Raw genomic sequence first — 54684 nt, 5'->3', positions numbered from 1 at the left:
TCCCGACCGCGCCGTACCGCTCGTACCCGAGCAGGCGCATGAGCTCGACCCATGCCGCGGCCGTGCGCCGCACGTCCCAGCCGCGCTCCGTCGTCGGGCCGGAGAAGCCGAAGCCCGGGATCGAGGGGAGGACGACGTCGTAGCCTGCGGCCGTGAGCGGCTCGACCACGTCGAGGTACTCCAGGACCGAGCCCGGCCAGCCGTGCGTGAGGACGAGGCCGACGGCGTCCGGCCGGCCCGAGCGCGCGTGCAGGAAGTGCACGCGCTGGCCGTCGATCTCGGTCTCGTAGTGCGGGTAGGCGTCCAGCCGGGCCTCGACGTCGCGGTGCCAGTCGAAGTCGTCGAGCCAGTACCGGACGAGCTCGCGGACGCCGGCGACGGGGGTGCCGTAGACGTCGTCGGCGCCCTCGATCGCGTCCGTGAAGCGCGTGCGCGCGAGGCGCTCGCGGACGTCGTCGAGGTCGGCCTGGGTGACGCGGACGGGTGCCGGTCGGATCGCGGTGGGGTCGGTCGTCATCGTGCTGCTCCTCGGGTTGGTCTCGGGTTCGGCGGATGGTCGGGGCGCCGGGCTCAGGCCGACGGCGTCCAGCGGGGATCGCGGCCGAGGTAGCGCAGGAGCTCGTCGACCACGGGCTGGGCGGGCTCGTCGGAGCCCGCGGGGACGACGGCGGCGTACGCCCCCACTGACGCAGCGGCTCCACGATCTGCCGGGCGAGCGCCAGGAGCGGGGCGGCCAGGTCGTCGTCGAGCGGGGAGGGCTGACCGGTCGCGACCGCGAGGTCCCAGGCGTGCACGCCGGCGTCGAGCGCGGCAGCGGCCGCGGCGTCGGAGCCGGGGAGCTGGCCGGGCGGGACGGGGACGGGGGTGATGGCCGTGGCGTCGACGGTCGCGAAGGCGGCGGAGGAGACCGCGACGGCGGGCCCGACGAGAGACTCGACGGTGCCGTCGATGGTGCCGCTCGGCGCGAACGGGTCGCCGTCGGGGCCGTTCGTGCCGGTGATCGCCCGGGCGTAGGCGCGCTGGTCGCCCGCCGCGTGCTGGAGGACCTGCGCGACGGTCCAGTCGGAGCAGGGTGTGGGGGCCGTGAGCTGGTCGGCTGCGACGCCGGCGGCCACGGTCGCGAGGGCGGCGTGCGCGCGGTCGAGGACGGGGAAGGTGGTCGGGCTCATGGCGGGCTCCTCGGTTCGATCGGACGGGAACGGAATAGATCGTTCCGTTAACTTCGAGCGTAGCGGAATGCTCCGTTCCGCACAAGGGGTAGGATCGGCGATGTTCGAGAACGAGGAGGACGTCATGGCGAGCCAGCCGCAGGACTCGCAGGTCGTACCCGTACCGCTGAGCGGACGGCGCGCCCAGGCCGCGCGCAACGACGAGGCGATCCTCGACGCCGCGCGGCGGGTGTTCGTCGACGACCCCGAGGCGCCCGTGTCCGCCGTCGCGCAGGCGGCCGGCGTCGGGATCTCGGCGCTCTACCGGCGGTACCCCGGCAAGGAGGACCTCCTGGCGCGGCTCTGCCTCGACGGGCTGCGCCGGTTCGTCGAGGTCGCCACCGCCGCGCTCGACGTCGTCGACCCCTGGGAGTCGTTCGCCGGCTTCGTGCGGGGGATCGTCGACGCCGACGTGCACTCGCTCACCGTCCGCCTCGCCGGGCGGTTCCGGCCGACCGCCGAGCACGGCGACCTCGCCGCGCAGTCCGGGGTCCTCGCGGGACGGATCCTCACGCGGGCCCAGGACGCCGGGGTCGTCCGTGCGGACGTCACCGACGAGGACCTCCCGATGGTCTACGAGCAGCTCACCGCGGTGCGGCTCGGCGACGGCGCGCGGACCGCCGCGCTGCGCGCCCGGTACGTCGAGCTCCAGCTCGAGGGCTGCGCGCGCGGCCGGACGCGTCGCCGCTGCCGGGCACGGCGCCGACGCAGGGCGAGCTCGGGGCGCGGTGGGCCTACCGCGGCTAGAACCGGCCGTACTCGGCGGAGGGGGCCAGGACGACGTCCGTGCGTCTGGTCACGTGGGATCATCGAGCCGTGCCCGAGCCTTCCCCCGACCCCGCCGTGCCCGGCGTCGTCACCGTCACCGACCCGCGCGACCCGCGACTCGCCGACTACACCGACCTCACCGACGTCGCGCTGCGCCGCGTGCGCGAGCCCGCCGAGGGCCTGTACATGGCGGAGTCGTCGACCGTCATCCGGCGGGCGCTCGCGGCCGGGCACCGGCCCCGGTCGTTCCTCATGGCGGACAAGTGGCTCGAGTCCATGGCGGACGTCGTTGCCGAGGCGCGCGAGCACGACCCCGCCGTCCCCGTGTTCGTCGCCGACGAACCGCTCCTCGAGCAGATCACCGGCTTCCACCTGCACCGCGGGGCGCTCGCCGCGATGCACCGACCCGAGCTGCCCGACGTCGCCGACCTCCTCCGCGGCGCACGCGGCGGGTCGGGGGCGCGCCGTGTCGTCGTGCTCGAGGACGTCGTCGACCACACCAACATCGGCGCCGCGATGCGCGCGTGCGCGGCCATGGGGGTCGACGCGGTCCTGCTGACCCCGCGGTCCGCCGACCCGCTGTACCGCCGAGCCGTCCGCGTCTCGATGGGCACGGTGTTCCAGGTGCCGTGGACGCGGATCCACGACTGGCCCCGCGCCGCGCCCGGGGCACAGCGCACGGGCGGGATCGACCTGCTCCACGATCTGGGCTTCGAGGTCGCGGCGCTCGCGCTCGAGGACGACTCCGTCAGCCTCGACGACGTCGCCGCCGACCCGCCCGAGCGGCTCGCGCTCGTCTTCGGGACCGAGGGTGACGGGCTCAAGCCGAAGACCATCGCCACCTGCGACACGACCGTGAAGATCCCCATGGCCGGCGGCGTGGACTCGCTCAACGTCGCGTCGGCCGTCGCCGTGGCGGCATGGGCCGTGCGGGTTCCCGAGGCCTGACCGCGTCAGGTGCCCGGATCGTTACGGGTCGTGGCCGAGTCGTGACCGCGGAACGCCCCCGAGCGAGCCGCCGCACTGCCAGTCTGCTGCCATGCCGTCGGAGCAGTTCTGGTCGTCGATCCCGCCGATGCCCGTGGTCTCCGAGCGGGTCTCGCGACGAGAACGGACCGCAGGGGTGGCCCTCCTCGTGGTGGGGATCGCGTCGCTCGTCGGCGGGCTCGTGTGGTGGCTGTGGCCCTCGATCAGCGCGTTCGGCGATCCCCTGCTCGTGGGTGTCGGGTTCCGGGGCGCGCCCGACGGCGGCACGGTCGTCGTCGTGGGCCCGCGCACGGCTGCCGAGATGACCACGATCGCGGTGCACGCACGAGGCCGTGCCACGGACCCGAAGGACACGGCGCCTCCGGTCCTGTGGCGGATCGACCGCGTCGGCCTGACGCCGCCGGGGCGGGACGGCGACGTCGAGCTCGGGAAGGTGCCGCCAGGCTTCGTGGAGACCGTCGCGCCCGCGACAGGCTGGCGGGAGCGCGCCGCGGACGTCTGGGTCGAGAACGCGTGCTCCTTCGGCTCGGGGCCTGTTCCGAACGGTGCGCTTCGCACCGACGAGGTCGTCGTCGACGGCGACACGGTCATGACCGAGAAGGAGTTCCGGTCCGACGACCTGGGCTTCAGCCCCTGCCTCGACGACGACTCCCCACGGACCGACGCTCGGGGCCTTGCCCTCAGCGCGGCCGGGGTCGGTCTCCTGGTGCTGGGACCGGTGCTGCGCCGTCGGCGGTGACGTCCCCGAGCCCCGCGCCGAGCCCCAGCGCGCGCAGCGCGGTGTCCGCGACCTGGGCGGGAGGCCCGTCGACGGGCACGACGAGACCGTCCTCGCCGGGGCCGAGCGGCTCGAGCGTCGCGAGCTGCGAAGGGAGCAGCGAGGGCGGCATGAAGTGGTCGGTCCGCAGGCTCATGCGTGAGCCGACGAGCGCGGCGTCCCCGACGAGGTGCACGAAGCGGGTGCGCCCGGGGGCCTCGCGCAGCACGTCCCGGTAGGCGACGCGGAGGGCCGAGCACGTGACGACGGTGCTGCGGCCGGCGGCGTCCTGCTCGGCCGTCCAGTCACGGATGGCGTGGAGCCAGGGGAGGCGGGCCTCGTCGTCGAGCGGGACGCCCGCCTGCATGCGGGCCACGTTGGCGGGCGGGTGAAAGTCGTCGCCCTCCGCGAACACCCAGCCGACGGCGTCGGCGAGAAGCCGGCCGACCGTCGTCTTCCCGGTTCCCGACACCCCCATGACGACGAGGTGAGTCGGTGCGGCGGGCAGGGGCGCGGGTGTCGTCACGGCCACGACCGTACCCGGTCGCGACGCGCCGCGACCGGGGTGTTTCCGGTGCCGGACCGGTCTCGTCGGGGTAGCGTGACGGGTGGAGTCAAGAAACGGCCCTGTCACAGCACGTCCGACGGAGCTGAACGATGACCACCACCTCCTCCACCCCGATCACGACCCCGACCGATCGCGCCGAGGCCACCGCACCCGGCGGCCCCGTCACCCCTGCCGAGGCCGCCGCCGCGCTCGGCGCCGGGACCTCGCTCCTGGTGGGCCGCTACCGCGTCGATCTGGAGACGGGCGCGTGCCTGTGGTCCCCTGAGATCGACGTGATCCACGGTCGCTCGTCGCTCGACACGTTCGGTGGTCTCGCCGAGCTGCGCTCACGCACCCACCCCGACGACGCCAAGGTGGCACCGTCCACGCTCGACGCCGTTCGCCGCGGCCGGGTGTTCGCAGCCGCGCACCGGGTGGTCGACGCGCGGGGGCGGGCGCGGACCGTGCTCGTCGTCGGGGACCCGCGGCGGGGCCGCGGGGGCGCCGTCGGCGAGATCGGCGGGTACGCGGTCGACGTGTCGACCGTCGTGCAGGAGGCCGTCGAGCGCGAGGCGGATCGCGCGATCACGCGCGCCATGGCGACGGGGGCCGTGGTCGAACGGGCCGTCGGCGCCCTCATGGTCCTCGCCGGGCTCGAGGCCGGTGAGGCGACCCGGGCGCTCGGGAGCGCCGCGGGTGCGGTCGACGTGCCGGTCGCCGACGCCGCCCGGCAGGTCCTCGCGCACCTGGCCGCACACGGCCCCGCCGAGGGTGCCGACGTCGTGCGCGAGGCACTCGGGTCCATCCGGGGCGGAAGCCGACGCGAGAACGGTGCCCGGCTGGCCCGGCGGATCACCCGAAGGGCCGACTGACGGCCCTGGGCGTGGTACCCCTCCGCCACGCCCGAGGCTTCGCGTCGGCTCAGTCGCCGTCGCCGTCGAGCAGCCAGTCGAGCTCGTCGCGGGTGAGCGACCCCGACTCCGGCGCACGCGCCGCGACGGCGTCCACGAGCTGCTCCGCGACGACGCGCAGCCGGGTCTCGCGACGCGAGCCTGCCTCGCGCAGCACGGCGAAAGCGTCGTCCGCGTCGCCTCCGCGCGTGGCCATCACGACGCCCTTCGCCTGCTCGATGGTGCCGCGGCTCGCCGCTGCGGCCTTGATGGCCTCGGTCGCCTGGGCCTGTCCGACGCTGCGCTGGGCGGCGGTCAGGTCGATGAAGTAGCCCGTCACCGTGACGGGCTCGCCGTCGTCGTCGGTGTCGCCTCGTCCGACGACGGCGACCGTGCGGACCGTGCCCGCGGAGTCGACGATGCGGTGGACCGAGCTGAACGGCTCCCGCGAGGCGACGGCATCACGCACCACGTGGTCGACCTGGCGGCGGTCTTCGGGGTGTTTGTGCGCGGCCATGAGCTCGGCGGACGGGACGACGTCGCCCCGCTCGAAGCCGTGCATAGCGTACACCTCGTCGGACCACCACCACCGACCGGTGGCGAGGTCGACCCGGAACCGGCCGACGTGCGGGCTCTCGCCGACCGCGAGTGCCTCCTCGTGCTCGAGCTCGGGTCCGTTGGTGCTCATGGATCGGATCGTAGCTCTCCGGCCGGGTAGGGTAAGGTAGGGGGACCGGGAGCGCCCGGGAGCCCTGCGGGTTGAGCAGCCAACTCGCCAGGGGCCGCGTAGCCCCGCACGTGTCACGTGCGAGAAGGAACCTGATGACGATCCAGGCTGCATTCGACGTGCCCGCAGAGCGCGGGACGGCCCTGAACGCCCCGGCGCCCCGCACGGGCGCCCCGGCGGGCGACCGGGAGCTCGAGGTCGGGTGGTTCCGTGCTCCCGCAGACGGGGGCGTTGCTGGTGGTCCGCCGGGACGTACGCCATCCATGCCTTGACCCCGGGCGGGGTGGTGCCGACGGTCGAGCTCCTCCTGGCGCACCAGCACCCGGACGACCGGGCGCGCGTGGCCGCGCTGCTGGCCGCCGTCGTGACGCAGGGTCGTGGTTTCGCCTGTGCGAGCCGGCTCTTGGACTTCGAGGGCAGGACGCACGACGTGGTCGTGAGCGGGCAGCCCGGGCCCGGCGTCGACGGTGGCCCGTACCCGGTCCACGGCTCGGTCGTGCTGCTGGACGCCGTCGTCGACGAGCTGGCCCGTCGACGGGCCGACGTGCAGCTCGAGCGGGCGCTCGAGACGCGCAGCGTGATCGACCAGGCGAAGGGTGCCCTTGCCCTCGCGCGGGGGCTCGACGCCGACGAGGCGTTCGACGCGCTCCGGCTCGTGTCCCAGCAGCGCAACGTGCGTGTGCGTGCGCTCGCCGACGAGGTCCTGCGTCGAGCCCGGAGCGCTGCGGACGACGTACCCCCAGGTGGCTGCGCGAGGTGCTCGGGGGCAGCGGCACGCCGTCGGGGGCCGACCGCTCCTGAACGACGGCCGCCGTCCGCCCCCGGTGCGCCGGGTCGGCCCGCCGGGAATGCCCGCGCGCGGTGCACGGGTTGCCCTGGCATGCGTGCCATCACCTACGACCGCCATGGCGGCGCCGACGTCCTGCAGCTCACCGACCGGCCGCTTCCCGCGGTCGGCCCGGACTCGGTGCTCGTGCGCGTCCACGCAGCGGCCGTCAACCCGGTCGACCTCTACGTCCGCGCAGGCGGACTCGCGGGTCTGTTGGACGTCCAGTTCCCGGTGGTGCCGGGCTGGGACGTGGCGGGCATCGTCGAGCGCGTGGGCCTGGACGTCCCCGAGCTCGCCGCGGGGGACGAGGTGTTCGGCTACCTGCGCAAGGACTGGGTGCACGGCGGCGCGTTCGCCGAGTACGTCGCGGCGCCGGTGCGCACGCTGGCGCGCAAGCCCGCGTTCCTGACGTTCGAGGAGGCTGCCGGGGTGCCGCTCGCGGGCCTCACGGCGTACCAGACGATCAGGCGTGCGGGGGTGCGGGCGGGGCAGGTGGTCCTCGTGCACGGGGCGTCCGGTGGGGTCGGCTCGTTCGGGGTGCAGATCGCCCGCACTCTCGGTGCCCGCGTGATCGGCACGGCGTCCGAGCGGAACCAGCAGTACCTTCGCGGGCTCGGTGCCGAGCCGGTGGCCCACGGCGAGGGCCTGGTGGGGCGGGTGCGCGCGCTCGCGCCGGACGGCGTGGACGTCGTCCTCGACTACGCCGGGCACGGCCTGGTCGCCGACGTGCCGCGCCTCCTCGCGACCGGTGGGGTGCCGGTCTCGATCGTCGACGCGTCCGTGAGCGAGCTCCCGGGCGGCATCTATGCGTGGGTGCGGCCGTCGTCGTCGGACCTGGCGGACCTGGCGCGCCTGGCGGACGCGGGCGAGCTCTCCGTGCACGTGGACCGCGTGCTCGGGCTGGAGGCCGCGGCCGAGGCGCACCGTCTCCTGGAGGCGGGGCGCGTGCGGGGCAAGGTGGTCGTGCGGGTGAGATGAGCCACACGACTTTTCGACACACCGGGCTTGCGTAAAGCCCGCTTGACTCGGTTAGGCTCCCCTTCGTGAGCCAACCCTTACCCGCGCTCGCGGGCTCCGAGCTCGAGCTCGCCTACGACGGGCACACCGTCGTGCACGGCGCCGGCCTCGCGCTCCGCGCGGGCGAGGTCACGGTGCTCGTCGGCCCGAACGGGTCCGGCAAGTCGACGCTCCTGCGCTCGCTCGCGCGCCTGCACGCCCCTGTCGCGGGCACGGTCACGCTCGCCGACGACGCGGCGGGGCCGACCGGGCTCGACGCGCTCACCCTGCACGCCAAGGACTTCGCGCGGAGGGTCACGCTGCTGTCGCAGTCCCGCCCGACGCCCGCGGGGGTGAGCGTGCGCGACGTCGTCGCCTACGGCCGCCACCCCTACCGGGGCCGGTTCGGCACGGGCGACGCCGAGGGCCGGGAGGTCGTCGAGCGGGCCATGGCCCTCACGGGCGTCGCCGCGATGGCGGAGCGCTCCGTCGACGAGCTGTCCGGCGGCGAGCTCCAGCGCGTGTGGCTCGCGACGTGCCTCGCGCAGGACACGGGCGTCGTGCTGCTCGACGAGCCCACCACCTACCTCGACCTGCGCTACCAGGTCGAGACCCTCGACCTCGTCCGCGACCTCGCGGACCTCGGCGTCGCCGTCGGTGTCGTCCTGCACGACCTGGACCAGGCCGCCGCGGTGGCCGACCGGGTCGTGCTGCTCCACTCCGGCGTTGTCCGCGCGGACGGCGCGCCCGCCGAGGTGCTGCAGGCCGACCTGCTCACGGAGGTCTACGGGCTGCGCATCGACGTCCACGTCGACGACGGCGGGCGCGTCCGCACGCAGCCCGTCGGGCGGCACACGGCCCGGCACGCCCGGCCCGAGCCCGTGCCCGCGCCGGTCTGACGCCGACGCCGTCTCGCCACCATCCCACCGCACCACGACCGAAGGACCACCGTGTCTCCGATCTCCCGCCGTCCCGCCCGCCGCCGCGTCCTCGCGGCCGCGACCGTCGCGTCCGCGACGCTCGTCGCGCTCGCCCTGGCCGCGTGCGGCACGACCGAGGACCCCGCCGACGCGGCCGGGTCCCCGACCGACACCGCGACGGTCGCGAGCGGCCCCGTCGACGTGACCGACGAGCGCGGCACGGTCCACCTCGACGCGCCCGCGACCAAGGTCGTCTCGCTCGAGTGGGGCCTGACCGAGAACCTCGTCGCGCTGGGCGTGAAGCCGATCGGGGAGGCCGACGTCAAGGGCTACAACACGTGGGACACGTCCGCCCCGATCGACGCCTCGACGCCCGACGTCGGCACGCGTGGCGAGCCGAGCCTCGACGCGATCGTCGCGCTCCACCCGGACCTCGTGGTCACCACGACGGACCTGCCGGAGAACGTCATCAAGCAGATCGCGAAGAAGGTCCCGGTGCTCGCGCTGCGCGGCTCCGACGGGTCCGACCCGATCGGCTACATGCGCCGCACCGTCACGACGCTCGCGCAGGTCACGGGCACGCAGGCCCAGGGCGAGAAGGTCCTCGCGGACTTCGACGCCAAGGTCGACACGGCCAAGGCCGACCTGGACGAGGCCGGCAAGACCGGCGCCCCGTTCGTCATGGCCGACGGCTGGATCGACAACGGCACCGTCTCGGTCCGCCTGTACACGCCCGGCTCGTTCCTCGGCGGGATCGCGGAGGAGCTCGGCCTGAAGAACCAGTGGACCACCGGCGGCGACAAGGACTACGGCCTCGCGACCACCGACGTCGAGGGCCTGACCAAGATCACCGACGCCGACACGGAGTTCCTGTACGCGGCGAGCGACGACGACGGCGGCGACCCGTTCGCCACCGGACTGAAGGACAACAAGGTCTGGAAGCAGCTCCCGTTCGTCGAGGCCGGGAACGTGACGCGCATCCCCGACGGGATCTGGATGTTCGGTGGCCCGCTGTCGGCCGAGCGCTACGTCGACGCCGTCGTCGACGCGCTGAGCTGATGCGCGCACGCCGCGGGGCGCGGTCGGCCCTCGTCGCGGTCGCCGGCCTGGCGACGGCCGTCGCCCTCGCGGCGTGCGGCACCACCGAGGCGCCGTCCGACGCGGCGACGACGCCCGGTGCCACGACCGCGGCGCCGTCGTCGGGCCCGGTCACCGTGCAGGGCGAGCGGGGGAAGGTGGCGCTCGACGCGCCCGCGCAGCGGGTCGTGACGCTCGAGTGGGGCTTCACGGAGGACGTCCTCGCGCTGGGGGTCACGCCTGTGGGCATGGCCGACCCGAAGGGCTACGGGGACTGGGACACGGTCGCGCCCGTGCCGTCGTCGACGGCGGACGTGGGCGAGACCGTCGAGCCGAACGTCGAGGCGGTCGCGGCGCTGCACCCGGACCTCGTCGTCGCGAGCACGGACCTGCCCGCCGGGGTCACTGCGCAGCTCGCCAAGCGGGTTCCCGTGCTCGTGCTGCGTGGCTCGGACGCGAGCGACCCCGTCGCGTACATGCGCCGCACGATCACCACGCTCGGGCAGGCGACCGGCACCGCGGACCGGGCGGAGCAGGTGCTCGCCGCGTACGACGCGAAGATCGCCTCCGGCAAGGAGGCGCTCGACGCCGCCGGCAAGGCCGCCGCATCGTTCACCATGGCCGACGGCTGGCTCGAGAACGGCACCGTGTCCGTCCGGATGTACACCCCGGGCTCGTTCTTCGGTGCGGTCGCCGCGGACCTCGGCCTGACGAACCGGTGGACGACCGGCGGCGACAAGGACTACGGCCTCGCCACGACCGACGTCGAGGGCCTCACGAAGGTCACCGACCCGGGCACGACCTTCCTCTACGTCGCGAACGACGCCGACGGCGGCGACCCGTTCGCGACCGGGCTGAAGGACAACAAGGTCTGGAAGCAGCTCCCGTTCGTGGCCGCCGGGAACGTCCAGCGCATCCCCGACGGGATCTGGATGTTCGGCGGCCCGACCTCCGCGGTCGCGTACGTCGACGCGGTCGTGGCCGCCGTGACGGGGTCCGGCGCGTGAGCGCGACCACCGCCGAGCCGCGCCCCCTGGTCGCCCCGGCCCCCGAGGGGCCCGTGCGGGGGCGTCGCGTCCTGGGGGTCGCGGGCGTGTTCGTCGCCGGGCTCGTCCTGCTCGCCGTCCTGTCGGCGTGGCACCTGACCCAGGGCACCGCCCACCTGAGCGTGGGCGAGCTCTTGCGGGCGGTGTGGCCCTGGGCATCGGACGACGGCGCCCGGCAGCAGGCGGTCGCGGTCCTCGTCTCCAGCCGCGTCCCACGGCTGCTGGCCGGTCTGCTCGTCGGGCTGGCGCTCGGCGTCGCCGGCACCGTGCTGCAGTCGGTCGCGCGCAACCCGCTCGCGTCGCCGGACACGCTCGCCGTCAACGCGGGCGCGTACGTGTCGGTCGTCGCGGTCGCCGCGTTCGGGCTGGCGCTGCCGTTCTTCGCGAACGGGCTCGTCGCGTTCGTCGGCGGGATGGCCGCCGCGGGGCTCGTCCTCGCGGTCGCGCGCGGCGGCGCCGGCGGGCCGACCCGGCTGATCCTGGCCGGCTCGGCCGTCGCGCTCGCGCTCGACGCGCTGACCACGGTCCTGCTCATGCTCTTCCAGGAGAAGACCACGGGTCTGTTCGCGTGGGGCTCCGGCACGACCGTGCAGTCCGGCACGCACCAGGTCGCGCTCGCGGCACCGATCGTCGGCATCGGCGTCGCCGCCACGCTCGTGCTCGCGCACCGCCTCGACGTGCTCGGCCTCGGCGACGACACCGCGACCGTCCTCGGCGTCGACGTGCGCCGCACGCGCGTCGTCTCGATCGTCCTCGCGGTGCTCCTGTCCGCCGCGGCCGTGACCGTGACCGGCCCGATGGGGTTCGTGGGCCTCGGCGCGCCCGTCGTGGCGCGCCTCGTCGCACGCCGCGTGCCCGGTCTCGGCCGCCACCTGCTCCTCCTGCCCTTCGCCGGCCTCGTCGGGGCGCTCGTCGTAGTCGCCGCGGACGTCGTCCTGCGGATCGTCGTCCCGGCGGACGTCTCCATCTCCGTCCCCACGGGCGTCGTCACGACCCTGTTCGGCGCGAGCCTGCTCGTGTGGCTCGCCCGGCGGCTGCGCGACGGCGGACCTGCCGCCGCGAGCACGACGCGCGGCGCCGGGGAGCGGTGCGCTCCCGGGCCTGGGTGATCGGCGTCGCCGTCGTGCTCGTGGTGGCCCTCGTCGCCGCGTTCGTCGTCGCCCTCCTGCTGGGCGACCGCGTCGTGCTCCTGGGGGACGTGACGAACTGGTGGCGCGGCGTCGCCGGGGACGAGGTCACGTTCGTCCTGCAGCAGCGCTGGCCGCGGGTTCTCGCGGCCCTGCTGGGCGGCGGCGCGCTGGCGCTCGCGGGCGCGATCGTCCAGGCCGTGTGCCGCAACCCGCTCGCGGAGCCCAGCCTCCTCGGCGTCACGCCCGGCGCGAGCGTGGGGGCGGTCGCCGTCGTGCTGCTCGTGCCCGGCGTCGGGATCTGGCCCGTCATGGGGGCCGCGACCCTCGCCGCGCTCGCGACGTTCGCCCTCGTGTACCGGCTCGCGGCCGGGAGACGCTCGGGGAAGGGCGGGGGCGCGGGCTGTCGTCCGACCGGCTCGTCCTCATCGGCGTCGGGGTCAGCGCCGCCGCGGGCGCGATCACCACGCTCATCGTGCTCGGGGCGTCGCCGTGGAACACGAGCCTCGCCCTGACCTGGCTGTCCGGCTCGACGTACGGGCGCACGCTCGACCAGCTCGTGCCGGTCGCGATCTGCCTCGTCGTCGGCCTGCCCCTCGCCCTCGCGGGCGCGCGCAGCCTCGACCTCGTGGCGCTCGACGAGGACGTGCCGCGCGTCCTGGGCGTGTCCCTGGACCGGCTGCGGCTCGGCTACCTCGTGCTCGCTGCCGTCCTGACCGCGGCCGCCGCGTGCGCCGTCGGGGCGCTCGGGTTCGTCGGTCTCGTCGCGCCGCACGCCGCGCGGGCGCTCGTCGGCGCCCGGAACCGGCTCGTCCTGCCCGTGGCCGTCGGCCTCGGTGCCCTGCTCGTGAGCGTCGCCGACACCATCGGCCGGACCGTCATTGCGCCCTCGCAGCTCGCGGCCGGGCTCGTGACCGCGCTGGTCGGGGCGCCGTACTTCGTCTGGCTGCTGTGGCGCACGCGCGCGGCGCACTGAGGGACGGGCCCGGGTGTGACCCGGTCCACACCGCATTTTCGCGCCGACTGTCTTGCGTAATACCGGCAACCACAGGTTAGGCTCACCTACATGACCCAGGAGCACACGGTGGCGCAGCACGCCGAGGGCACCGCCCGATGAGCGTCGACACCGCCACCCGGCCCGACGTCGTCGCCGACACCCGTCCCGAGCCGTGGCGGCTCTACGACGTCACCGTCGCCCGCGTCGAGCGCCTGAGCCCCACGTTCCTGCGCGTCACGTTCGTCGGAGACGACCTCGACGACTTCGCCTCCGGCGGCCTCGACCAGCGCATCAAGCTCGTCCTGCCCGCCGCCGAGGGCGGGTACGGTCACCTGGTGCGCGGCGGCGACTGGTACACCGCCTGGCGGGCCCTGCCCGAGGAGCACCGCTGCGTCCTGCGCACCTACACCGTGCGGTCCGTCCGTGGCGGCATCCCCGGCCTCCCGGCCGAGGTCGACGTCGACTTCGCCCTCCACGGCGAGACCGGCCCCGCCGCCCGGTGGGCGCTCGCGGCCCGGCCCGGTGACCAGGTCGTGGTGATGGGTCCGAACGGCCGCCACGGCGGCCCGTACGGCGGTATCGAGTTCACGCCGGGCGCCGGCGCCGACACCTTCCTCGTGGTCGGCGACGAGACGGCCACGCCCGCCGTCTCGGCGATCCTCGAGCATCTCGCGACCCGCGCCGCGGACGGCCACGCCGTGAAGGGCGAGGTCCTCCTCGAGGTGCCCTGCGCCGACGACGTGCTCGATCTCGTCGTGCCCACCGGCGTCACGCTCACCTGGGTCGTGCGCGACGGCGCCCCCACGGCGAGCGCCTCGTCCCGCTCGTGCAGGCCGCGTCCGCCCGCATCCTCGACGGCTGCCGCGGCGGCGAGGAGCCCCGGAGGTCGACATCGACGGCGAGCTCCTGTGGGAGGTTCCCGTCGACGACGCCGGCTCGCCGCTCGCGCCGACCGCCCCGCTGTACGCCTGGCTCGCCGGTGAGGCGTCGGTGATCCGGACGCTGCGTCGCCACCTCGTCCGCGACTGCGGGATCGACCGCAAGGCCGTCGCGTTCATGGGCTACTGGAGGCTCGGCCGCGCCGAGATGTGACGGCACGTCCCGGCATGAAAGCTCGAGGCCGATTCGACCCGAGCGTCGACGACAGCGCCGCCCCGCCCCCCACGGCGACGCTCCTATGTTCTGTCAAGCGACGGGTTGGGTCGTGTTCGAGCTGGCGGAACAGGTCGCGGGTGATGTAGCGCTTGAGGCAGCGGCGGACCTCGCGGGTCGGTCGTCCTCTGGGCGCGGCGCCGGGTGATGTCGCTGCGGGTGCATGGGTCGTGGCGGGAGCGGGTCAGCCATGACGTGCATGGCGCGGTTGAGCTGTCGGTCCCCGGACCGGTTGAGGCGGTGGCGGCATGTCGTTTGGAGGGTGCGAAGCCAGTCACACTCTGGGTCGCGCCCCAGGCCACCGACCGACACCAGCGCCACCAGGTTGCAACCGCGAGTCTCACAGTCATCGTCACCGCGGTGGGCATCACCCCAATCGTCTCAACGAGGAGGCGCCGCACGACGCTGTCCCCTCGACCGAGCGTCCGCTTGCTTTCTGAACCACGGAGGGTCCTCTACCGTCTTGACATGGATCTGAGAGCGCTGGAGTACTTCGTCGCAGTGGCAGAGGAGCGGTCCTTCACCCGTGCGGCGTTCCGGATGTACGTCTCGCAGCCGTCGATCAGTCAGCAGATGCGGGCGTTGGAGGGCGAGCTCGGCGAGCCGCTCTTCGAGCGCGGCTCGGCCGGGGTGCGCTTGACGCGCGGAGGTGAGGCGCTCCTGCCCTACGCTCGGGAGTGCCTCGCGGTGGTCGCGGCCGCGCGTACGGAGTTCTTCAGGCGATCGGCCTTGCTGCAGGGCGAACTTCGACTCGGGACCGTGTCGGGCGTGGAGGAGACGGCCGTGCCCGACCTGCTCGCGCTCTTCCACGAACGCTTCCCGGAGGTGCGGGTCGAGCTTGTCGGGGGGACAACTCTTCCCCTCCTCGCCAGCGTCGAGCGCGGGGGACTCGACGCCGCCGTCGTCGCGAGGCCCGCTGATCCGCTTCCGGCGGCTCTCGGTTCGCATCCGCTCCTTGACGACGAGATCGTCGCCATCGTCTCCGAGCTCAGTCACCTCTCGGCGCTCCTGGAGCTGCCTCTCTCGGAGCTCGCCCGGCATCCGCTGATCACCTACGGGTCCGACAGCCGGCTGCGCCCCCTCATCGCCGAGGCGTTCGAGGCCGCCGGCTGCGCCCCCAACGTCTCGTACGCGACCCGAGACGTCCCGCTGAACCTCGCCCTCGCACGCCGGGACGTGGGGATCGCGCTCGTCGCCGGATCCGATCCAGCAATCCGGCACGCGAGCGGCGTGACGGTGCTGCGGACCGTGCCGCCCATCCGCTACTCCAAGATTCTGGTCTGGCGCACGGTCCCGCGCCCGAGCGCCGCGCTCGGCGCGTTCCTCGATGCCTGGGTCGCCACCGTCGACGCGGTCCCCGGTACCGTCCCCTCCGAGCATCTGCCCAGGCGTCGGAACGCATAGGAAGGGGCTATCGGTACCCCAGGGAATCGGTATTGGACGCTGTGCGGTCCCGGAGGTGACGATGCCGTGCAGTCGCCTCCGATCGGCGGAGGCCACCCCGGCTGGAGGCTCGGCATGGCACGTTCCGCTGTCCGCGAGGACCTCATCCTCTCGTCTCTCACTGTCACGCACGAGGTCGACGCCCCCTGGGATCGGATCGACATCGCTGCCTGGCTGAAGAGCCTCCCCACCCATGAGCACCAGCGCTGCGCGCCCGGAGACCACAAGGCAGCTGGCTACACCGTGGACGACGATGGCACCCCGATGTCGATCAACGTCGAGATGATCGGCACGAGCCTTGTCGTGCAGCAGTACCGCTACGAGCTCGCTGAGGCCCACCATTGCCACATGGTCTCCGTCTCCGACGTGCTGACGCCGCACGGCTGGACCACCCAGCAGGTCGTCTGGGACCTCCGCATGGAGAGGATCAGCGACACCAGGGCCCGCTATCACAACTCGGTGGTGTCGCATCCGACCGTGGACTTCCTCGACTTCATCCAGGAGCAGGGGCAGACGTTCGACGAGGCCGCGTCCGCTCGTCAGGACGCATCGGGCGCCCACAACCACCTCGAGACGCCGCTCTACGCCGAGAGCATCGCCCGCGCGGCACGCGACGCAGGCTGACAGGAAGAGGAGGCATGGGATGCCCTACATCACCACGTCGGACGGGACCGAGATCTACTACACCGAGCATGGCGCCGGTCGGCCCGTGCTCCTCAGCCACGGTTGGCCCCTGTCGTCGGATGCTTGGCAGGTCGAGCTGAAGGTCTTCGCCGACGCGGGCTTCCGCGTCATCGCCCACGACCGCCGCGGGCACGGCCGGTCCTCGAAGACGTATGCCGGAAATGACATGGATACCTACGCGAGCGACCTCGCCACGCTGGTCGAGACTCTCGATCTGCACGACCTTGTCGTCGTCGGCCACTCCACGGGTGGTGGCGAGGTCGTGCGATACGCCGCGCAGCACGGTGCTGGCCGCGTCACCAAGGTCGTGACCGCGGGAGCCGTTACACCGATCATGGTCAAGTCCGAGAGCAACCCGGACGGCCTGCCCATCGAGGTGTTCGACGATATCCGCGCCAACGTGCTGAGGGACCGCTCGCAGTTCTGGAAGGAGCTCGCGCTCCCGTTTTTCGGCTTCAACCGCGAGGGCGCCGCCGTCTCCCATGGGCTCATCGACGACTTCTGGCGCCAAGGGATGCTCGTGAACCTCGCCGCCGCCTACGACTGCGTCAAAGCCTTCTCCGAGACCGACCAGAGCGAAGACCTCAAAGCCCTGGACGTGCCGATCCTCATCGCCCAAGGCGACGACGACCAGATCGTGCCGATCGACGACGCCGCCAAGAAGTCCATCGAGCTCGTCTCCGACGGCACCCTCAAGGTCTACCCCGGTGCATCCCACGGCATCCACGGCGACTACCAACAGCAACTCGACCAGGACATCCTCGACTTCATCCAAGGTTGACCGCAGTACCGTCGAGAGCGCGGAGCAAGACATGCCCGTGGCTGAGGTGGAGGAGCCGCACGCTATCGATCACCGCCTTCGGCTCGCCAGCGTGGCCACAGGGAGGTCGAACAGGCAGAACAGGAATGCGCTGGCCGGCGGGCTCCGGCGATGACGGATCGCCGAAGAGCCGCGAGTCTCATCGAGGCAGGCTAGCGGAGCGCCCCGGTCGCCGGGCTCAGCCGCGCTGCTCCAGCGCGACGAGCCCGGCGATCACGGGACCCACGACGACGAGGTACATGAGCGCGAAGAACGCCCCGTACAGCACCGTGAACACGACCGGCTGCCACACGCCGACCTCCCGCGCGTGCCCGGTGACCTTGCGCACCAGCGAGGTGGGGTGACGCACGTCCCAGCTGTTGAGCCGCACGTACCGGCCCAGGTACATGCCGAGCGCGACGAGCAGCAGGATCACGACGGCGAGCGCGTGCGAATCGCCGTGCTCGAGCGGCAGGGCGGTGTCCCCGTACCGGGCGAGGACGTACCCGAGCTGCACGACGAAGACCGCGAGCACCGTGTTGAGGACGCCGGACATCGCGAGCGAGACGACGAGCACGATGTCATACCACAGCGGCACGTCCTCGCCGTCCTTGCGGTGCGACAGGTTGAGCTCGGTCACGAGGTAGCCGGAGTTGGGCAGGAGAAGGAGCCAGACGAGGCCGAGGACCGCGCCGACTGCGACCGCCACGCCCTTGTGGTTGAGCGAGACGGCGACCGCCATGGCGAGGACCGTGACCACGAGCACGCCGAGCGGGGCCGCAGACAGGGCGAGGTTGAGCAGCATCGGGCGGTACAGGCGTGTCCGGAAGGCGGGGGCCCGTGCGAGCACGAGGGCCAGGGCGAGGACGTTCATCCCGACCGCTCCGAGGACGAGCGAGGTCAGCACAGGCGCCCCTCGCGCCCGCGTGGCCCGCTCGTTGCCGCGGCCGGGCCCGATCCGCTCACGACGCGCGGGGCAGCGCGAGCCCGGGTACGACCTCGACGCCGGGCAGCGTCGCCAGCAGCGCCCCGGGCAGGACGAGCTTCGAGCGGCGGACCCCGGAGCCGATGCACGCGACCGAGCCCTCGGCCACGACGAGCGGGTCGACCAGCACGCGCCAGTCGTCCGGCAGGCCGATCGGCGTGATGCCCCCGTACTCCATGCCGGACTCCGCGACCGCGCGCTCCATCGGCAGGAACGACGCCTTGCGGACGTCGAGCAGCGCCTTGACCCGGCCGTTGACGTCCGCCCGGGTGGTCGCGCGCACGACGGCAGCCGCGACGCGCTCGTCGCCCGCGCGTCGCCCGGCGACGAGCACGCAGTTCGCGGACAGCTCGAACGGGATCTCGTACGCGGCGGTCATCTCGTCGGTGTCCGCGTTGGCGGGGTCGATCTCGGCGCAGACCACCAGCTCGGCGACCTCGGGCGCCGAGTCGGCCCAGCGGACGAGCGCCGCGCGGACCGAGGGTGCGACGAGGTCGGGGTGGGCGAGCGCGGGCTCCCAGGTCAGCGTGCCGACCTGGAGCGCCGACGGGTCCACGGTGCCCGACGGCGCAGGTGCGGCCTCGTTCACGCGTCCGCCCCCGGCCGGGCGTAGGTCGCGGTCAGGGTGGCGCGCGCGAGCGTGTGGAAGAGCGCGTTGAACGCCACCGCGGTCGCGCTCGCGGACGAGTCGACGCCCAGGTGCTCGACGTCGAGCGCGTGGACCGCGAAGACGTACCGGTGCGCGCGGTCGCCGGGCGGCGGGCCCGCGCCCTCGTAGCCGTCGGTGCCGCCGTCGCTCGCGACCTGGAACGCGCCGTCCGGCAGTGCCAGCAGCGAGGCCGGCCCGGTCGTGGTCGCGGCGCCGGTGGCGAGCGAGGTCACCGAGGCGGGCACGTCGACCAGCGTCCAGTGCCAGTAGCCGGCGGGCGTGGGCGCGTCGGGGTCGAACAGGTTCACCACGAACGAGCGCGTGCCCTCGGGGAACCCCGACCAGGACAACGCGGGGGAGAGGTTCTCGCCGTCGACGGTGAACCGCGGGTCGATCGGGGCGCCCTCGGTGACGTCGGTGCTCGTCAGTGTGAACGACGGGACCTGCGGGAGCAGCGTGTAGGGGTCGGGTGGGACGGGTCGGGTGAGGTCCATGAGGCCCATTGTGGGACACGGCGGGCGGATCGCACCCGGTGTGCCGCCCTCACCGCGCCTCCGGTTGACGGCGCACCGAGGAAGGGCGTTGACTGGGACTGTTCGAACAGGTGTTCGAACACCGTCGAGCTGCACCACCAGCACCGCTAGCACCACCCAGGAGGCGCGATGACCCTCGTCGACGCTTCCGGTCCAGCGACCGCCCGGACCGTCGATCGTCCCGCCGTCGATCGTGCCGCCATCGCCCGGGCCGTCCTGGCGAACGCCGAGCAGCGCACCGGCGTGCGGCGCGCCGCCGTCGAGCGGGACTGGGTGCGCACCTGGGCGGAGCCGCAGCAGACCCCGAACCGGTCGAGCCAGGTGTCGAGCAGCCGGATGTCGAACGTCGTGCCGTCGAGCACCGTGCCGCCGAACCCGGTGCCGACCTGCCCGTCGCCGCGGAGGTCCGACACCTGCTGCCCGGCGGTGTCCTGCGCCGCGGCCGCACCGTCGCCGTCACGGGCTCGCGCTCGCTCCTGCTGGCGCTGCTCGCACGGGCGTCCGCAGACGGGGCCTGGGCCGCCGTCGTCGGGCTGCCCGCGCTCGGGCTCGTGGCGGCCGCCGAGGCCGGGGTGGACCTGGATCGCCTGGCGCTCGTGCCCGACCCCGGCCTGGACGCCCCGCTGGCCGTCGCGGCGCTCCTCGACGGCATGGACGTCGTGGTCGTCGGGCCGGGGGCCGCGCTCAGCGACCCCGACCGTCGACGCCTGCAGGCCCGCGCCCGCGAGCGGGGACGGTGCTCGTGACCGCCACCGCGTGGCCCGGCGCCCACGTCGTGCTCGACGCCGCCCCCGCGGGCTGGTCCGGGGCGAGCGCCGGGTCGGGCTGGCTGCGCCGGCAGCGCGTCGTCGTCGAGCGGACCGGGCGGGCCGGGTGCACACCGGGCCGCTTCGAGGTCGAGCTCCCGCTGGGTTCCCGGGCGACGGCGTCGTTCCGCGACGCGGCCCCGGCCGAGCCCGGTCCCGTCGCCGTGCCCGACGCCGCCCCCGCGCCGAGGCGCCCGGGCCGTCCCGACCTGCGGCTCGTGGGGTGAGCGGCGTGACCGGCACCGCCGAGGCCCTCGCCCGGACCGCCCCTGCCCGGACCGCCGTCGTGTGGGTGCCCGACTGGCCCGTCCTCGCCGCGCTGACCGCGGCCGGGCTGACCGCCGACCGGCCCGCGGCGGTGCACGACCAGCACGGGATCCTCGCCGCGTCCGCGCTCGCCCGCGCCCAGGGCGTGCGCCGCGGCATGCGCCGCCGCCAGGCCCAGCAGGCGTGCCCCGAGCTGGTTCTCCTCGCCGCCGACGACGTCCGCGACGTGCGCGAGTTCGAGCCCGTCGCCGCGGCGGCGGAGACCGTCGTCGCCGGCCTCGAGGTCGCCCGGCCCGGCCTGCTCCTGCTGCCCGCCGACGGGCCGGCCCGCTACCACGGATCGGAGGAGGGTCTCGCGGAGGCGCTCACCGGCGCCGTCGCGCAGCGCACCGGGCACGAGTGCCACGTGGGCGTCGCGGACGGCATCCTCGCCGCCGTCCTCGCGGCCCGCGAGCAGCGGGTCGTGCCGCGCGGTGAGGCGCGCGCGTTCACCGACCCGCGCCCGCTCGGCGACCTCCTGCACGCGGCGACCGTGCCCGGCTCCGCGGGCGACGTCGCCGACCTCGTCGACCTGTGGGGGCGGCTCGGTCTGCGCACGTTCGCCGACCTGCGCGCCCTGCCCGCGTCCGACGTCGAGACCCGGTTCGGGGTGCTGGGCGCCTGGGCGCACCGGCTCGCCCGGGGCGAGGACCTGCGCCCGGCCGCGCGGCGCCGCATCGAGCCGGACCTCGCGGTCGGCCGCGAGCTCGACCCTCCCGCCGAGCGCGTCGACACGGCCGCGTTCGTCGCCCGGTCGCTCGCCGAGGAGCTGTACGAGCTGCTGGTCCGGCGCGGGGTCACGTGCGGGCGCCTGCGCATCGAGGCTCGCGCGGTCGACCCGGTGGACGGCACGCCCGCCGAGCTCGTGCGCGCCTGGCGCTGCGACGACGAGGCGATCGGCGGGCTGTCCGCCTCGCGCCTGACCGACCGGGTGCGCTGGCAGCTCGAGGGCTGGCTCACGTCCGCGGCGCTGGCCCGGCGCCCGCGTCGCCGCGGCCGGTCCGGCAGCGCCGGCCCGGACGACGTCGAGCCGCGGCCCGCCCCGATCGTCTTCCTCGGGCTCACGGCCGAGGAGGTCGTGCGCGCCGGCGCGCACCAGGGCGGACTGTGGGGGCGTCGAGCGGGCAGGACGCCCGCGCCCGTCGCGCGCTCGAACGCGTCCAGGGCCTGCTCGGCGGGGAGCAGGTGCTCGGGGTTCGGCTCCAGGGCGGCCGTGACGCCCGCGAACGCGTCCAGGTCGCGCCGTGGGGCGACGCCGCGCCCCCGCCCGTCCCGCCGACCGACCCTGGCCGGGTGCCCTGCCCGCGCCGTCGCCCGCGAGCGTGCTCGCCGAGCCCGTCGACGTCGTCCTGCTCGACCCCGGCCGGAAGCCGGTGGGCGTCGACGCGCGCGGAAGGCTCGACGCGCCGCCCGCGATCCTCGTCCGGCCGGTCGGCGTCTCTCCTCAGGGCGAGCCGGTCGAGCGTCGCGAGCAGGCCGTCCACCAGTGGGCGGGGCCGTGGGTGCTCGACGAGCGCTGGTGGTCGCCTGCCGCGCGGCGCGGCGCCTGGCTGCAGGTCGTGCTCGACGACGGCCGCGCGGCGCTGCTCGCCGGGACGCTGACCGCGGACGTGGACGTGGACGCGGGCGTGGGCGTGGGGGCGGGCGCGAGCGACGAGGGCACGACCTGCTGGCGGCTGGAGGCCCTGTATGACTGAGTACGCCGAGCTGCACGCCCACTCCGCCTACAGCTTCCTCGACGGTGCGAACCAGCCCGCCGAGCTCGTCGGCGAGGCGCACCGCCTCGGCCTCAGCGGGCTCGCGCTCACCGACCACGACGGCCTGTACGGGGTCGTGAAGTTCGCCGAGGCCGCCCGCCGGGTGGGCCTCCCGACCGTGTTCGGGGCCGAGCTGCACCTGCCCGTCCAGGCCGCCGCCCGGTCCACGGGCGTGCTCGACCCCCACGCCAACCCGTCCACGGGCGTGCTCGACCCGCCCACCGGCATCCCCGACCCCCGGGCCACGCACCTGCTCGTCCTCGCGCGCAGCACGCAGGGCTACCGCAACCTGTCCGCCGCGATCGCCGAGGGCCACCTCGAGGCGGGGGTCAAGGGGGCCGCGACCTACCGGCTGGGCGATCTCGCCGACCGGTCGGGCGGCGAGTGGCTGGTCCTCACGGGCTGCCGCAAGGGCACCGTCCGCTCCGCCCTCACCCGGGACTGGTCCCGCCGGGGCGCGCCCGGCGTCGTGACCGCGGCCGCCTACGACGACGCGAGGGCCGAGCTGGCCCGGCTCACGGACACCTTCGGCCGCGACGCCGTCGCCGTCGAGGTGACCCGGACCGGGCACCCCTACGACGACGCGGTCGCCGAGGCGCTCGCCGCGCTCGCCGACGACGCCGGCCTCCCGCTCGTCGCCACGGGCGGCGTGCACTACGCGACCCCCGCCGACGCCGACCTCGCGGGGGCGCTCGCAGCCGTGCGCGCCCGCTCCTCGCTCGACGACCTCGACGGCTGGCTGCCCGCCGCCCCCGCCGCGCACCTGCGCTCGGCCGCCGAGATGCTCGCCCTGCACCGCGACCGCCCCGACGCCGTCCCCAACGCCGCGGCGCTCGCGGCCGAGTGCGCGTTCGACCTCGACCTGCTCGCCCCGCAGCTCCCGCCGTACGAGGTCCCGCCGGGGCACGACGAGGCGAGCTGGCTGCGCGAGCTTGTGCGGCTGGGTGCGGAGGGCCGGTACGGGCCGCCCGAGGCGGAACGGATCGAGGGCGCGTACGCGATGATCGAGCACGAGCTCGGCATCATCGAGCAGCTCGGCTTCCCCGGCTATTTCCTCGTCGTCTACGACATCGTGACGTTCTGCAAGGAGCACGGGATCCTCGCGCAGGGCCGCGGGTCGGCGGCCAACAGCGCCGTCTGCTTCGCGCTCGGGGTGACCGCGGTCGACGCGGTGCAGCACGGCCTGCTGTTCGAGCGGTTCCTCGCCCCCGAGCGCGACGGCCCGCCCGACATCGACGTCGACATCGAGTCGGAGCGGCGCGAGGAGGTCATCCAGCACGTCTACGAGAAGTTCGGGCGCCGGCACGCCGCCCAGGTCGCGAACGTCATCTCCTACCGGCCGCGCTCCGCCGTGCGCGACGCCGCCCGCGCGCTCGGGTACGACGTCGGGCAGCAGGACGCGTGGAGCAAGTCGATCGAGCGCTGGGGGAGCCTGCGGAGCAGGCAGATCGTGGAGACCCCGTGGGGGAGCCGGGACCGCACCCCGCGGGTCACGGTCGACGACCTGTCGGGCATCCCGGACCCCGTCCTCGACCTCGCGGAGCGCATGCTCCGCCTGCCCCGGCACCTGGGCATCCACTCGGGCGGCATGGTCATGTGCGACCGTCCGGTCATCGAGGTGTGCCCGGTCGAGTGGGCCCGGATGGAGGGCCGCACGGTCCTGCAGTGGGACAAGGAGGACTGCGCCGACGCGGGGCTGGTGAAGTTCGACCTGCTCGGCCTCGGGATGCTCACGGCGCTGCGGATCATGTTCGAGCAGGTCCGCGAGCACACGGGGGAGGAGCTCGAGCTGCACGGCCTGCCGCAGGAGGACCCGCGCGTCTACGACCTGCTGTGCGCGGCCGACACGGTGGGCGTGTTCCAGGTCGAGTCACGCGCGCAGATGGCCACGCTCCCGCGCCTGCAGCCTCGGAAGCTCTACGACATCGTCGTCGAGGTCGCGCTGATCCGCCCCGGGCCGATCCAGGGGCAGTCCGTCCACCCGTACATCGAGCGGTCGCGGGGTCGGCAGCCCGTGACGTTCCTGCACGAGAAGCTCGAGAAGTCCCTCGGCCGGACGATGGGCGTGCCCCTGTTCCAGGAGCAGCTCATGCAGATGGCGATCGACGTCGCCGACTTCACGCCCGCCGAGGCGGACCGGCTGCGCCGGGCGATGGGCTCGAAGCGGTCGGCCCGGCGCATGGAGGAGCTGCGCGACCGCCTGATGAGCGGCATGGCCCGCAACGGGATCACCGGCGCGGACGCCGAGGAGGTCTACGACAAGCTCAAGGCGTTCGCCGACTTCGGCTTCCCCGAGTCGCACGCGTTCTCGTTCGCGTACCTCGTGTACGCGAGCTCGTGGATGAAGGTCTACCGGCCGGCCGCGTTCTACGCGGGGCTGCTCGCGGCGCAGCCGATGGGCTTCTACTCCCCGCAGTCCCTGGTCGCCGACGCGCGGCGGCACGGCCTGGTCGTGCGACGCCCGGACGTGCTCGCGTCGGGGGTGCAGGCGGTGATCGAGCCGAAGGCTCGACCTGAGGTCGAGGGTGCAGACGCTGACCCTCAGGTGGAGGTCGAGAGTGCAGCGTTCGACTTCTCCGCCCACCCGTTCGCTGTCCGGCTCGGGCTCGCCCAGGTGCGCGGCGTCGGCACGGACGTCGCGCAGCAGCTCGTCGCCGAGCGGGACGCGCACGGCCCGTTCACCGACCTGCGCGACCTCGCGCGCCGGGTCCGGCTGACCACTGCCCAGCTCGAGGCGCTCGCGACCGGCGGGGCGCTCGCCTGCTTCGGCGTGACCCGGCGCGAGGCGCTGTGGGCGGCGGGCGCGCTCTCCCAGGAGGGGCCGGGTCGGCTCCCCGGGGTGTCCGCCGGGGTCGAGGCGCCGACGCTGCCGGGCATGAGCCCGGTCGAGACGGCCGTCGCCGACGTGTGGGCCACGAGCGTGTCCGTCGACACCTACCCGACCGAGTTCGTGCGCGACCACCTCGCGGCGCAGGGCGTCCTGCGGGTCGCGGACGTGCTCGTCCACGAGCGCGACCGCCGCGTCGCGGTCGCGGGCGTCGTCACGCACCGGCAGCGGCCCAGCACGGCCGCGGGCGTGACGTTCCTGTCGCTCGAGGACGAGACCGGGATCCTCAACGTCATCTGCACGCAGGGCCTGTGGCGCCGGTTCCAGAAGGTCGCGCGGACGGCCGCCGCGCTCGTCGTGCGGGGGAAGATCGAGCGCGCCGACGACGCCACGAACCTCCTCGCCGAGCACCTCGCCCCGCTCTCGCTGAAGGTGCCCTCACGGTCGCGGGACTTCCACTGACCGCCGTCGTCAGGCGGGGGACGTTCCGCCGAGGGATCTCCCGTTCCCATGGCCGTGAGTTCTTCCGTCCCAGTGGCGGCGCTGTCGCCCGCGCTCCCGAGCTTGACGGTCAGCTTCACGGCACGCACGGACGACATCCCCGCCGCGTAGAGCGCGACCCCGACCGACAGGAGCACGAACCCGAGCACGTGGAACCCGTCCACGCCGAGCAGGATCAGCCCGACCCGGTCGAGCACGAAGCCCGGGGACATCGCGACGGCGCTGAGCGCGCTCGACGCCGCCCAGCCACCGAGCGCCTCGCGTGGGGTGAGGCGCTGCTTGGTGGCGCCGATGATCCGGGCGGGGACGGCGACGAACAGCACGAGCATCACCGCGAACGCCGCGCCGAGCGTCACGAGGTAGAGCAGCAGCGAGCCGGCCCGGGGCACGACGAACGCGGCCGCACCCAGCACGAGCCCGACCATGACCCCGGTCGAGACGATGCGCCCGGCCGCCTTGTTCGCGCGTCGCGCGGCGGGGACGATCCGGGGCGGCTCGTCGTCGATCGCGTACGCGAACACGGTGTTGCACCACAGCGCCACGACGCTCACGACGACGGACAGCGCGGTGAGCGTGAGGACGCCGGGGGCGTGCAGGTCCCGGAACGGCGCGCCGCGCAGGGTGTGGTGCTTGAGGTCCCACATGACGAGCCAGACCCACACGGCGGGCACGAGCTGGACGAGCGTGAGCCGCCAGTTGAGGATCAGCAGCCGCACGCCGCGCACGAGCAGGACGAGCGTACCCGCGGCCCACGCGACGGGCAGGAGCCACCGGCGGGACGACCCGAGCCGCTGCGCGCCCGACTCGAGGGCGCGTGGGTCGCCGTCGGCGACGAACCGCGCGAGCACCACGACCCGCGCGCCCAGGCCGCGCAGGGGCGGGCCGCGGCCGGGCGCGCGGCGGGTTCGTGCTGCGTCACGCACCGAACGGTAGCGTGCGGTCACCAGGCGGCGGCGAGCAGACGGGCCAGGAGCTCGTCGGCGTCCACCTCGAGCCCTCGGGCCGTGAACCAGCCGGCCATGGTCCGGCAGTCGCGGTGCAGCAGGTCGGTGCTGAACGGGTTGGCCGCCAGGTCGACGATCTGGGGCACGTCGATCACGACGAGCCGGTCGCCGTCGGCCAGCACGTTGTAGGGGGACAGGTCCCCGTGGGCGTAGCCGAGCGTCGCGAGCGTCGTCATGGCCTGCTCGACCTGGTCCCAGTAGTGGCCGAGGAGGTCGCGGTCCGGCCGGGTCTGCGCGAGCCGCGGCGCGGCCGTGGGGGCGTCGTCGCGGTCGCCGCCCGGCGCGCCGACGAACTCCATGAGCACCTCGGTCCCGTCCACCTGGACGGGGTAGGGGACGGGGACGCCCGCGGACCACAGCTCGCCGAGCGCCGCGAACTCGGCGGACGCCCACTCGCCCTGGGCGACGAGCCGTCCGTACGCGGACTTGCGGTCGAGGGCGCGCTGGTCGCGGGTGCGGCGGACGCGACGGTCCTCGGTGTACACGCTGTCGCGCCGGAAGGCCCGGTGCTCGAGGGTGCGGTACCGCTTGGCGGCGAGCAGGCACGACGACGCAGCCCCCGCGAGGCGGGCGGGCGGCGTGTCGTCCGGCACGGCACGGCGTAGGAGGAACACGTCGGCCTCCTTGCCGGTCTTGAGGACCCCGAGCTCGGTGTCGATCGCGGCGTCGGCGGTCACGACCCACGACGGGAGGGGGTCGGGGCCGCGCGCGCCCTTCTCGACGCTGTGCCAGGTGGACCAGCGCCGGTCGGGGCCGAGGTCGTCGAGGAAGAGGGCGGCGTCCACGGCGAGGTGCGGACCGTCGTCGGGCGCGAGGGCGAGGTCGACGCCGTCGCGGCCGTGGCCCTCGAGCTCGTCGCGGGCGAGGGCGTCGCGCCGTCGCGGGCCGCGGTGGGAGGAGGCGGGTTCGTCGTCGTCCCAGCGGGCACGCCGAGACGGGGCGGGGAGGAGGAAACAGGACGAGTGAGATCGTCGGGGTACGACACGGGTGGGCTCCAGGGGACACGGAGCCCGAGGCGTCAGTGCGCGGGACTCCGGGAGGGAAGGGGCGGCGGGCGCGCGCAGCGGCGCGCGTGAAGACATCGGCCACGACGCACCTCCCTCGTTCCGGGGCCCCGTCCGCCGGGGCCGTCCTGCCTGAATCTCGCACGGGGTGCGAGAGGGACGCCACGTGTTTTACGGGCGCCCTCGCTCGCGGCAGGCCGCGGTCAGTGCCCGAGCGTCGCCGACACGCGTGCGTACGCGTCCGCGGTGTCGAAGCCCATCTGCTCGAGCAGCGCCCACCCGACACCGAGCACCGCGTACGCGCTGACGGGGACGAGGAGCGCCCACTCCCGGCGCGAGCCCGCGTCGCCCAGGATCGGCAGGGCGACGTTGCCGCCCCGCTTCCACACGTCGTTGAGCACGTTGGTGCTCGCCCACCAGCGCGGCGGTCGGTGCCTGACCGGCCAGAGCAGCGGGACCCCGCCCGTGGTGAGCATGTCGCCCACAACGTGCACGGCGCACCCGATCCCGACGGCGAGCGGCAGCCACGTCCACTCGGTCGGGGAGAAGAACGCGACGAGCGTCGCGAGGGTCAGGGCTCCGAGCCACGGCGCCACCTTCCCGCGGACGAGGCGGAGCGCCTTGAGCGCGTAGGCGGCCAGCAGCACGGCCATCACGCCGGCGCCGACGTCCACGACGCCGAACCCGTCGACCGTCATCCGCCAGTGGCCCAGCAGCCACGCGAGCCCCGTGAAGACCGCGATCCCGAGGACCGAGTGCGTGCCGTGGCGGTGCCCGCCCGAGACGGCGCCGACGGCGCGGCACACCCAGTGCGAGACCGGCGGCAGGGAGTTCGCGATCGTGCCGTCGTGGTGGTCGGCATCGGGCAGGAGCGCGGCGCCCGCGCACACGACCGCCCCGGTCGCGACGCCCACGTGCGAGACGGGGTACCACCCGAACGCGAACGGTGCCGTCGCCGTGACCGCGACCCATGCGGCCGCGCCGCTCGCGGCGTGGTGCCCACCCATCATGGTGAGGATTCGACCATCTCCGGACCGACCGGACCAAATCGCTCGATCCCCCCATGTCGCGCCGTCACACCGCCGTAGCACGACGGACACACCGGCGCAGCACGCGCCGCCTAGCGTCGCGCCATGACGATGCCCTGGACCGTCGCCGACCGGCTCGCCGCCCCCGCGGCGGTGCTTCCCGCCCCGCACCTGGTGGTGCCCGCAGGGACCGACCTGTTCGCCGCGGCGCGGGCCTGGTACGACGGTGCGCGGTGGCTCCTCAGCCCCGACGACGCCCACGCGGCGGCCCTGCCCGTGGTCGCGACCGGTGCCCGGTTCCGCGGGGCCCGCACCGAGACGCCCCTCGTCGTCGCGCGTCTCGAGCTCGCTGCCGGCGTCGTCGTCGACGGACCGCTCACGCCCGGCGGACCCGCGGCCGCCGTGGCTGTGGCGCACGCCGGCCTGCGGCCCGACGTCGACACCTACCGCCTGCCCGACGACCCCACCGCCGCCGCGTGGGCCACCGCGGCGGCCCGCCACGTCGGGGGCGTCGTCGTCATCGGGGGGCAGGTGCTGGTGCCCCGCCCGCACGACGCGCTCGTGCGCCTCACGGCGTACGCCCCGAACCCCGCCGGGCTCGCCGACGTCGCGAGCCTCCTGCGCACCGCCCTGCCGTCCGCGCGGCCGGTCCGGACCACCGCGGCCACCACCGACGCCGCGGACGCGCTGCGCCACGACCTCGACTACGACGGCGCCGTCGTCGTCCGGACCGGCGAGGCCGACGCGGTCATGCCGCCCGCCCTGCGCGCGGTCGACTGGCGCCGGGTGGGCCCGCACACCTGCACCGTGACCTGGCTCTCCCCGAACCCCGACGACGATCCCGGCTCGCTCGACCTGATGTCGCTCCGCCGCGCCGCACCCTGGCTCGTGCGGGCGGCGCGCGCCCTGCGCGACGGGCTCGGCGGGACCCTCCTCGACGCCGACGGCTTCGTCGCGGACGACGCGACGCTCGGGGCGCTCGCGGCCGCGCGCTGACGGGGCGTCGGCGCGGCACGGTGGCGGTCGCCGCCGGACCCCGGCAGGATGGCGGCGCGGCGTCGACGGGAGGAGACCGCGTGACGGGCGAGGCGACGGGGACGGAGAGCGTCGTCCCCGCGGGCGGCGCCGAGTTCCACCCGACGTGGTGGCAGCGGGTCGCGTTCGGCGCGGTGGCGGCCGGGCTGCGCGCGACGCTCCTCGTCTCGCCGCGCCCGACCTGCTGGGTGGTGCGCCGCGTGTTCGCGCGCTCGACGGTCGACCGGGCGGCCCGGCAGCTCGCCGAGGCGCCGCCCGTGCACGCCGTGCTCGACGAGGCGTACGGGGAGGGGTCGCGTGCGCGCCTCGACGTGTACGTCCCGCCGGACGCCGTCCAGGCCGGCCGTGCCCTGCCGGTGGTCGTGTGGACGCACGGCGGCGCGTTCGTCGGCGGCACCAAGGACGAGCTGGGTGGCTACCTGCGCACCCTCGCGGCCCGCGGGTTCGCCGTCGTGGCGGTCGGCTACGACCGCGCCCCCGAGGCGCGGTACCCGACGCCCGTGCGGCAGGTCGTCGCGGCGCTCGCGCACGTCGCCCGGGAGGCCGGCCGGCTGCACGTCGACCCGTCGCGCGTCGTCCTCGCGGGGGACTCCGCGGGAGCGCAGATCACGGCCCAGGTCGCGGCGGCCCTCACCGACCCCGCCTACGCGCGGCTGCTCGGGGTGACCTCGCCCCTCGACGCCGGCGCGCTGCGCGGGGTCGTGCTGTGCTGCGGGATCTTCGACCTCGCGAAGGTCCCCGACACCGGCCCGTTCCGGCACGTGCTCGGCGCGATCGGGTGGGCGTACTCGGGCTCGCGCGGCTTCCGGGACGACGCTGCGTTCACGGCCGGCGTGGACGTCGGCGCCCACGTGACCGCCGCGTTCCCGCCGGCGTTCGTCACGGCGGGCGGGGCCGACCCGCTCGAGCCGCAGTCGCGCGCGTTCGCGGCGCTCCTCCAGGAGCGGGGGTCGCGGTCGACTCCCTGTTCTTCGTGGACGGCGACGGGCCGCCGCTGGGCCACGAGTACCAGCTCGAGCTCGACACCGACGACGGCGCTGCCGCGTTCGAGCGCATCGTCGGCTTCGTCCGTGCGAGGGTGGGCGGATGACCGGGCACCTCGAGCTGACGGACTGGCGGCGGCGCGTCGCGGAGCTGTACGCGCACGTGCGGACCCGGGTGACGGAAGACCCGGCGGCCGCGCACGCGGACTGGCGCGAGGGGCGCGACCGGCTCTTCGCCGAGCACCCGCAGAGCCCCCTGCCGCCGGGCGACCCGCTCCGCGCGTCGGGGCTGCCGTACTGGCCGTACGACCCGGCGCTCCGGTTCGAGCCGCGCCTGCTCGCCGCGGAGCCCGCGACGCTCGCCCTGGGCGCGGGCGACGACGGCACGACGACGCTCGAGCGCGTCGGCCGCGTCGAGGTCCCCGGCGTGGGGTCCCTCGACGTGTGGTGGCTCGCCCAGTACGGCGGCGGCCTGTTCCTGCCGCTGCGCGACGGCACCGCGGGCGCCGGCTCGTACGGGGGAGGGCGCTACCTCCTGGACACCGCGAAGGGCGCGGACCTCGGTGGGACCCACGACACGCTCGTCGTCGACCTCAACTTCGCCTACCACCCCTCGTGCCGCTACGACCCGCGGTGGGTGTGCCCGCTCGCCCCCGCCGGCAACCGGACGACGACGCCGGTCGAGGCGGGCGAACGCCTGGCGTGACCGCGCGTCGGGCGGGTGACGCGGCGCCGAACGGGACGTGACGATCCGGCGACACGTGCGCCGTCTCGCAGGAATGTCCTCGTCCTGACGGCCCGGTCCGGCCCATACTCGAAGCGCGGGCTGTTCCGCCCGCCTCGTGCGACCGGGGAGGTGACGGCGATGACGCGCACGACGACGCGCGCGACGGCGACCCACGCGACCGCCGCACGCACCATGGCGAACGCGACCCGCCCGCTCGCGGGCGCCGACCGGCTCGTGCGGTCGAGCACCCTGCTCCTCAACGCGTCCTACGAGGTCCTGTGCTTCGTCGAGACCCCTCGCGCGCTGACGCTCCTCGTCAACGAGCAGGTCGACGTCGTCCAGGCCGCACCCGACCGGTTCGTGCACTCGCGGCACCTGACGCTGCCGTGGCCGACGATCGTCGCGCTGCGGCACTACGTCCTCGTCCCGTACGACGTCCAGGCCACCACCGAGACGGCGAGCCGCAGCCAGGTCCTCGCCCGCGACAAGCACACGTGCGCCTACTGCGGGGGACGGGGCACGACGATCGACCACGTCGTCCCGCAGTCCCGGGGCGGGCTCAACACGTGGACGAACCTCGTCGCGTGCTGCGCGCCGTGCAACAACCGCAAGGCCGACCGGACCCCCGAGGAGGCCGGGATGCGGCTCCTGTTCGAGCCGCATCCGCCTCGCGACGCGAGCGCGCTCCAGCGCATGGTCTGGGACCTGATCGGTCAGGGCTGACGCAGCGCGTGGACCTCGCGGCGGGTTCGAAACCTCCGCGCGCTTCGTGCTATGTTTCTACCCGCGCCCCGAGGGGAAGCACCGGCGAGAGCCGGGGCGATCCGCGGGTGTGTCACCTGTCCGGGTGGCGGAATGGCAGACGCGCTAGCTTGAGGTGCTAGTGCCCTTTATCGGGCGTGGGGGTTCAAGTCCCCCTCCGGACACTCGTTGAGACAGCGACGAATTAGGCCGCTCACCAGGCATTACGCCCGGCGAGCGGCCTCTTTCGTGTCACCGTCGAAAGCCCGTGTACCCACACCGTGTACCCACGGCCACCGCTGAATGGCATTGATTCGCCGTCGAACACACGGCGAGCGCCTCACGAGACCCGCGCCACGTCCCCGACGTCGAACCAAGCACCCTGCACCCTGAGCCTCGGGTCGCGCCAGTGCACGAGCACGGCGCGCCCGGCCCAGTACCCGACACGCCCTTCGATGGTCTCCTGCCCATCGCGCTCCCAGACGACGCGCGCGCGGACGGCGACGGGGGTCATGTGCCGCTGTTCGTGGAAGGGCGGGATGTCGACTGCGTTGAGGATCTGCTGCCAGCTGTCGCGGCCGGAGTCCCAGGAGTGGCCGGCGGGGTCGTGGAAGGTGGGCGCGGTCATGGGGGAGTGTCGCGCGGGGGTGGGACAGACCCTGGCGGTGCGATGCCCGTGGGCCTACCTTCTAGCCATGAAGCATCGCATCGTCGACGACAAGGGTTCTGTTCTCACTGAGTTTGAGTCGCCAGATCAAGGGAACCCGACCATCTTCTTGGCGCACTACCTCCACACGGTGGAGCCGGGGACTCGGCTCGGAATCGAGCGCTTCGAGGGTGCCAAATGGGTTGATGTCGGCTACTGGGCGACTGCCGAGTAGGAACGCCAAAAGCGCCCCGCCCTCCCGAAGGAGAGCGGGGCGCTGTGGTGTCTGGGTGCTAGCCGACGTCGATCGGTCCGGCGTCGCGGACGACGATCTCGGGCGTGTCGACGACGCGGATCCTGGCAAGGTGCCGGCCGATGGCGAGGGGGATGGTGCCCTCGCCTTCTGCGTCGGGGCCGGCGACCAGGATCCTGTAGGTGCCGTCGGCTTCCTCGAGCGGGTGCCAGTCGTCGGTCTTGTCGAAGTCGACCTCGTAGGCCAGTCCGGTGACGTCGGCCGTGATGGTCCAGTGAGCGTACTCGCGGGCATCCGGGCTGAGTCTCATTGGTCCCTCCGTGGGCCGGTGATGGAGAGCTGGCGTCCGGTCGGTCTGCCGATGCGCAGGTCGCGTCCGAACGGGCCGGAGACGCGCACGGTGATGTCGCGCCAGTCGCCGCCCGGGGTGTAGGTGCCCTGCCATGCCGCCTGTGCGACGGTGACGGCCACGGTGGGCGTCTGAGCATCGAGCGAGCCCGTGAGGGCCTCGGGTGGCGTGTAGGTGCCGGAGATCTCCGCCTGAGCGACATGGGCAACCACAGTGGGCGTGGCTGCGTCGAGCGTCCCGGTGTACGTGGGCGCGGTGACGATGCCGGTCCATGCGGCTTCCGCGACCTCGACGCCGACCTGGGGTGTGGTCGTGTCGATGGCCCCGGCGATCGCTCCCGGTGGCGTGTAGGTTCCGGTGAGATCGCTGGTGGCGACGCCGATGCTCACCTCGGGGCTGGTGGCGTCCAGGGATCCCGTGAAGGTGGGCGCAGTGACGACACCGGTCCAGGCTGCTGACGCCACGTCAGCCTGGACGCCGGGTCCGGTGGCGTCGAGGCTGCCGGTGTAGACCGGGACGGTGACGGTGCCTGTGAGTGCCGACGTCGCGACCTCGACGGTCACGGTCGGGGTCGTCGCATCCAGGGCGCCCGTGTAGGCCGGAGCGGTCACAGTTCCCGTCATGGTCGCGGTGGCGACGCCGGCGGCGACCGTCGGGGTCGTGGCGGCGATCGCGCCGGTGACAGCGGGCGCGACTGGGGTGTTCATGTAGGTCGCGATGTCGGACGCCGAGAGCGCCGTGTTGAAGATGCGGACGTCGTCGATGGTGCGTTGCGTGATCGCCGAGGAGGTCTCGTCGCCGAACGCGGTTGCGATATACCAGGGGTCAGCGCGCAGGGCAGCCAGTGCCGTCGCCGACCCGCCGTTCATCGAGGTCCCGACCGCCGTCCCGTCGACGTAGAGCGTGTTCGAGGTTCCGGAGATGACGTAGGCGAGGTGGTGCCATGCGTTGGTGGTGAGCGCATTGGATGCGATCCGCCCACCGGTCTGCATCCAGGTCGCCGGCTTGCCCGACTGCGTGATCGTGCAGTACCACTCGCCCGTGTCGTCGGACACGATGTTCAGGTCGGCGCCGGATTCGGGCCATGACGCCGGGGTCTTGACCCATGCCATGACGGTCATCGCGGTCAGAGTGCCCGTTCCAAGCGCGCGAGCAGTCGGTGAGGTGCCGGTCGGAATGACACCGCTACCCGTGTGCCCCGGGGCCCAAAGACTGGATGCGACGGTCAGCCCATAGCCGTTCCCGGACGAGTCCGCTGCCGTGGTTCCCGTGCCTTCGTTGAAGCCGTACTCGGCGATCAGAGCCACGGCAGCCTCCGATCAGGCGACAGGCGAGGTGACGGGCACGGTCAGGGTCGGCGCGTCGAGGTCGACCTGGCCCCCGGCGACGAGGGCCACAGTGGACAGGTTGAGGTCTGCCCCGGTGGTGCCCACGGTGCCGTCGAGGATCGCGGTGCCAGCGGACGTGGCGACGCGGAACCACCCGGCAGTCCCAGAAGCGGCGACGGTCGCGGCAGCAGGGTTGCCGGCGGACAGCTTGCCCGACCCGTCCGTGGTGGCGGTCCAGGCGCCCGAGACGGTGACCGTGGCGAGCAGAGTGCCCGTCGCGGCCGTCTCCGGGGTGGCCGGCTTGGTGCCGGTGTAGATCTTGATGGTCGCGCCCGAGCCGAGAGCGGTCGCGTAGGCAGCGGCCGAGGCGTTCGTGGCGTCGGTGTCGACGGCCGCAGCGAGGGCGGCGGTGATGGTCAGTGCCATGTCGAGCTCCTAGTTGTCTCGGTCGTCCTGGTCGTCTTGGACCGCGCACCACTTGGCCGCAGCCTCCGACGGCCACCGGGCGGTGCAGCGCTCGCACGTGTACCAGCGCTGCACCACCTGAGGCTGATAGCCGTCGTCAGGCATCGGGGGTGAAGTCCGGCGACGGGTTGGTGACGGCGGGGTCGGAGATGACGCCCGTGCCGTCGGTGGGTTCGGCCGTGTCCTGCGCCTCGGACGGGTCGACGTCGCCGAGCTCGACGGCGGGTGCGCTGTCGTCGGGGTCCTCGTTGAGGATCCGCTGGAGGTTCGGCACCCAGTACGTCGCGATCGCGGTGAGGACCGCGACGACGCCGGTGAGCCCGGCCTGCCACTCGTCGGGCAGCGAGGGCACGACCTGCAGGAGGACGGCGACGACGGCGCCGAGCGCGGCGACGACAGCTTTCGCGGCGTGCTGCAGCTTGTCGGGGATGAGGTTCACGGTGGGTCAGCCCTTCTTCGTGTACTGCTTGGCGTAGTAGGTGCCGTAGCGGGTCACGAGCCACGTGTGGCCGCCCGCGGTGACCTGCTTGACGGCGTAGATGCGGAAGCCCCGAGCCCGGCGGTACTTGACCTTCGAGCTCGTCGACGCGCCGGCCCGGCCCATGAGGTGCGAGCCCTTGGCGACATCGACGGTGAACCAGCCGGGGACATCCGGGGGCGTGTAGACGCGGACGCCGTTGAGGTCCTCGGTCCAGCCGAGGAGCTTGTAGCCGACTCGCACGAGGGTCGCGATGGGCAGCTCGCGGGGGCCGCCGACGGTGTCGTCGGTGGTGTAGCACTGGCCGCCGCCGAGGCTGATCGCGACGTGCCCGGCCGGGTTCTTGCCCTGCATGAAGACGGGGACGCCGGCAGGGATTGCCTTCGGGTCAGAGGTCTTGTGCTTGTGCTGGGCGGCGTTCCACGCGTCGACGGCGCGCCCGTACTTCGAGGCGACGCCGTAGGCGGTGCGGACGAACGCGAGGCACAGGCGGTTCCAGCCGGTGTGCTGCGTCTTGGCCCAGGCGATCGCCTGGGCTGGGGTGCGTGCCATGGGGTGGTGCCTCCTGGGCATGACGAAGTGCCCCGACGCCGGACGGTGCGGGGAGATCTGTAGGAACTCGCCGTTTGCCTTACATTCGGCGGCGAGATTGAAAGTCAGCCTGCGTTCGGCATGCAGGCCATGACGTCGTGGTAGCCGTTCGTGCCGGGCTCGTCGGGGATCGAGCCGTAGATCGTCAGGGCGCTCATGGTGTAGCCGTCGGGGCAGGTCGCACCCGCAGGTCCAGCAGGCCCAGGGACGGTCGAGTCCTTGCCGTCGGTCCCGTTCTTGCCGTCGGTCCCGTTCTTGCCGTCGACGCCGTTGGAGCCGTCCTTGCCGGCCGGCCCCTGGCAGTCGTCGTGCGCGGTGCAGTAGGTCGCGAGCGCGGCAGCGACCTGGGCATCGGTGGCGTTCTGCCCGTCCTTGCCCGGGGCTCCGTCGGCTCCGTCCTTGCCCGGCTGCCCGGTGATCGACTGGCCGTCCTGCCCGGGCGCGCCTCGAGGGCCGATGACCGTCTGGCCGTCCGCGCCCTTGCAGCCGTTGTGCAGCGAGCAGTAGAGGACGACCTGTGCCTGGACCTGTTCGTCGGTCGCGTCCTTGCCGTCGACGCCGTCGACACCGTTGGTGCCGTCCTTGCCGGGGAATCCCTGCTCACCCTGGATGACGGTCGTGCGACCCGTATCGGGGTTCGTCGTGACGGTCGGGACGGGCACCGGCTGCTCACCCTTCGCGGTGAGCTTCTGGTTCGCCTGGGTGACCGTGTCACGCAGGGCGGAGATCTCCTGACCCTGGGCGGCGCGCTGGGTTGCGGCGTCGCCGAGCATGCGCAGGATGAGCCCGAGCCCGACGCCTACTACGACGACGAGCGCCGCAGCGAGGAGCCAGCGGATCGTCTTCCAGATCATGATCCCCACCTCAGATGCGGGAGGACGAACACGAGGACGGCGAGCGCGACGGCCCCGAACGCCCCGGCAGCCCAGCGCGCGAAGGCGACGAGGGAGTCGAGCCTGTTCCCGGTTGCGACGATCGCCTTGTTGAGGTCCTGCTCGACCTCGAGGATGGCCTTCTCCCGAGCCGACTTCTCTGCGGCGAGTGCGGCTACTCGCTCGGCGCGCTCATCGACGATGTCCTGGCCTTGGGACGCGAACCGTTCGTCCGTGCGCCGGGTCTCGGCCGCGAAGACGTCCTTCGTCACGAGGTTGTCGATCTTGCCGTCGATGGTGCGTAGAACCCGCATGAGTTCCCACGGGGTCGGCTCGGTCTCAGGGCTCATGCGCGGTCCTCACTGTGGCCCCCTGGCTGGTGGACGGTCAGGCTGCGGCTCGCCAGCTGTGGGAGAAGTAGGCGACGTTGGTGGCCAGGGATCCGTTGAGCTGGATGGTGACCTGGAACGTGCTCCCGCTGATCGATGCCAGCAGAGTCCCGGTCGCGCTCGAGGACGCGTACGCAGGCAGCGCGAACCGTCGGAAGCCTGCGGGGCGAAACCCGGCCGGGATGGTGAACGCGACATCGCCCGCGACGGACCAGTTGCCCGAAGTCTTCGTGACCGTGCCCTCGAGCTTCACGGTGCCGTCAGGGTCGCGGTAGAGGCCGAACCCGTCCGTCCCGGCCGCGCCGGTGAGGGCGGGCACCGTGCTTGCGGGCGGCTGCCAGAGGGTCTTCCAGGCACCGGCCTGCTGAATCCACACGACGAGCGACGTGCCCGTGCCAGTGACGCAGACCATACCGTCGGTCGGGGACGGGAGCGCGGCGTCGCGGGCGGTCGTCGTGGCGAACCGGGGGATCGCCCGGTTCAGCAGGAAGTTGTACATCGCCGCGAGCGTGTCCGGGATCTGGTACGTCTCGAGGTAGGCGGGCAGGCCGGTGAACCCCTGGATCGGGTCAGGCTGTGGCATGGCGAGGCTCCTCGCGTCGGTGGGTCGTGGGGTGCTCGGAGGCATGGGAACGATCGCCGTGCTGCCGTACCCCGCACCGCCGCGAGTGATCCTCGAGTCGTTCGAGGGGGAGCCACCTGCGAGGCTGATCCGGTTCGGGTACGTGTGGGAGCGCAGCGGTGCGCGCGGCGACTTAAGGGACTACGCGCTCGTGTCCGCAACGCCCTCGGGCTCGTCAGGGACGACCGGCTGGGACCCGTCGGTCTCTGGGTAGCCGGTGGCTTCGGGCGGGTCCGGGTAGTCGGCTGCGACCGCGACGACGGACGTGGGGGTGAGGATCACGGCCTGCACGGCCTCGGGGTCGAACCCGAGCGCGCGCAGCACGACGTCGGGGGCGGTGGTGTTGTCCACGGGGGTGGGCTCCGTCGGGGTCTGGACGACGTCACCCTCGGCGGGCGCGTCGTCGGTGGTGTCCGTCACGTGGTGCCTCCCGAGTAGGTGATGAGCAGGTAGCCCGAGTTCGTGATCGACGCCCCGCCGTCCAGGGCGCCGAGGTCGAGAGACATGAACCCGTTCGACGGGTCCGTGTCGTACAGGCCGATGCCGGCGAGCGTGCTCGCGATGAGCGCGGTGACCCACACCGCCGGGAGCGTGATGACCTGGACATCGCCGATGACGAACGCCGGCGCGCGCATCGGGCCGTAGCCGCTCGCCCACGACGGCGCCCCCGACGGCAGACCGGTGTAGGTGTGCCCGTACAGGACGGGGAGACGGGGCGCGCGGACCCGTTGCCGCCAGAGAAGGTCTGCTCGCACCGCAAGACGAGCTGGACCTGGCTGATCGTCGCCCCGGACGGGACAGCCGCGGCGACCGGGTAGGTCAACGCTGAGGCGTGCAGGTAGTTGTAGGGCGGGCGGGTCGTCGGGTCGCCCGACTGGGCGTCGCCCAGGCCCTGCTGTATGAGGGTCCGCTGCCCGATGGTCGACGATGGGTCGTTGTCGTACCACCACCAGGCGCCCGGCGTTGACCCGTCGGTCGGGATCTCCTGCTCGCCCGAGTACAGGTGGGACGGCGCGACGAGGACCTGCTGGTCCGGGATGAGCTGCGGGCGGGGCGTGACCTTCCCGAGCACCACCCACCCGGTCGACGTCGGGGTCACGAGCACCCGGTCCCCGGGCGCCGGGGTGTACGTCGAGGACGCCCACGACAGGGACGGGGTGGTGGACCCGTCCTCGAACGCGACCGTCACGAGCTGGGCCCCGGTGTCCACGGCGGTGACGAACCCGGTACGCGGCTGCGGTGGTAGCAGGGACTCGAACAGGCGGCGCGCAGCCTTCGGGGACGTCACGCGGCACCTCCCGTGTAGGTGACGGTGACGGTCATGCCCGCCCACGACACGAAGATCCCGTCCGCCTCGTCAGCCGAGTACACGGCGATCCCGGTGGCCGTCCTGGCTAGGAGCGCGGTCACCCAGGTCGACGGGATGGTGACCGTGACGTCCTCGCCCAGGTTCACCAGGGGCCCGGCGTAGGGGCCGGCGGTGAACGCCGGTGCGGTCCCGGGCGGCGGCGTCGAGGTCAGGTTGTGCAGCCAGAACACGGGCCGGGCCGCGGCGATCTGCGACTGCGTGTCGGCGTCGGGGTCGTTCGTCCCGTCGTGCGGCATGGACAGGCGCACCTGTGTGATCGTCGCCCCGGACGGGACAGCGGCGGCGAGGTCGAGCAGCACGAACGTGCCGACCCGGAACCGCACCAGCCCGGACTCCGCGGTCATCTCCGCGAAGTTCCCGCCCTCGACGGTCGGGTCCGACCACGCCCCCAGACCTCCTGGACCGTGCCCTGCATCTCAACCCGCTCGTACACCGTGAGCGGGGTCGGGGTCACGGTGACGTCGGTCGAGACGGTGAACGCTGGACGTGGGGTGACCTTCGAGGCCACGACCCAGCCCGTGTCCGACGGCAGGACCAGGACCCGGTCGCCCACGGCCGGGGTGTACCCGGACGACACCCAGGACAGCGAGTCGGCCGAGGACCCGTCCTCGAACGCGACGGTCGCCAGGGTCGCGGTCACGGCGAGCACGAACCCGACTCGTGGCAGGGCCGGCAGCATCGACAGGGCCAGGCGTCGTAGCGCCGCCGGGGACGTCACGACGTCACCGGCCCGATGTCACGCGTCGCCACCGAGAACTGCCCGGCCGCGGTGAGCGGGAGCGTGAAGGAGTCGATCATGTGGCGCCTCGCCGTCGCGTAGGTCCGGTCGGGGTCGGTCACGATCTCGACGACGTCGAGCGCCTCGAGCCCCGCGTGCGGCAGCGCCGACAGGTTCAGGGACTCCGCGCCCCCGTGGACAGCGCGAGCTGGGTGCGCGCGTACGCCTGGCAGTCCGCCAGCGTCGTCAGGCTGGGCATCGACACGGTCGTCGGGGCCTTCCCGAAGAACCCGGCATCCGGGTCGCCGTACCGGGTCGGGGAACCGGCCACGTCGTCCTGAGCGACCCCTGGATCGGGGCCGTCGCACCGTCCGGGGTCGCGCCCTGCACGACCCACCGGTTGAACACGCCCTGCCGCGAGGACGTGCGCGATGCGTCGAGCAGCGACCCACCGGCCTTCGGCTGGAAGCGCCACACCGGCGGCGTCTGCATCGTCGGCAGGTCCGTGATGACGAACCGGCCCATCGGGTCCGCGTAGACCTGCACGGACAGCGAGGTCGCGAGCTCCTGGATCGCGGTCCACCGGTCGTCCCACGTCGTCGGCGTCACCCGCCGATCGCGGCGGGTGAGCACGGCGACCTCCGCCGACGGGAGCGTCTCGAGGATGAGCTGCCGGATGATCGCTACGCCGGACGGCCCGGAGAAGGTGCGTGGCGCCGAGAACGTGTCCTCCACGACGTACGCCTCGCGGGACACCCCGGTCACGGTGACCTCGGTCAGGCCGAGGTCCGAGCCGGCGCCCTCATCGATCCGGAACCGGCCCACCGGGACCGGCAGGATCGCCCCGGACGGCGTGACGAGCGCGTGGGTGACCCGCAGCTCCTGCCCGAAGTGCCCCAGCACGTCGCCCGGCGCGGACGGGAGCGCCGGCGCCTTCTTGTAGGTCCCGGTGCGCAGGAACGGCGGCACCGTCAGCGAGACGGACCGCCGCGTGGACTGGGTGCGGTCGACCGTGATCGTCCCGCCCGTGATCGGCAGGCCGTTCGGGGTCAGCCGCACCCCGCCCTTCCACACGTCCACGAACACCTGCAGCCCGTGCGAGCTCGTGAGGACGTCGCCGTACCCGTCAGGCAGCGGCCACATGCGATCACCAGTTCCCGGTCGCGAGGTCGAGGTGCGTCAGGCCGCGGTCCTTGATCTCCTGGTGCGACGCGAACGTCGCCGCGATCACGGCATGGCTCACGCCCGAGAAGCCCGTGCTGTCGCCGGCGGGCATATCCACGGCCTCGACCTGGATCGAGAGCGTCCGGTAGCCCAGCAAGTCCGACCGCAGCTGGCCAGGGTTGGCCTGCGACACCGACGTCACGTGGTAGTAGCCCGACGGGAGTTCCTCCGGCTGCCCGGTCTGCAGCAGCAGGACACGCCCAGGCGCCTGCGTGATCGCAGCGCGCACCGCAGCGAGCCCGTCGGCGTCATCCACCTGCACCGAGAGCGTCGTCGTCAGCGGGGCGAGCCCGGCCGACTCCGACACGCGGCCACCACCGGGGATGGTCCACGAGCCGCCGACGTCGTCCTGCCCCATGTCGCCAGCATCGAGCAGCCCGACCCGGCAGTTCAGGTCCGCGCGTCCCGGAGGCTTGAGCCACAGACCCCACGCGGCACCGGTCGTCGCGGCCGTGCCGGTGAGCGCGACCGGGGTGTCCGGACCGACGCCCGTGGCCGCGTAGACCACCGACGCATCCATTGGTGCCTCGTTGTCGGACCACACCAGCACGCCACCGACGACAGGCCGGCGCTCGACCCCACGCACCGGGACAGGCGAGGCTCCGGCCACCGACCGGGTGATCGTGGCCGCCGTGGCGGTCGACCACCCGGTCCCGGCCCCGTCGAGGACGAGCTGCACCAGGTTCCGGTCCGGGTAGAACGTCGGCGTGAGCGCCATCAGAACCCGCCTCCCGTGTAGGCCGCCTGTCGGTCCTGTGCTGCGGTGTGTGCCGCGACGACACGGCCAGCCGTCTCTGAGACGTACCCGTCGAACTCGCGCTCGCCTACCTTCACGACGACGCGTGCGCCCGCCAGTGAGACAGTCGTCCCGGAGGACGACTGGACGACCGTCGGCCGCGTTGGCAGGATCGTCGTCGCGGGCTGGGAGTTGATCCACTCCAGCAGGCCGCCGTTCGCCTTGGCCGCGGCAGCGTTCACGACGAACTCGCCGTCCGACAAGAGCGCGGGGACCGAGTCCGACGTCGACGTGCCAGGCCCGGAGACCCAGCCGCCCGCAGCCTTCTTGACAACCTTGCCGCCGACGAGCTTGTAGCCGTAGGGCGACAGCATCGCGTTCGTCACCGAGTCCCCGATGTTCGAGAGCTTCTTGTTCACGTCGTCGAGGGACTTCGACAGGTCGTCGGCCGACTTGTTCGCCGCGTCGAGCCCGCCGACGCTGTACGAGTCCGCCACAGCACCGGCGGCGATCGCCGCCGCCCCGGTCTTCGAGTTGGTGAACCCGTAGTAGTCGTTCTTCAGCTCGAGGAGCTCCGCCGCGCTCATCGACTGCAACGCGGTCACGAACTGCACACCCTGCTCGGGGTCCTGGCCGAAGATGCCCATCGCCTGCTGAATGATCGCGTACGCGGCAGGAGTGGATCCCAGCCGCTTCTGGACCGCAGCGAGCTTCGTCGCGAACGACTTCGCGGTAGCGACCTGCGTCTTGGCGGTGGAGAGGATTCCCGCCTTCGTGTAGCCCTTCGTGGCCGCGTCGTACCACACGTTGCCCACGCTGTCCGAGTGCATGGTTCCCGAAGCCGAGTAGGCGTCGGACAGGTTGAACGCACCCTTCACGGCTTCGCGCGCCGACGACCACACGCCCTTGACGTCGGCGAGGTGGTCCTTCGCCTTGCCGAGGGACTTCTCGATCCCGTCCGCCTGCTTGTACAGGGCCCTGAGCTGCGGCTCGGCGTCCTTCGCCGCCTTCGCCAGGGAGGACCGCTGGGACTTGGACAGGTTCGTGTCCTTGGAGGCGCTGATGAGCTGATCGATCGCCCCATACGCCGAGTCGAGACCGCCCGTCACGGCGTCCTTGATCTCTCCTCGGGTCGCCGACGTGCGCACCTCAGACGAGGATGCGGCGAGAGCGGACTTCTTCTCGGACGCGGCCTGGTCCCGATCCTTCGCCTTGTCCCGAGCCTTGATCGCCGACGCGAACGAGCCGTACTTCTTCACGAACGCCCGCGCGGTGTTCGCGTCGGCAAGGGCCCTCTGGTCGTCCTTGAGCTGAGAGTTCGCGACCCGGCGGTCGATCCCGCGCAGCACATACCGCTTCTCGTGCTGCTTGCCGTTCTTGTCCTTCGGGCCGTACAACTCCTTCTCAGCGAGCGACTTCTTGTCGTTGGCGATCGCCTGCTTGAGCTGCAGGTAGTCCGTGCCCGAGGCGTAGCGCTGCTGCCAGTACTCCAGCGAGTGCCCGTGCCACTTGCTCGGGACCTTGCCGCCCGACGCGAAGTGGGGCAGGGTGCCCGAGTTGATCTGCTCGATCAGCGGCCCGTACTTCTTCACCGCGGCCGCGCTGATGACGAACTCTCCATTGGAGAGCATCGCCGGGACCTTGTCGTCCGTCGGGCCGCCGGGCCCGGCGATGTAGCCCCGCCTGCCGCATGCGGTGCCAGGACGCCGACCGTCTTCTGCGGCACGGTCAGCTCGGACATCGCCTTGTTGAACGCCGAGGTGTCGGCGCCGACCTTGACGTTCGCACTGGATCTCGAGATGTAGCCGAGCAGAGAGTTCGCGTCCTGCTTGCCGGCAGAGGTGTCAGCGCCGACGTCGACGTTCCCGGACGTCCGGTCGATGTAGTCCTTGAGGGCGTCCGTGGACTTCTTCGCCGGCGTCGTGTCGGCAGTGACCTTCGTGGGCTTGGGCTTGAACAGGCTCATCGCGTCGTGCAGACCGTCGATGACCTTCTTCGCGCCCGAGGTGTCGACCTCCACCTTGACCGGCTTCGGAGCCTTGATGGCGGAGAGTGAGCTGTTGACGTCGTCGGCCGACTTGCTGACCGTCGCGAAGTCCCGGTTGACCTGGTCGACCTGCTTCTTGGTGCCGTTCGCCAGTTCCTTGACGCGGGTCGCTCCTCCGGCCCGAGCTTCGCGAGCTCGGTCAGGACGCCCTTGGAGACGCCGTTCTCGGCCGCCTTCTTGATGTTCTTCGCCCAGTCGCGCAGGTCGCTCGCCTGGCCGTCGAGCTTCTGGATCCAGCCGTCGAGCGACAGCTTCGCAGTGTCGGCATCCTGGGAGAAGTCGAGGAACGCGCCGGCGTTGTCCGAGACGCCCTTGGCCCACTTGGCCACAGCCTCTTCGGAGGCCTGGAACTTCTTCGCAGCCTCCTGTGCTGCCACTGCATTCACGTCCGTGGCATCCGCTGCGGACTTCGTGGCGTCTGCCTGCTGCGTCAGGTAGTCGTTGTAGTTCGGCAGGAGCGCCATGGCCTTCTCGGTCGAGACGCCAGCCTTGTTGGCCTGCTCCTGGTAGTACTTGAGGGAGGAGGCGACGTCTTCGACATCACCGCTCTCGGCCAGAGCGGTGATGGCGTCATCGAACTCTGAGACCGCCTTCTTTGCGAGCTTCTGGTCGGAGTCGAACACCCCGAACAGAGACCCCACGGTGTCCCACGTCTGGATGAACTTGTTCATGTTGAGCGTCTTGATGGCGTTGCCAACGCCTGTGATCGACGCAGCCCCGGAACCCGAGACTGTGAACAAGTCGTCGAGCTTCTTCTTGGCGTCCGAGACGGACTCGCCGCTGTCCTTCGCCGACGAGCCGATCTTCTTCAAGGTGCTCTCGAACTGGGTCTGCGAGGCGATCTTGTCCAGACCGCTCCCGGCGATCTGCGCAGCAATCTCGAACGTGGTGAAAGCAGCGGCGGCAATGCCTGCCGCCTTGCCAAGGCTGCCGAGCGACTTGGTCGCGCGGGGGAACGACGCGCCGAGGGTGTCGACGGTCTTCTTGAGTGTCCCCACCGACTGGATTACCTTCGCGAGCCCAGCCACCCCGAGCGCGACCAGTCCGCCGCCGCCGACGAGCGCCAGTGTTGCCGTCTTCATGGGGCCAGGGAGCTTGTTGAACGCGTCGACGAGGTCGGTCGCGCCCTGGACGAGCCCGCGCAGGGGTGAGTTCGCCCCTGCGCCGGTGCCGATCAGGGCGTTGGTCAGGGATGCCTTGAACTTCTCGAGGTCGCCGGAGAGGGAGTCCATCTTCCCGGACGCCTGCTCAGCCGCGAAGCCCTGGTCGTTGACCGCCTTGGTCCAGTCGTCGACACCCTTCGCGCCGTCCTTCATGAGGACGGTCGCGGCGGTGATCTGCTGGTTGCCGAAGATCTGCCCGAGGGCCTGCTGCTTGGTTGCATCGTCAAGCTTGCCGAGCTTGGTGCTGAGCTGCTCGGCGATGCCATCGAACCCAACGAACTTGCCCTGAGCGTCGTAGACGGAGATCCCGTAGGTGTCCATGACCTTCGTCGCCTCGCGCGACGGGGCTACAAGCGCCTGGAGCATGCCGCGCAGGGAGGTGCCCGCCTGGTCGGCGAGGATGCCGTTCTGGGCGAGCTCGGAGAGGGTGCCGACGGTCTGCTCGATGCTGATGTTCAGACCGGCAGCGACAGGGCCGACGTACTTGAGGCCCTGCCCGAGGTCGGAAACCGAGCCGAGGGCCTTGTCTGCACCAGCAGCCAGGAGGTCGGCGATGTGCGAGACGTCCTTGCCCTTGAGGCCGAACTGCGTCATGGCCGAGGCGGCGATCTCCGTCGCGTCGGCCACGTCCATCTGTCCGGCCGAGGCGAGGGTGAGGGCGCCCTTGAGCGCGCCGCCCATGATGTCCTTCACGGACACGCCGGCCTTGACGAGCTCGATCTCCGCGTCGGCAGCCTGGGTCGCCGAGATCCCGAACTGCTTGGCGAAGCCCATCGTCGCGGTCTTGAGTTGCTGCATGTCCGCAGCCGAGGCGTGGGACAGCGACTTGACCTGCGCCATCTTGGAGTCCCAGTCGGCGAACGTCTTGACCGCGAGACCAGCAGAAGCCACCAGGGCGGCGCCCATGATCCCGGCCGCCTTGGACACCTGACCAAGAGCCGCAGCGTTCTTCTGTGCGTACGCCGGGAGCTTCGTTCCAGCCGCGTCAGCGATGGACTTCTTGGCAGCCGCAGCGTTCGCGCGCAGGCCCGAGATGTCGAGGTTGATCTTGATGGTCTCGGTACGAGTGGCCACGGATCACCTCTGGGTTCGATGTGGAGTTAGATGGGGCGCATGAACAGCCGCAGCGTGTGGAACTGGGCGACCGTCGTTGGTGTCGTCGTCCTGGTGTTCGCGATCGCCTCCACCGCCGCAGGGAGCCCGCATGTGTGGCTCTTTGTTGCGGGGGTGGTTGTCACCGCTGCCGGGCTGGGCTGGTGGGCGTCACAGAGGTCGCGGGCTCAGGGAGGGTGAAGCCCCACGAGAGGGCTGCGTCGTACTGACCCATGCGTGCGCCACCCTTGTTGGCGACGCTCTGGTTGTACGAGGCGCGGTCGTTCTGCGCTCGGAGCATGGCGGTATGGACGTGGCAGCGTGACGGTGGCGGTACCTTGACGCGCCCCTCGAGCGTTGGTGCGTGGCAGACGTCGCGAGGTAGGCCGCAGTGCTCGCACAGGGACGCCTCGTAGGCGTCCAGTGCGGACATCCACGCCTGTTCGGTCTCGTCCCACTCGACCTCGGGGCGCGAGGAGACCAGGCGCCCGTCCCCGTCGTAGGTGTACGTCGTGACCGGCTCCCAGCCCTTGAGCCGCTTGTACGAGATCCCCAGGCGCCGCGCGAGGGAGACTTCCGCGCGCAGGCCTGGGTCGCTCGTCAAGCGGCGGACTAGAAAGGGTTCTGCTTGGCGCTCCGGTTCAGCGCGAGGATCGACAGGAGCAAGGCGCGGTACTGCCCGTTGCTGATCTCGTCGACCGCCTGGCGCCACTCGTCCGGGCTCACGGCCACACGCTCGCCGGCGCCGTCCTGGACCTCGATGACCGAGTCGGGGAGCACCTCGCCGAGGAAGGTGTCGAAGTTGACGGCGTAGACCGCGTCGTCGTCGTCGCCTTCGCGTGCCGGGTGGGCCTCTTCGGCCTCGGCCCAGCGCTTCTGGGCGAGGGCTTCAAGGGTGAGCTTGAGCGCTCCGGAGTTCGCGGCTGCGCAGGCGTCGTCGTAGGCCTTGCGTGCGGCGTCGACCTTCTTCTGCGCCTGCGCGACGGTCTTCGACGCGAGGGTCTGGGGCTTGTCCTTCTCGGTCTCGAGAGCCTGCATGGCGACGGCGACAGCCTCCTCGAGGCGGTCGATCTCCTGGGCCACGGACATGTCCGGGTAGAAGGTGAACGTGGACCGGGCGCGCTTGATGGGCAGAACCATGTCGTACTCCTTGACGGCGAGGTGACGGTGGTGACGGTGTGTGACGGTGTGTGACCCCCGACCCGCCCACCGTCAGAGCGGGCCGGGGGAGTTGGGGGTCAGGAGCCGGCGACGACCGCGACGTCGGGGTTGTACGAGGCGGCGTTCATGTTCCAGGTCGAGCGCTGGAACGAGTTGGCCTCGGACGCGACGAGCTGCTTCATGCCCGCCTTGCCCTTGAGCACGGTGACCTTCTGGCCGGCCGCGATCGCGTCCTCGAACGGGAGTCCGCGGCGGATGACGACGTACCAGATCGACAGGTAGGTCAGGGCGTCGACGAGCTCGTTGAAGTCGTCCTCGTAGTCGGTGTTCGTGTTGTCGACACCGGTGAAGGTGAGCGACGGGGTGACGCGGCCCGGCTCCTGGCGGGTGACGCGCGAGCAGAGCAGGTCGATGCTGATCTGCGCCTCGTCGAGGGTGGCCGCGAGGCCGTCCACGGTGAGGTAGCACGAGATGTCGACGACGCCCGCGCCGGTGAGCTCGGTGACGGTGGGCGCGGTCTCGTCCGCGATCGCCGGGACGAGCAGGACGCGGGTGTTGCCGTCGGACGGGGTGACGGGCAGGGATCCAGTGGCGGCCATGTCAAATCTCCTTCTCAGTGGCCTCTTCCGGGCCTGCGGTCGCGGGCTCCGGCTCACGCGAGGCCGACTGGCCCGCGAGGTTCAGGTGGTGCTTCGGCGGACGCGGGTAGCGCGACGGTGGAAAGTGCGGCCGGTCGAGCAGGGCGAGCGAGACCCCGATGCGTCGGTCGGTCTCTGGCACGTCGAACTGGTGGCCCGTGGATGGGTCGCGAACGCGCACGAACACGGCCACCTCCGGGCATGACGAAGCGCCCCGCAGGCGATGCCAGGGGGCTAGAGGGTGGGGTGGGTCAGGTCAGCGGGGAGGCGGTGAAGCTGAACCACACCTGCGCGACCTGGTAGCGCAGGTTGGTGTCGGTGGCCGTGAGTCCGGCGAGGTAGGGGCCGGACTGCTCGGTCTGGATGAGCGTGCCGATCGCCCAGCCGGGGACCTGGACACGAGCACCGCGCCATGCCTCATGCACGGCGTCGATCCAGTAGTGGCAGTTCGCCTCGTCGGCGGCGCACACGGTGACCTTGAGTCGCCCGGTGCCCGCGAGGTGCGTCGCGGCCGCGGACCTGATCGAGTCCGGGGTCTCGATGTTCAACACGAGCCACGGGGGAGTGAGCACGGCCGATCCGATCGCCTTGGCCTCGCCGGAGTAGACCGTGATGCCTGACGGGGCGAGAGCCTTGATTGCGTCGTACAGCGGCTTCGACGCGCTCACAGCAGGCGGTCCAGGATCTTGCCGACCTCGCGCTCGATGTTCGGCGCCTCACGCTCGAGGACGTGGTCGATGTCGACCGTCCCGCCGCCACCGTTCGCGCCGCCGTTGACCGCGATGCCAGCCAGGGAGCCGGCGCCACCAACCTCGGGGCCGATCTCGTAGCCGACGGAGCCGAGGAAGCCGGTGCGGTCGTAGGACACGTGGCCCGCGACCCCTCGGAAGTGCGTGGACTTGCGGAACTCGGCCTGCATGTCGGTCTTGATGTTCTGCGCCGCGCGCTTCATGACCACCTCGAGCCCGGGCTCAGCCTTGCCGGGGATCTTGCCGAGATCGGTGGCGAGCGTGCGCAGGGCAGAGGTGTCGATGGAGATCCCGTCAGGCATCACGGCACCACCTGTTCGACGTAGACGCGCATGGCGGTCGCGAGGGACTTGTTGAAGCGGCCGACGATGCGGTCCTTCGTGCCCGCGCGTAGAGGATCCTCGGGGCAGGCGGTCCACTCGATGACGTCGCCGACGTTCGGGAGGAACGCGCCGACGGGGAAGTGGGCGAGGTAGCGCTGCACCGTAAACACGGCCTCGCCAATGTCGGGAGTGACCTCGTACTGCGCCTCGGACTGGCGCTTGGCCTTGCCCTGGTAGACGTCCTCGTAGGTGTCGACGGGGGCGCCAGTGGTCGGATCCTCGGTCGAGCCCACGATCCGGCGCACCGTGCAGGTGTCGATCATGAGGGCTTCGGCGTTGGCGCGGTGGCGGGTGAGGGATGGGGCGCGCATCAGCGGACCGTCTCGTAGACACCGGTGCGCGGGGTGCCGAACCGTTGACGTAGCGCGAGCTTGGTGCGCTCGGGAAGCTCGGTGACGTCCACAACCTCGGACTCGCCGGTGGCGTAGGAGATCTGCGCGTCGTCGATCCGTTCGGAGGACAGGCCGCGGTGGGACGCGAGCCCGCCGTTCGCGGCCTCGTTGACGCCTGCCGCGACGAGCATGCAGACGAGGTTGACGATGTCGGCGGGCACCTCGTCATAGCCGTGGTCGAAGGTGACCGTGACGGCGGACGGAGTCTCGCCGGGCTGGTGCCAGTAGCAGTCGCGCCACAGCGAGGAACCGAGGAGTCGATAGCTCGTGAAGTCCTGGTCGTCGATCTTCACCGAGGACACGGAGCGAACCGGGCGAACGGGAAGCTCGAGTCGCCTGGACGCCTCGGTCCAGATGGTGGCCGTGGAGGTCGTTCGCGTGATGAGCGAGCCCGCCGCGTCGCGCACGGCGGACGAGACGGAGTCGAGCAGCGAGTCCACGAGCGCCGGGTTGGTCGTCGTGTCCACGCCGAGAGCCTGGAGGTCAGCGACGGTCGCGAGCGGGTCCATCTGCGCCTCCTCGGCGGTTGTGCGGACCCCAGGCCGGGGCGAAAGGGGGCGCCCCGGCCTGGGTGCTGGATCAGGAGCCCGAAGCGACGGTGAGCACGCCGTGCTTGCGCTCGTTGCCGTACTTGAGGCCGATCTCGCCGTAGATCTGAACCTTGTCCGAGGCGCCCGTCTTCGCGAGGGGCTCGGCGAAGAAGTGGCCGCTACCCGGGATCTCCAGGAACGCCGGCGACAGCTCCTCGAGCGAGGCGACGATGAGCGTGTCGGCGGGCACGTAGCGGTTGAGCATGATGTTCGCCCGCCCAAAGTCCGTCTCGAACGTCTGGAGGTCGACGCCGCCGACGTTGCGGGTGGCCTCCTCGTAGCCCGAGTCCTTGATGAAGATCCGCGTGAGCGCGCGCTTGAGGGCCGCGTTCAGGATGACCGTCCGGGTCTCGGACTCCTGGATGCCGCCGTTCTCCCAGACCTTCTGGAACAGGTCGAGGATCGTGTCGACGTCGAGAGTCGCGGCGGTCTCGCCGGTCGTGTCGACGTTCGTCTCGATGGCCTCGATCAGACCGCGGGTCTTGCGGGGGCGGTGTTGCCCGCCGGGCGCGCGTAGGTGCCCGTGATGAACGTCTTCTCGACGTCGCGGGCAATCTGCTTGAACTGCTGCTGGAGCTGCCAGGCGAGCTCGTCGGCCGGAACGACCGTCGTGCCGACCGTGATGGCGGTCGCACCCGCGCCGCGCTGGCGGTTCGCGCCCTGCTTGGTGTACGAGATGTTCACCGCTTCCTGGTGGACCTCGAGCACGTTCGACGCGTTGTAGCGCACCCGCTCCTCGCCGTCGGGCGCGTCCGCACCCTCAAGGCGCTGACGGTCGTCCTCGGCGTCGCGCAGGTCGTAGCCCTGCCACTCGAACAGGACGGAGCCGACGGACTCGCCGCCGGTCAGGCCGCCGATGCTCGACAGGAGCGGGTGTCCTCGGGCGAAGCTGCGAACAGCTCGCCCACGTAGTTGGGGAGGTTGAAGGTGGTCCCCATGCCAACAATTCCGGCCATGACTGGCCCCTTTCAGGTGTGGTGGAGTGTCAGTGCTTGGCGTCCAGAAGGGTCGCCTTGAGCGCCCCCGCCTTTGCCCAGTCGCCCGCCTTCTCGGCTGCTGCGATCTGGTCGGCGACAGACCCCTCCGTGCTTCCCTCACGACTTGCCGTGGGGGACTGGAAGACGGTCTGCTGCACCCTCCGCCTTGCGCGGCCAGGTAGGGCTTGGACTTGATGAGCGCCTCGATCGAGGCGGTGATGGCGGCCTGGTCGACCTCTCCATCGGGTCCAACCTCGAAGTCCGCGAGGTTGAGGTAGCGAAGGGCATCGGAGGGGTCGGCGAGCTTGCCGGCTGCAGCGCGGATCTCGGCCTTGAGGATGCGCTCGTTGGCCTTCGCCAGCGCCTCCTGCTCGACCTTGCGTCGCTCCTGCTCGGCTGCGTACTCGGCCTCAGTGCCCGCGATCTTGGCTTCCGCCTTCTCGCGGGCCTCAGCCTCGGCGCGCGCCTTCTCCTCGGCCGCCTTCCACTTGGCCTTCATGGCGTCGAGCGCCTTCTTGCCAGCGTCGCCCAGCGCCTCAGCGCCGGGGTCTGCTCGTCGTCACCGGCAGTCGACTGGTCGGTGGTGACGTCCTGCTCCACGGCCTGCGCGACCGCGTCCTGCGTGGCTTCGTCAGCCATGGGGTCTCTCCTTGCGAGAGTCGGTCCGCGGCCCCTTGCGGGCCGTGGGGGTCTAGATCACGTAGCCGTTCGCGTACAGCAGCCGGAGGTAGTCCTCACGGCTGGTGGCGATGCGGCGGATCGTGGATGGCATGAGGCGTGGGCGGTTGGTGCGTCGGTAGCGCCCCGCCTTGATGTCCTTGCCAGCGGAGGTCGACAGGCGCGAGTAGGCGAAGCCGCGGCGAGTGGTGCCCTCGGAGGTGAGCCACACCTTCCGGCCGCCGACCTGCGCGAGGCGGGTGTTTCGGTGGGCGTTGACCACCTGGAAGATGTCGGCTCCGCTGCGGACGGCCTCGGCATCGCCCTCACCGAAGACCTCGTTCTGCTGGTCCTTGGTGAGCGAGTGGAAGTAGGCGTGCGGGTCGGTCGTGTAGTCGCCGGCGATCGACTCGTTGAGCGGGATGTTCCGACAGTCGCAGTTCGTGTGCCGCGGGAACGCCTGAGAGGTGTGCGAGACCTGGCCGGCGAGGATCGTGCATCGCGGGCACGAGGGTGGCACGAGCATGCGGACGTAGGTGCGCACGCGCCGTGTGCCCATGGCCAGGGACTCGGCCTCGCGTCCGGTGTCGGACAGTGCCGTGCCCATGGCCACCGTGAGCCACTCGCCACCGGACTTGAGCGCCTGGAACGGCGTCGAGCCCGTGTCGTAGGCGGTCCCGGAGTGGACGACGGCCCCGTAGGCGAGCGAGTCGACCGGTCGCCCGTCGCCTGCGACCCCGACGAGCGGGTTGATGACGTCCGTAGCGTCAGCGTCGAAGTTCTGGGTCTGACCGGTGTCTTCGATCACCGCGGGCACGTAGGCGAGCGCGGCCGTGGCGATGCGACGCTGGGCGACGGTGACGATCTGATTGATCGCCGGGCCCACGCGCTGCCAGGCGTCATCCCATGACGAGCCCTGCGGCATCTTGCGCCACTGGCGATGGATCGCCTTCAACGCCTCCGCACGCTCGGCCGCCTGGGAGCGCTTGTAGTCACGCGCCGACGGCGGGAGCTTCTGCGGTGGTGCCGGGATCGACATCGGCCGCACCAGCCTTCACTGTCGCCGCGGTGACGTAGGGGTCTTCCTCTTCGGCGCGGGCCATCTTCATGACGCGCTGGACGTCGTAGGGGAGAGTCCGTACTCCTCGGCGATCCACTGGAGGGGAAGCCGATCTGGCGCATCTTGAGCAGCCCGTCCATGAGCTGCGCCTCAGAGCGGTACTGGGGCTTGGCCCACAGCACCTTCGCCGTCTCGATCTGCTTCGCCTTGGCCGTCTCGCCATCGGCGAGCGCAGCCAGGCGGTAGATCTCCCGGACCTCGGGTGTGGCGTAGGAGGTGCGCTCGATCGCCTTGGACACCAGGCCGGCCTCGGTCAGCTCGTACCCGGCAGCCGGGACATTGCCGCCCGACAGGAGGTAGTGGCCCGGGGTGCGCGTCTGGGCTGCGATGTGCTGGATCGCCTGCTCGATGACCTTGGAGTAGGCGTCGAGCGTCGCGGGGGACCACTCGGCGACCTTGGCGTTATCGCCGCCGATGAAGGCGACACGGTCCCGGATCAGCGAGTCGAGCTCGAAGGGACGTTCACCGATCTTCTGGCCGTCCTCGTTGAGGATCGGCTCCATCGGGATCTCGCCGTTGAGGATGACGCGGCCAGGCAGGCTCGCATAGTCCAGGGCGTTGAGCACGTAGGCCCACACGAGGTTGACCGCGTCCTGCATGGCCATGACGCCGGCGATGTCGGAGATCGGGTCGTTGTCGAGGAGCGACTGGTTGCGGAACTCCAGGAGTGCCACAGTGCCGAGCGGGTTCGGCTTCGAGATCGCGCCGTTGCTCTCGTCGAACGCCCATCCGTCGGCGCTGGCGGGGATGTAGCGGTCACCGTAGTTCGCGGCGACCGTCAGCTCCCGCTTGACGGAGATGATCTCGTTGGGCAGATGGAACTGGCCGTACTCGAACTGGTCGTCCTTCCAGACCACGAGACCGGCCTTGCGCTGGCGCGTTGCCGGGTCGTAGATGACGGCGCAGGAGTCGGGGTTCTCGAAGGTGATCCGGGCGCCGAGGGGGATGGCGAGACGAGCGCGAACGAGCGCTTGGCGATCGTCATCATGAGCAGGGCCTCGGACAGGCCGCGCTCGGCGTCGTTGCGCTCCCAGGTCTCCGCGAGGCTGGTGTCGGCGGTGTCCTCGCCGGCGAGCCGGATGCCCTGGTGGCGGATGCGCTCGATGGGGGCCTGGGCGACCGGCATGCACCAGTTATCCGAGAGCCCCTCGAAGCGCTTCTGGAAGTACAGTTTGAACTCTTCCGAGGCGAACTTGAGCCGCCCCTCGGTGCCCTTGTAGTAGGCCACTGACTCGGCGATGGTCGGGCGTCGGTCTCGGATCTTCTGAGCCATCAGGGCCGTCAGTCGGAGGATGTCGTCAGGCCCCATGCCCTTACCTCCGCCTCGTGGTCCTGGATGTGTAGATGTACGTCGTGGTCTTCTGCCCCCAGCCCTCAGACCGGGCGTCGCATGCGGCCTCGTGCGCGAGCACGGAGGTCACCGCAGCGTCGATCTTCTGGTTCTGGGACGGCTTGCCGAGCGCGTATCGCTCGCCAGGCTTGGCAATCCGGCGCGCGTTGCCGACGTGGGTGTCGGTGATCGGGCAGCCGTCATGACGGATGGCCCTGCTCTCGAGGTCAGCCTCGAATCGGCGCAGGGCCGCATGGACGGCGGTGTAGCGCGACGAGCCGGACATGACCCACGGGATGAACTTCTTCGGCCCGTAGATCTGGTCCCAGGTCTCGATCTCCGTCTTCCAGGACACCTCGTCCATGAAGCCGGGGTCGCAGTAGGCGCGGCCGACCTTGTAGCGGCGGTTGATCTCTTCCCAGGCGGCATGAACCTCGCCGCGTGGCGTCTTGCCGCTCCACTCGGCCGGGTTCCAGATCGTCGGGCGACGGTCCGGCCCGTACCT

At 72.3% G+C, this 54684-nt stretch carries 64 protein-coding genes, 1 tRNA gene and 5 pseudogenes (2 of these 70 cut by a window edge); 27 read left to right on the top strand and 43 right to left on the bottom strand.

Annotated elements, in window-relative coordinates:
• Positions 1 to 517 carry the start of an epoxide hydrolase family protein gene (locus QQK45_RS19255; protein ID WP_284294601.1) on the bottom strand. It extends 608 nt beyond the left edge of the window, so only the first 517 of its 1125 coding nucleotides appear in the window; the start codon lies at positions 515 to 517; its stop codon lies beyond the left edge, outside the window.
• Positions 518 to 746: 229 nt separating this feature from the next.
• Positions 747 to 1169 (bottom strand): annotated as a pseudogene (locus QQK45_RS23475) (TIGR03086 family metal-binding protein); the annotation flags it as partial.
• On the opposite strand from QQK45_RS23475, the pseudogene QQK45_RS23470 reads away from it, so the two are divergent.
• The 3 genes and pseudogenes from QQK45_RS23470 to QQK45_RS19240 all read left to right on the top strand — a co-directional run.
• Positions 1168 to 1497, top strand: a pseudogene (locus QQK45_RS23470) (TetR/AcrR family transcriptional regulator); the annotation flags it as partial. The pseudogenes QQK45_RS23475 and QQK45_RS23470 sit on opposite strands and share 2 nt — an antisense overlap.
• Before the next feature lie 527 nt (positions 1498 to 2024).
• Entirely contained in the window at positions 2025 to 2924 is a 900-nt protein-coding gene (locus QQK45_RS19245) for a TrmH family RNA methyltransferase (protein ID WP_284294599.1), read from the top strand.
• 91 nt (positions 2925 to 3015) lie between these two features.
• Positions 3016 to 3702, top strand: coding sequence for a hypothetical protein (locus tag QQK45_RS19240; protein ID WP_284294598.1), 687 nt, complete (start codon positions 3016 to 3018; stop codon positions 3700 to 3702).
• On the opposite strand, the gene QQK45_RS19235 is transcribed toward QQK45_RS19240, so the two are convergent.
• Positions 3644 to 4198 carry a gluconokinase gene (locus QQK45_RS19235; protein WP_284295113.1) on the bottom strand — a complete coding sequence of 185 codons (555 nt, stop codon included), beginning with the start codon at positions 4196 to 4198 and terminating at the stop codon, positions 3644 to 3646. The two genes, QQK45_RS19240 and QQK45_RS19235, sit on opposite strands and share 59 nt — an antisense overlap.
• A 179-nt stretch (positions 4199 to 4377) precedes the next feature.
• Between QQK45_RS19235 and QQK45_RS19230 the strand changes: the two genes are divergently transcribed.
• Positions 4378 to 5139 (top strand): ANTAR domain-containing protein, encoded by a 762-nt coding sequence (locus QQK45_RS19230; protein ID WP_284294597.1) that lies wholly within the window; start codon positions 4378 to 4380, stop codon positions 5137 to 5139.
• A 49-nt stretch (positions 5140 to 5188) separates the two neighbouring features.
• On the opposite strand, the gene QQK45_RS19225 is transcribed toward QQK45_RS19230, so the two are convergent.
• Entirely contained in the window at positions 5189 to 5845 is a 657-nt protein-coding gene (locus tag QQK45_RS19225) for a PAS and ANTAR domain-containing protein (RefSeq protein WP_284294596.1), read from the bottom strand.
• Positions 5846 to 6086: 241 nt separating this feature from the next.
• Between QQK45_RS19225 and QQK45_RS22645 the strand changes: the two are divergent.
• The 13 genes and pseudogenes from QQK45_RS22645 to QQK45_RS19165 all read left to right on the top strand — a co-directional run.
• Positions 6087 to 6578 (top strand): annotated as a pseudogene (locus tag QQK45_RS22645) (ANTAR domain-containing protein); the annotation flags it as partial.
• Positions 6579 to 6764: 186 nt separating this feature from the next.
• Entirely contained in the window at positions 6765 to 7691 is a 927-nt protein-coding gene (locus QQK45_RS19215; protein ID WP_284295112.1) for an NADP-dependent oxidoreductase, read from the top strand.
• A 65-nt stretch (positions 7692 to 7756) separates the two neighbouring features.
• The gene (locus tag QQK45_RS19210) at positions 7757 to 8608 is read left to right on the top strand and encodes an ABC transporter ATP-binding protein (protein ID WP_348525299.1); all 852 of its coding nucleotides are present in this window, start codon (positions 7757 to 7759) and stop codon (positions 8606 to 8608) included.
• 51 nt (positions 8609 to 8659) lie between these two features.
• Positions 8660 to 9688, top strand: a complete 1029-nt coding sequence (locus QQK45_RS19205) for an ABC transporter substrate-binding protein (protein WP_284294595.1) — start codon at positions 8660 to 8662, stop codon at positions 9686 to 9688.
• On the top strand, positions 9688 to 10713 hold the full coding sequence (locus QQK45_RS19200) for an ABC transporter substrate-binding protein (RefSeq protein WP_284294594.1): 1026 nt from the start codon (positions 9688 to 9690) through the stop codon (positions 10711 to 10713). The genes QQK45_RS19205 and QQK45_RS19200 overlap by 1 nt, the downstream gene beginning before the upstream one ends.
• Positions 10710 to 11861 carry an iron chelate uptake ABC transporter family permease subunit gene (locus QQK45_RS19195; protein ID WP_284294593.1) on the top strand — a complete coding sequence of 384 codons (1152 nt, stop codon included), beginning with the start codon at positions 10710 to 10712 and terminating at the stop codon, positions 11859 to 11861. Before QQK45_RS19200 ends, QQK45_RS19195 begins: the two co-directional genes overlap by 4 nt.
• Complete coding sequence (locus QQK45_RS19190; protein ID WP_284294592.1) at positions 11840 to 12394, top strand: iron chelate uptake ABC transporter family permease subunit; 555 nt, start codon at positions 11840 to 11842, stop codon at positions 12392 to 12394. The genes QQK45_RS19195 and QQK45_RS19190 overlap by 22 nt, the downstream gene beginning before the upstream one ends.
• Positions 12283 to 12855: a FecCD family ABC transporter permease gene (locus tag QQK45_RS19185; RefSeq protein WP_284295111.1), complete on the top strand. Its 573-nt coding sequence runs from the start codon at positions 12283 to 12285 to the stop codon at positions 12853 to 12855. The genes QQK45_RS19190 and QQK45_RS19185 overlap by 112 nt, the downstream gene beginning before the upstream one ends.
• 137 nt (positions 12856 to 12992) lie before the next feature.
• On the top strand, positions 12993 to 13859 hold the full coding sequence (locus tag QQK45_RS19180) for a siderophore-interacting protein (protein ID WP_348525298.1): 867 nt from the start codon (positions 12993 to 12995) through the stop codon (positions 13857 to 13859).
• A 7-nt stretch (positions 13860 to 13866) separates the two neighbouring features.
• Positions 13867 to 13968, top strand: coding sequence for an SIP domain-containing protein (locus QQK45_RS22640; protein WP_348525297.1), 102 nt, complete (start codon positions 13867 to 13869; stop codon positions 13966 to 13968).
• Positions 13969 to 14283: 315 nt separating this feature from the next.
• A complete protein-coding gene (locus tag QQK45_RS19175) occupies positions 14284 to 15432 on the top strand; it encodes a LysR family transcriptional regulator (RefSeq protein WP_284294591.1) in 1149 nt (382 codons plus the stop codon).
• Positions 15433 to 15546: 114 nt separating this feature from the next.
• Positions 15547 to 16095: a hypothetical protein gene (locus QQK45_RS19170; protein WP_284294590.1), complete on the top strand. Its 549-nt coding sequence runs from the start codon at positions 15547 to 15549 to the stop codon at positions 16093 to 16095.
• A gap of 85 nt (positions 16096 to 16180) precedes the next feature.
• Positions 16181 to 16936: an alpha/beta fold hydrolase gene (locus QQK45_RS19165; protein WP_431310300.1), complete on the top strand. Its 756-nt coding sequence runs from the start codon at positions 16181 to 16183 to the stop codon at positions 16934 to 16936.
• 217 nt (positions 16937 to 17153) lie between these two features.
• Here QQK45_RS19165 and QQK45_RS19160 read toward each other — a convergent pair whose 3' ends face one another.
• The 4 genes from QQK45_RS19160 to QQK45_RS19145 all read right to left on the bottom strand — a co-directional run bounded on the left by QQK45_RS19160 (position 17154) and on the right by QQK45_RS19145 (position 19534).
• Positions 17154 to 17861, bottom strand: a complete 708-nt coding sequence (locus QQK45_RS19160; RefSeq protein ID WP_284294588.1) for a DUF1361 domain-containing protein — start codon at positions 17859 to 17861, stop codon at positions 17154 to 17156.
• Between the two features lie 55 nt (positions 17862 to 17916).
• A complete protein-coding gene (locus QQK45_RS19155) occupies positions 17917 to 18528 on the bottom strand; it encodes a YbaK/EbsC family protein (RefSeq protein WP_284294587.1) in 612 nt (203 codons plus the stop codon).
• On the bottom strand, positions 18525 to 19082 hold the full coding sequence (locus QQK45_RS19150) for a YbhB/YbcL family Raf kinase inhibitor-like protein (RefSeq protein ID WP_284294586.1): 558 nt from the start codon (positions 19080 to 19082) through the stop codon (positions 18525 to 18527). The genes QQK45_RS19155 and QQK45_RS19150 overlap by 4 nt, the downstream gene beginning before the upstream one ends.
• A 146-nt stretch (positions 19083 to 19228) precedes the next feature.
• Complete coding sequence (locus QQK45_RS19145) at positions 19229 to 19534, bottom strand: hypothetical protein (RefSeq protein WP_284294585.1); 306 nt, start codon at positions 19532 to 19534, stop codon at positions 19229 to 19231.
• On the opposite strand from QQK45_RS19145, the gene QQK45_RS23625 reads away from it, so the two are divergent.
• Genes QQK45_RS23625 through QQK45_RS19125 form a run of 4 tightly spaced genes read left to right on the top strand, consistent with a single transcriptional unit; the run spans position 19508 to position 25279 of the window.
• Entirely contained in the window at positions 19508 to 19867 is a 360-nt protein-coding gene (locus tag QQK45_RS23625) for a hypothetical protein (RefSeq protein WP_488803265.1), read from the top strand. The two genes, QQK45_RS19145 and QQK45_RS23625, sit on opposite strands and share 27 nt — an antisense overlap.
• A complete protein-coding gene (locus QQK45_RS19135) occupies positions 19864 to 20154 on the top strand; it encodes a hypothetical protein (RefSeq protein WP_284294583.1) in 291 nt (96 codons plus the stop codon). The genes QQK45_RS23625 and QQK45_RS19135 overlap by 4 nt, the downstream gene beginning before the upstream one ends.
• A 5-nt stretch (positions 20155 to 20159) precedes the next feature.
• Entirely contained in the window at positions 20160 to 21926 is a 1767-nt protein-coding gene (locus QQK45_RS19130) for a DNA polymerase Y family protein (protein ID WP_348525296.1), read from the top strand.
• Entirely contained in the window at positions 21923 to 25279 is a 3357-nt protein-coding gene (locus tag QQK45_RS19125) for an error-prone DNA polymerase (RefSeq protein WP_284294582.1), read from the top strand. The genes QQK45_RS19130 and QQK45_RS19125 overlap by 4 nt, the downstream gene beginning before the upstream one ends.
• 979 nt (positions 25280 to 26258) lie before the next feature.
• Here QQK45_RS19125 and QQK45_RS19120 read toward each other — a convergent pair.
• Together QQK45_RS19120 and QQK45_RS19115 are read right to left on the bottom strand one after the other, a co-directional pair.
• Positions 26259 to 27107 (bottom strand): serine protein kinase RIO, encoded by an 849-nt coding sequence (locus QQK45_RS19120; protein WP_284294581.1) that lies wholly within the window; start codon positions 27105 to 27107, stop codon positions 26259 to 26261.
• A gap of 422 nt (positions 27108 to 27529) precedes the next feature.
• Complete coding sequence (locus QQK45_RS19115) at positions 27530 to 28336, bottom strand: metal-dependent hydrolase (protein WP_284294580.1); 807 nt, start codon at positions 28334 to 28336, stop codon at positions 27530 to 27532.
• Positions 28337 to 28459: 123 nt separating this feature from the next.
• On the opposite strand from QQK45_RS19115, the gene QQK45_RS19110 reads away from it, so the two are divergent.
• From QQK45_RS19110 to QQK45_RS19095, 5 genes and pseudogenes are all read left to right on the top strand, one after another.
• Positions 28460 to 29350: a hypothetical protein gene (locus QQK45_RS19110; protein WP_284294579.1), complete on the top strand. Its 891-nt coding sequence runs from the start codon at positions 28460 to 28462 to the stop codon at positions 29348 to 29350.
• Positions 29351 to 29370: 20 nt separating this feature from the next.
• A pseudogene (locus QQK45_RS23465) lies at positions 29371 to 30333 on the top strand (alpha/beta hydrolase); the annotation flags it as partial.
• Between the two features lie 142 nt (positions 30334 to 30475).
• Complete coding sequence (locus tag QQK45_RS19105; RefSeq protein ID WP_284294578.1) at positions 30476 to 31078, top strand: DUF1684 domain-containing protein; 603 nt, start codon at positions 30476 to 30478, stop codon at positions 31076 to 31078.
• A 159-nt stretch (positions 31079 to 31237) separates the two neighbouring features.
• On the top strand, positions 31238 to 31822 hold the full coding sequence (locus QQK45_RS19100) for an HNH endonuclease (RefSeq protein ID WP_284294577.1): 585 nt from the start codon (positions 31238 to 31240) through the stop codon (positions 31820 to 31822).
• 118 nt (positions 31823 to 31940) lie between these two features.
• Positions 31941 to 32025: transfer RNA gene (locus tag QQK45_RS19095), tRNA-Leu, on the top strand.
• 155 nt (positions 32026 to 32180) lie between these two features.
• On the opposite strand, the gene QQK45_RS19090 is transcribed toward QQK45_RS19095, so the two are convergent.
• Complete coding sequence (locus tag QQK45_RS19090; RefSeq protein WP_284294576.1) at positions 32181 to 32468, bottom strand: hypothetical protein; 288 nt, start codon at positions 32466 to 32468, stop codon at positions 32181 to 32183.
• A 67-nt stretch (positions 32469 to 32535) separates the two neighbouring features.
• Here QQK45_RS19090 and QQK45_RS19085 point away from each other — a divergent pair, with 67 nt between their 5' ends.
• Positions 32536 to 32721 carry a hypothetical protein gene (locus tag QQK45_RS19085; RefSeq protein ID WP_284294575.1) on the top strand — a complete coding sequence of 62 codons (186 nt, stop codon included), beginning with the start codon at positions 32536 to 32538 and terminating at the stop codon, positions 32719 to 32721.
• Between the two features lie 58 nt (positions 32722 to 32779).
• Here the strand turns inward: QQK45_RS19085 and QQK45_RS19080 are convergent, their stop codons facing one another.
• The 32 genes and pseudogenes from QQK45_RS19080 to QQK45_RS18925 form a co-directional block, all read right to left on the bottom strand.
• Positions 32780 to 33049, bottom strand: a complete 270-nt coding sequence (locus QQK45_RS19080) for a hypothetical protein (RefSeq protein WP_284294574.1) — start codon at positions 33047 to 33049, stop codon at positions 32780 to 32782.
• Positions 33046 to 34209 (bottom strand): LamG-like jellyroll fold domain-containing protein, encoded by a 1164-nt coding sequence (locus QQK45_RS19075; RefSeq protein WP_284294573.1) that lies wholly within the window; start codon positions 34207 to 34209, stop codon positions 33046 to 33048. Before QQK45_RS19075 ends, QQK45_RS19080 begins: the two co-directional genes overlap by 4 nt.
• A 198-nt stretch (positions 34210 to 34407) precedes the next feature.
• The gene (locus tag QQK45_RS19070; protein ID WP_284294572.1) at positions 34408 to 34842 is read right to left on the bottom strand and encodes a hypothetical protein; all 435 of its coding nucleotides are present in this window, start codon (positions 34840 to 34842) and stop codon (positions 34408 to 34410) included.
• 136 nt (positions 34843 to 34978) lie between these two features.
• Complete coding sequence (locus QQK45_RS19065; RefSeq protein ID WP_284294571.1) at positions 34979 to 35320, bottom strand: hypothetical protein; 342 nt, start codon at positions 35318 to 35320, stop codon at positions 34979 to 34981.
• 6 nt (positions 35321 to 35326) lie between these two features.
• Positions 35327 to 35911, bottom strand: coding sequence for a C40 family peptidase (locus tag QQK45_RS19060; protein ID WP_284294570.1), 585 nt, complete (start codon positions 35909 to 35911; stop codon positions 35327 to 35329).
• A 104-nt stretch (positions 35912 to 36015) separates the two neighbouring features.
• Positions 36016 to 36804, bottom strand: a complete 789-nt coding sequence (locus tag QQK45_RS19055; RefSeq protein ID WP_284294569.1) for a collagen-like domain-containing protein — start codon at positions 36802 to 36804, stop codon at positions 36016 to 36018.
• Complete coding sequence (locus QQK45_RS19050; RefSeq protein ID WP_284294568.1) at positions 36801 to 37172, bottom strand: diguanylate cyclase regulator RdcB family protein; 372 nt, start codon at positions 37170 to 37172, stop codon at positions 36801 to 36803. Before QQK45_RS19050 ends, QQK45_RS19055 begins: the two co-directional genes overlap by 4 nt.
• A 37-nt stretch (positions 37173 to 37209) precedes the next feature.
• Positions 37210 to 37794, bottom strand: coding sequence for a hypothetical protein (locus QQK45_RS19045; RefSeq protein ID WP_284294567.1), 585 nt, complete (start codon positions 37792 to 37794; stop codon positions 37210 to 37212).
• A 180-nt stretch (positions 37795 to 37974) separates the two neighbouring features.
• Positions 37975 to 38253 (bottom strand): hypothetical protein, encoded by a 279-nt coding sequence (locus tag QQK45_RS19040; RefSeq protein ID WP_284294566.1) that lies wholly within the window; start codon positions 38251 to 38253, stop codon positions 37975 to 37977.
• Positions 38250 to 38588 (bottom strand): hypothetical protein, encoded by a 339-nt coding sequence (locus QQK45_RS19035; RefSeq protein ID WP_284294565.1) that lies wholly within the window; start codon positions 38586 to 38588, stop codon positions 38250 to 38252. Before QQK45_RS19035 ends, QQK45_RS19040 begins: the two co-directional genes overlap by 4 nt.
• Before the next feature lie 529 nt (positions 38589 to 39117).
• Positions 39118 to 39546: a hypothetical protein gene (locus QQK45_RS19030; RefSeq protein WP_284294564.1), complete on the bottom strand. Its 429-nt coding sequence runs from the start codon at positions 39544 to 39546 to the stop codon at positions 39118 to 39120.
• On the bottom strand, positions 39543 to 39920 hold the full coding sequence (locus QQK45_RS19025; protein ID WP_284294563.1) for a hypothetical protein: 378 nt from the start codon (positions 39918 to 39920) through the stop codon (positions 39543 to 39545). Before QQK45_RS19025 ends, QQK45_RS19030 begins: the two co-directional genes overlap by 4 nt.
• Positions 39917 to 40042 (bottom strand): hypothetical protein, encoded by a 126-nt coding sequence (locus QQK45_RS19020; RefSeq protein ID WP_284294562.1) that lies wholly within the window; start codon positions 40040 to 40042, stop codon positions 39917 to 39919. The genes QQK45_RS19025 and QQK45_RS19020 overlap by 4 nt, the downstream gene beginning before the upstream one ends.
• A 124-nt stretch (positions 40043 to 40166) precedes the next feature.
• Positions 40167 to 41063, bottom strand: a complete 897-nt coding sequence (locus QQK45_RS19015; protein WP_284294561.1) for a DUF5047 domain-containing protein — start codon at positions 41061 to 41063, stop codon at positions 40167 to 40169.
• 4 nt (positions 41064 to 41067) lie between these two features.
• Positions 41068 to 41862 carry a hypothetical protein gene (locus QQK45_RS19010; RefSeq protein WP_284294560.1) on the bottom strand — a complete coding sequence of 265 codons (795 nt, stop codon included), beginning with the start codon at positions 41860 to 41862 and terminating at the stop codon, positions 41068 to 41070.
• Complete coding sequence (locus QQK45_RS19005) at positions 41862 to 43511, bottom strand: hypothetical protein (protein WP_284294559.1); 1650 nt, start codon at positions 43509 to 43511, stop codon at positions 41862 to 41864. The genes QQK45_RS19010 and QQK45_RS19005 overlap by 1 nt, the downstream gene beginning before the upstream one ends.
• Complete coding sequence (locus QQK45_RS19000; protein WP_284294558.1) at positions 43469 to 43900, bottom strand: hypothetical protein; 432 nt, start codon at positions 43898 to 43900, stop codon at positions 43469 to 43471. Before QQK45_RS19000 ends, QQK45_RS19005 begins: the two co-directional genes overlap by 43 nt.
• Positions 43843 to 46164, bottom strand: a complete 2322-nt coding sequence (locus QQK45_RS18995; protein WP_284294557.1) for a phage tail tape measure protein — start codon at positions 46162 to 46164, stop codon at positions 43843 to 43845. Before QQK45_RS18995 ends, QQK45_RS19000 begins: the two co-directional genes overlap by 58 nt.
• Positions 46165 to 46324: 160 nt before the next feature.
• Entirely contained in the window at positions 46325 to 46786 is a 462-nt protein-coding gene (locus QQK45_RS18990; RefSeq protein WP_284294556.1) for a hypothetical protein, read from the bottom strand.
• 8 nt (positions 46787 to 46794) lie between these two features.
• A complete protein-coding gene (locus tag QQK45_RS18985) occupies positions 46795 to 47322 on the bottom strand; it encodes a hypothetical protein (RefSeq protein ID WP_284294555.1) in 528 nt (175 codons plus the stop codon).
• A 98-nt stretch (positions 47323 to 47420) separates the two neighbouring features.
• On the bottom strand, positions 47421 to 47942 hold the full coding sequence (locus tag QQK45_RS18980; protein ID WP_284294554.1) for a phage tail tube protein: 522 nt from the start codon (positions 47940 to 47942) through the stop codon (positions 47421 to 47423).
• 1 nt (position 47943) lies between these two features.
• On the bottom strand, positions 47944 to 48174 hold the full coding sequence (locus QQK45_RS18975) for a hypothetical protein (protein WP_284294553.1): 231 nt from the start codon (positions 48172 to 48174) through the stop codon (positions 47944 to 47946).
• Positions 48175 to 48232: 58 nt separating this feature from the next.
• Positions 48233 to 48649 (bottom strand): hypothetical protein, encoded by a 417-nt coding sequence (locus tag QQK45_RS18970; protein ID WP_284294552.1) that lies wholly within the window; start codon positions 48647 to 48649, stop codon positions 48233 to 48235.
• Entirely contained in the window at positions 48646 to 49035 is a 390-nt protein-coding gene (locus QQK45_RS18965; protein ID WP_284294551.1) for a hypothetical protein, read from the bottom strand. Before QQK45_RS18965 ends, QQK45_RS18970 begins: the two co-directional genes overlap by 4 nt.
• Positions 49032 to 49424 (bottom strand): DUF6093 family protein, encoded by a 393-nt coding sequence (locus QQK45_RS18960; protein ID WP_284294550.1) that lies wholly within the window; start codon positions 49422 to 49424, stop codon positions 49032 to 49034. The genes QQK45_RS18965 and QQK45_RS18960 overlap by 4 nt, the downstream gene beginning before the upstream one ends.
• The gene (locus tag QQK45_RS18955) at positions 49424 to 50014 is read right to left on the bottom strand and encodes a hypothetical protein (protein WP_284294549.1); all 591 of its coding nucleotides are present in this window, start codon (positions 50012 to 50014) and stop codon (positions 49424 to 49426) included. Before QQK45_RS18955 ends, QQK45_RS18960 begins: the two co-directional genes overlap by 1 nt.
• Before the next feature lie 70 nt (positions 50015 to 50084).
• Positions 50085 to 51571: pseudogene (locus QQK45_RS18950) on the bottom strand (SU10 major capsid protein).
• A complete protein-coding gene (locus QQK45_RS18945; protein ID WP_284294548.1) occupies positions 51568 to 51711 on the bottom strand; it encodes a hypothetical protein in 144 nt (47 codons plus the stop codon). Before QQK45_RS18945 ends, QQK45_RS18950 begins: the two are co-directional and overlap by 4 nt.
• A gap of 52 nt (positions 51712 to 51763) precedes the next feature.
• Positions 51764 to 52684 (bottom strand): hypothetical protein, encoded by a 921-nt coding sequence (locus QQK45_RS18940; protein ID WP_284294547.1) that lies wholly within the window; start codon positions 52682 to 52684, stop codon positions 51764 to 51766.
• Complete coding sequence (locus QQK45_RS18935; RefSeq protein WP_284294546.1) at positions 52681 to 53706, bottom strand: hypothetical protein; 1026 nt, start codon at positions 53704 to 53706, stop codon at positions 52681 to 52683. The genes QQK45_RS18940 and QQK45_RS18935 overlap by 4 nt, the downstream gene beginning before the upstream one ends.
• The gene (locus tag QQK45_RS18930; protein WP_284294545.1) at positions 53628 to 54158 is read right to left on the bottom strand and encodes a hypothetical protein; all 531 of its coding nucleotides are present in this window, start codon (positions 54156 to 54158) and stop codon (positions 53628 to 53630) included. The genes QQK45_RS18935 and QQK45_RS18930 overlap by 79 nt, the downstream gene beginning before the upstream one ends.
• A gap of 4 nt (positions 54159 to 54162) precedes the next feature.
• Positions 54163 to 54684 carry the 3' portion of a terminase gene (locus QQK45_RS18925; protein ID WP_284294544.1) on the bottom strand. Its footprint extends 132 nt past the window's final position, so only the last 522 of its 654 coding nucleotides appear in the window; its start codon lies beyond the right edge, outside the window; its stop codon occupies positions 54163 to 54165.

Origin of the sequence: Luteimicrobium album (assembly GCF_030161555.1) — a bacterium.
Taxonomy (GTDB): domain Bacteria; phylum Actinomycetota; class Actinomycetes; order Actinomycetales; family Cellulomonadaceae; genus Luteimicrobium; species Luteimicrobium album.
This window is presented reverse-complemented; position numbering and strand designations above follow the sequence as displayed.

Coding starts and splice junctions, on each gene's coding strand:
- QQK45_RS19240 (WP_284294598.1), top strand. CDS start 3,016: ATGCCGTCGGAGCAGTTCTGGTCGTCGATCCCGCCGATGCCCGTGGTC.
- QQK45_RS19235 (WP_284295113.1), bottom strand. CDS start 4,198: ATGGGGGTGTCGGGAACCGGGAAGACGACGGTCGGCCGGCTTCTCGCC.
- QQK45_RS19230 (WP_284294597.1), top strand. CDS start 4,378: ATGACCACCACCTCCTCCACCCCGATCACGACCCCGACCGATCGCGCC.
- QQK45_RS19225 (WP_284294596.1), bottom strand. CDS start 5,845: ATGAGCACCAACGGACCCGAGCTCGAGCACGAGGAGGCACTCGCGGTC.
- QQK45_RS19215 (WP_284295112.1), top strand. CDS start 6,765: ATGCGTGCCATCACCTACGACCGCCATGGCGGCGCCGACGTCCTGCAG.
- QQK45_RS19200 (WP_284294594.1), top strand. CDS start 9,688: ATGCGCGCACGCCGCGGGGCGCGGTCGGCCCTCGTCGCGGTCGCCGGC.
- QQK45_RS19180 (WP_348525298.1), top strand. CDS start 12,993: ATGAGCGTCGACACCGCCACCCGGCCCGACGTCGTCGCCGACACCCGT.
- QQK45_RS19170 (WP_284294590.1), top strand. CDS start 15,547: ATGGCACGTTCCGCTGTCCGCGAGGACCTCATCCTCTCGTCTCTCACT.
- QQK45_RS19150 (WP_284294586.1), bottom strand. CDS start 19,082: ATGGACCTCACCCGACCCGTCCCACCCGACCCCTACACGCTGCTCCCG.
- QQK45_RS19125 (WP_284294582.1), top strand. CDS start 21,923: ATGACTGAGTACGCCGAGCTGCACGCCCACTCCGCCTACAGCTTCCTC.
- QQK45_RS19115 (WP_284294580.1), bottom strand. CDS start 28,336: ATGATGGGTGGGCACCACGCCGCGAGCGGCGCGGCCGCATGGGTCGCG.
- QQK45_RS19110 (WP_284294579.1), top strand. CDS start 28,460: ATGACGATGCCCTGGACCGTCGCCGACCGGCTCGCCGCCCCCGCGGCG.
- QQK45_RS19105 (WP_284294578.1), top strand. CDS start 30,476: ATGACCGGGCACCTCGAGCTGACGGACTGGCGGCGGCGCGTCGCGGAG.
- QQK45_RS19100 (WP_284294577.1), top strand. CDS start 31,238: ATGACGCGCACGACGACGCGCGCGACGGCGACCCACGCGACCGCCGCA.
- QQK45_RS19090 (WP_284294576.1), bottom strand. CDS start 32,468: ATGACCGCGCCCACCTTCCACGACCCCGCCGGCCACTCCTGGGACTCC.
- QQK45_RS19085 (WP_284294575.1), top strand. CDS start 32,536: ATGAAGCATCGCATCGTCGACGACAAGGGTTCTGTTCTCACTGAGTTT.
- QQK45_RS19080 (WP_284294574.1), bottom strand. CDS start 33,049: ATGAGACTCAGCCCGGATGCCCGCGAGTACGCTCACTGGACCATCACG.
- QQK45_RS19075 (WP_284294573.1), bottom strand. CDS start 34,209: ATGACCGTCATGGCATGGGTCAAGACCCCGGCGTCATGGCCCGAATCC.
- QQK45_RS19070 (WP_284294572.1), bottom strand. CDS start 34,842: ATGGCACTGACCATCACCGCCGCCCTCGCTGCGGCCGTCGACACCGAC.
- QQK45_RS19060 (WP_284294570.1), bottom strand. CDS start 35,911: ATGGCACGCACCCCAGCCCAGGCGATCGCCTGGGCCAAGACGCAGCAC.
- QQK45_RS19055 (WP_284294569.1), bottom strand. CDS start 36,804: ATGATCTGGAAGACGATCCGCTGGCTCCTCGCTGCGGCGCTCGTCGTC.
- QQK45_RS19050 (WP_284294568.1), bottom strand. CDS start 37,172: ATGAGCCCTGAGACCGAGCCGACCCCGTGGGAACTCATGCGGGTTCTA.
- QQK45_RS19045 (WP_284294567.1), bottom strand. CDS start 37,794: ATGCCACAGCCTGACCCGATCCAGGGGTTCACCGGCCTGCCCGCCTAC.
- QQK45_RS19030 (WP_284294564.1), bottom strand. CDS start 39,546: ATGACCGCGGAGTCCGGGCTGGTGCGGTTCCGGGTCGGCACGTTCGTG.
- QQK45_RS19015 (WP_284294561.1), bottom strand. CDS start 41,063: ATGTGGCCGCTGCCTGACGGGTACGGCGACGTCCTCACGAGCTCGCAC.
- QQK45_RS19010 (WP_284294560.1), bottom strand. CDS start 41,862: ATGGCGCTCACGCCGACGTTCTACCCGGACCGGAACCTGGTGCAGCTC.
- QQK45_RS19005 (WP_284294559.1), bottom strand. CDS start 43,511: ATGCTCTCCAATGGAGAGTTCGTCATCAGCGCGGCCGCGGTGAAGAAG.
- QQK45_RS18985 (WP_284294555.1), bottom strand. CDS start 47,322: ATGGTTCTGCCCATCAAGCGCGCCCGGTCCACGTTCACCTTCTACCCG.
- QQK45_RS18980 (WP_284294554.1), bottom strand. CDS start 47,942: ATGGCCGCCACTGGATCCCTGCCCGTCACCCCGTCCGACGGCAACACC.
- QQK45_RS18960 (WP_284294550.1), bottom strand. CDS start 49,424: ATGCGCGCCCCATCCCTCACCCGCCACCGCGCCAACGCCGAAGCCCTC.
- QQK45_RS18955 (WP_284294549.1), bottom strand. CDS start 50,014: ATGGACCCGCTCGCGACCGTCGCTGACCTCCAGGCTCTCGGCGTGGAC.
- QQK45_RS18945 (WP_284294548.1), bottom strand. CDS start 51,711: ATGGCTGACGAAGCCACGCAGGACGCGGTCGCGCAGGCCGTGGAGCAG.
- QQK45_RS18930 (WP_284294545.1), bottom strand. CDS start 54,158: ATGGGGCCTGACGACATCCTCCGACTGACGGCCCTGATGGCTCAGAAG.